This window comes from Nitrosospira multiformis (genome assembly GCF_900110185.1).
GTDB lineage: Bacteria > Pseudomonadota > Gammaproteobacteria > Burkholderiales > Nitrosomonadaceae > Nitrosospira > Nitrosospira multiformis_A.
The window spans coordinates 1-56,604 of record NZ_FOCT01000009.1; the positions used below are offsets into that span (position 1 = coordinate 1).

At 54.4% G+C, this 56,604-nt stretch carries 56 protein-coding genes, 1 tRNA gene and 2 pseudogenes (1 of these 59 only partly in view); 30 read left to right on the forward strand and 29 right to left on the reverse strand.

All coding sequences use genetic code 11. The features are described from left to right. Window positions 1-387 precede the first annotated feature (387 nt). From BMY01_RS10880 to BMY01_RS10890, 3 genes are all read left to right on the forward strand, one after another. Window positions 388-1,170, forward strand: a complete 783-nt coding sequence (locus BMY01_RS10880) for a hypothetical protein (protein WP_074747074.1) — start codon at window positions 388-390, stop codon at window positions 1,168-1,170. Between the two features lie 242 nt (window positions 1,171-1,412). Further along, window positions 1,413-2,969: a DEAD/DEAH box helicase gene (locus BMY01_RS10885; protein WP_074747076.1), complete on the forward strand. Its 1,557-nt coding sequence runs from the start codon at window positions 1,413-1,415 to the stop codon at window positions 2,967-2,969. A gap of 53 nt (window positions 2,970-3,022) precedes the next feature. Then, window positions 3,023-3,577 (forward strand): cob(I)yrinic acid a,c-diamide adenosyltransferase, encoded by a 555-nt coding sequence (locus tag BMY01_RS10890; RefSeq protein ID WP_074747078.1) that lies wholly within the window; start codon window positions 3,023-3,025, stop codon window positions 3,575-3,577. A gap of 19 nt (window positions 3,578-3,596) precedes the next feature. Here the strand turns inward: BMY01_RS10890 and lspA are convergent, their stop codons facing one another. The 3 genes from lspA to BMY01_RS10905 are packed head-to-tail and all read right to left on the reverse strand — an operon-like array spanning window position 3,597 to window position 7,976. Continuing rightward, complete coding sequence (lspA, locus tag BMY01_RS10895; protein WP_074747080.1) at window positions 3,597-4,079, reverse strand: signal peptidase II; 483 nt, start codon at window positions 4,077-4,079, stop codon at window positions 3,597-3,599. Window positions 4,080-4,106: 27 nt separating this feature from the next. After that, window positions 4,107-6,938: an isoleucine--tRNA ligase gene (gene ileS, locus BMY01_RS10900; RefSeq protein WP_074747082.1), complete on the reverse strand. Its 2,832-nt coding sequence runs from the start codon at window positions 6,936-6,938 to the stop codon at window positions 4,107-4,109. 30 nt (window positions 6,939-6,968) lie between these two features. After that, window positions 6,969-7,976 (reverse strand): bifunctional riboflavin kinase/FAD synthetase, encoded by a 1,008-nt coding sequence (locus tag BMY01_RS10905; protein ID WP_074747084.1) that lies wholly within the window; start codon window positions 7,974-7,976, stop codon window positions 6,969-6,971. A 342-nt stretch (window positions 7,977-8,318) separates the two neighbouring features. Between BMY01_RS10905 and BMY01_RS10910 the strand changes: the two genes are divergently transcribed. Continuing rightward, window positions 8,319-8,394 (forward strand) — tRNA-Phe (locus BMY01_RS10910). Between the two features lie 168 nt (window positions 8,395-8,562). Here BMY01_RS10910 and BMY01_RS18805 read toward each other — a convergent pair. The 3 genes and pseudogenes from BMY01_RS18805 to BMY01_RS18350 all read right to left on the reverse strand — a co-directional run. Next, window positions 8,563-8,682: pseudogene (locus BMY01_RS18805) on the reverse strand (hypothetical protein); the annotation flags it as partial. Between the two features lie 8 nt (window positions 8,683-8,690). Further along, window positions 8,691-9,188: a PEP-CTERM sorting domain-containing protein gene (locus BMY01_RS18345; RefSeq protein ID WP_254772715.1), complete on the reverse strand. Its 498-nt coding sequence runs from the start codon at window positions 9,186-9,188 to the stop codon at window positions 8,691-8,693. Window positions 9,189-9,215: 27 nt separating this feature from the next. Next, window positions 9,216-9,269, reverse strand: a pseudogene (locus BMY01_RS18350) (hypothetical protein); the annotation flags it as partial. A 252-nt stretch (window positions 9,270-9,521) separates the two neighbouring features. Here BMY01_RS18350 and BMY01_RS17795 point away from each other — a divergent pair. Continuing rightward, window positions 9,522-9,761: a hypothetical protein gene (locus BMY01_RS17795; protein ID WP_175463248.1), complete on the forward strand. Its 240-nt coding sequence runs from the start codon at window positions 9,522-9,524 to the stop codon at window positions 9,759-9,761. A gap of 178 nt (window positions 9,762-9,939) precedes the next feature. Here BMY01_RS17795 and BMY01_RS18355 read toward each other — a convergent pair whose 3' ends face one another. Together BMY01_RS18355 and BMY01_RS18360 are read right to left on the reverse strand one after the other, a co-directional pair. Then, complete coding sequence (locus BMY01_RS18355) at window positions 9,940-10,002, reverse strand: hypothetical protein (protein WP_254772716.1); 63 nt, start codon at window positions 10,000-10,002, stop codon at window positions 9,940-9,942. Window positions 10,003-10,082: 80 nt separating this feature from the next. Next, window positions 10,083-10,298 carry a hypothetical protein gene (locus BMY01_RS18360; RefSeq protein WP_254772705.1) on the reverse strand — a complete coding sequence of 72 codons (216 nt, stop codon included), beginning with the start codon at window positions 10,296-10,298 and terminating at the stop codon, window positions 10,083-10,085. Window positions 10,299-10,372: 74 nt separating this feature from the next. Between BMY01_RS18360 and BMY01_RS18095 the strand changes: the two genes are divergently transcribed. The 8 genes from BMY01_RS18095 (at window position 10,373) to BMY01_RS10960 (ending at window position 19,606) form a co-directional block, all read left to right on the forward strand. Beyond that, on the forward strand, window positions 10,373-10,510 hold the full coding sequence (locus tag BMY01_RS18095; RefSeq protein WP_217638656.1) for a hypothetical protein: 138 nt from the start codon (window positions 10,373-10,375) through the stop codon (window positions 10,508-10,510). Continuing rightward, window positions 10,485-10,988, forward strand: coding sequence for a hypothetical protein (locus BMY01_RS10930; protein ID WP_254772706.1), 504 nt, complete (start codon window positions 10,485-10,487; stop codon window positions 10,986-10,988). Before BMY01_RS18095 ends, BMY01_RS10930 begins: the two co-directional genes overlap by 26 nt. A 40-nt stretch (window positions 10,989-11,028) precedes the next feature. Then, window positions 11,029-11,655 (forward strand): hypothetical protein, encoded by a 627-nt coding sequence (locus BMY01_RS10935; RefSeq protein ID WP_074747093.1) that lies wholly within the window; start codon window positions 11,029-11,031, stop codon window positions 11,653-11,655. 54 nt (window positions 11,656-11,709) lie between these two features. Continuing rightward, window positions 11,710-12,054 carry a hypothetical protein gene (locus BMY01_RS10940; protein ID WP_074747095.1) on the forward strand — a complete coding sequence of 115 codons (345 nt, stop codon included), beginning with the start codon at window positions 11,710-11,712 and terminating at the stop codon, window positions 12,052-12,054. Between the two features lie 90 nt (window positions 12,055-12,144). Next, window positions 12,145-12,903, forward strand: coding sequence for a hypothetical protein (locus tag BMY01_RS10945; RefSeq protein ID WP_074747098.1), 759 nt, complete (start codon window positions 12,145-12,147; stop codon window positions 12,901-12,903). A 31-nt stretch (window positions 12,904-12,934) separates the two neighbouring features. Continuing rightward, window positions 12,935-13,282, forward strand: a complete 348-nt coding sequence (locus BMY01_RS17445; RefSeq protein ID WP_139176871.1) for a hypothetical protein — start codon at window positions 12,935-12,937, stop codon at window positions 13,280-13,282. A 352-nt stretch (window positions 13,283-13,634) separates the two neighbouring features. Continuing rightward, a complete protein-coding gene (locus BMY01_RS10955) occupies window positions 13,635-14,222 on the forward strand; it encodes a DNA-3-methyladenine glycosylase I (protein WP_074747102.1) in 588 nt (195 codons plus the stop codon). A 347-nt stretch (window positions 14,223-14,569) separates the two neighbouring features. Next, on the forward strand, window positions 14,570-19,606 hold the full coding sequence (locus BMY01_RS10960) for a hypothetical protein (RefSeq protein ID WP_074747104.1): 5,037 nt from the start codon (window positions 14,570-14,572) through the stop codon (window positions 19,604-19,606). Window positions 19,607-19,871: 265 nt separating this feature from the next. Here BMY01_RS10960 and BMY01_RS10965 read toward each other — a convergent pair whose 3' ends face one another. Beyond that, window positions 19,872-21,149: a phenylacetate--CoA ligase family protein gene (locus BMY01_RS10965; protein ID WP_074747106.1), complete on the reverse strand. Its 1,278-nt coding sequence runs from the start codon at window positions 21,147-21,149 to the stop codon at window positions 19,872-19,874. A 176-nt stretch (window positions 21,150-21,325) separates the two neighbouring features. Between BMY01_RS10965 and BMY01_RS10970 the strand changes: the two genes are divergently transcribed. After that, a complete protein-coding gene (locus tag BMY01_RS10970) occupies window positions 21,326-21,793 on the forward strand; it encodes an NUDIX hydrolase (RefSeq protein ID WP_074747108.1) in 468 nt (155 codons plus the stop codon). A gap of 58 nt (window positions 21,794-21,851) precedes the next feature. Here the strand turns inward: BMY01_RS10970 and BMY01_RS17450 are convergent, their stop codons facing one another. The 3 genes from BMY01_RS17450 to BMY01_RS10980 form a co-directional block, all read right to left on the reverse strand. Beyond that, window positions 21,852-22,082, reverse strand: a complete 231-nt coding sequence (locus BMY01_RS17450; RefSeq protein WP_139176873.1) for a hypothetical protein — start codon at window positions 22,080-22,082, stop codon at window positions 21,852-21,854. 351 nt (window positions 22,083-22,433) lie between these two features. Next, window positions 22,434-22,619 (reverse strand): CsbD family protein, encoded by a 186-nt coding sequence (locus tag BMY01_RS10975; protein WP_074747110.1) that lies wholly within the window; start codon window positions 22,617-22,619, stop codon window positions 22,434-22,436. 256 nt (window positions 22,620-22,875) lie between these two features. After that, window positions 22,876-24,060, reverse strand: a complete 1,185-nt coding sequence (locus BMY01_RS10980; protein WP_074747112.1) for an AI-2E family transporter — start codon at window positions 24,058-24,060, stop codon at window positions 22,876-22,878. A 409-nt stretch (window positions 24,061-24,469) separates the two neighbouring features. On the opposite strand from BMY01_RS10980, the gene hemA reads away from it, so the two are divergent. The 4 genes from hemA to grxD all read left to right on the forward strand — a co-directional run bounded on the left by hemA (window position 24,470) and on the right by grxD (window position 28,088). Next, window positions 24,470-25,732, forward strand: coding sequence for a glutamyl-tRNA reductase (gene hemA, locus BMY01_RS10985; RefSeq protein WP_074747114.1), 1,263 nt, complete (start codon window positions 24,470-24,472; stop codon window positions 25,730-25,732). Next, window positions 25,729-26,805 (forward strand): peptide chain release factor 1, encoded by a 1,077-nt coding sequence (prfA, locus tag BMY01_RS10990; RefSeq protein ID WP_074747116.1) that lies wholly within the window; start codon window positions 25,729-25,731, stop codon window positions 26,803-26,805. The genes hemA and prfA overlap by 4 nt, the downstream gene beginning before the upstream one ends. 13 nt (window positions 26,806-26,818) lie before the next feature. Next, entirely contained in the window at window positions 26,819-27,676 is an 858-nt protein-coding gene (gene prmC, locus BMY01_RS10995) for a peptide chain release factor N(5)-glutamine methyltransferase (protein WP_074747118.1), read from the forward strand. A 91-nt stretch (window positions 27,677-27,767) separates the two neighbouring features. Continuing rightward, entirely contained in the window at window positions 27,768-28,088 is a 321-nt protein-coding gene (gene grxD / locus BMY01_RS11000) for a Grx4 family monothiol glutaredoxin (RefSeq protein ID WP_074705832.1), read from the forward strand. Between the two features lie 132 nt (window positions 28,089-28,220). On the opposite strand, the gene BMY01_RS11005 is transcribed toward grxD, so the two are convergent. Both BMY01_RS11005 and BMY01_RS11010 read right to left on the reverse strand, forming a co-directional pair. Beyond that, a complete protein-coding gene (locus BMY01_RS11005; protein ID WP_074747120.1) occupies window positions 28,221-28,643 on the reverse strand; it encodes a YqaA family protein in 423 nt (140 codons plus the stop codon). Between the two features lie 322 nt (window positions 28,644-28,965). After that, window positions 28,966-30,417: a diguanylate cyclase domain-containing protein gene (locus tag BMY01_RS11010; protein ID WP_074747122.1), complete on the reverse strand. Its 1,452-nt coding sequence runs from the start codon at window positions 30,415-30,417 to the stop codon at window positions 28,966-28,968. A 569-nt stretch (window positions 30,418-30,986) separates the two neighbouring features. On the opposite strand from BMY01_RS11010, the gene BMY01_RS11020 reads away from it, so the two are divergent. Then, window positions 30,987-31,730: a 4-aminobenzoate synthase gene (locus BMY01_RS11020; RefSeq protein ID WP_074747126.1), complete on the forward strand. Its 744-nt coding sequence runs from the start codon at window positions 30,987-30,989 to the stop codon at window positions 31,728-31,730. Window positions 31,731-31,902: 172 nt separating this feature from the next. Here the strand turns inward: BMY01_RS11020 and BMY01_RS11025 are convergent, their stop codons facing one another. Beyond that, a complete protein-coding gene (locus tag BMY01_RS11025) occupies window positions 31,903-32,844 on the reverse strand; it encodes a LysR family transcriptional regulator (RefSeq protein WP_217638657.1) in 942 nt (313 codons plus the stop codon). A 141-nt stretch (window positions 32,845-32,985) separates the two neighbouring features. Here BMY01_RS11025 and metE point away from each other — a divergent pair, with 141 nt between their 5' ends. Next, window positions 32,986-35,376 (forward strand): 5-methyltetrahydropteroyltriglutamate--homocysteine S-methyltransferase, encoded by a 2,391-nt coding sequence (metE, locus tag BMY01_RS11030; RefSeq protein ID WP_074747128.1) that lies wholly within the window; start codon window positions 32,986-32,988, stop codon window positions 35,374-35,376. Here metE and BMY01_RS11035 read toward each other — a convergent pair. From BMY01_RS11035 to BMY01_RS11045, 3 genes are all read right to left on the reverse strand, one after another. Next, a complete protein-coding gene (locus tag BMY01_RS11035) occupies window positions 35,363-38,023 on the reverse strand; it encodes a [protein-PII] uridylyltransferase (protein ID WP_074747130.1) in 2,661 nt (886 codons plus the stop codon). The two genes, metE and BMY01_RS11035, sit on opposite strands and share 14 nt — an antisense overlap. Window positions 38,024-38,028: 5 nt before the next feature. Further along, window positions 38,029-38,829, reverse strand: a complete 801-nt coding sequence (gene map, locus BMY01_RS11040) for a type I methionyl aminopeptidase (RefSeq protein ID WP_074705853.1) — start codon at window positions 38,827-38,829, stop codon at window positions 38,029-38,031. Window positions 38,830-39,045: 216 nt separating this feature from the next. Further along, window positions 39,046-39,693, reverse strand: coding sequence for a hypothetical protein (locus BMY01_RS11045; protein ID WP_074747132.1), 648 nt, complete (start codon window positions 39,691-39,693; stop codon window positions 39,046-39,048). A 100-nt stretch (window positions 39,694-39,793) separates the two neighbouring features. Here BMY01_RS11045 and BMY01_RS11050 point away from each other — a divergent pair, with 100 nt between their 5' ends. Next, window positions 39,794-40,456, forward strand: a complete 663-nt coding sequence (locus BMY01_RS11050; protein WP_074747134.1) for a c-type cytochrome — start codon at window positions 39,794-39,796, stop codon at window positions 40,454-40,456. A gap of 254 nt (window positions 40,457-40,710) precedes the next feature. On the opposite strand, the gene hemL is transcribed toward BMY01_RS11050, so the two are convergent. The 3 genes from hemL to thiD are packed head-to-tail and all read right to left on the reverse strand — an operon-like array spanning window position 40,711 to window position 43,494. Then, a complete protein-coding gene (gene hemL, locus BMY01_RS11055; protein WP_139176877.1) occupies window positions 40,711-41,991 on the reverse strand; it encodes a glutamate-1-semialdehyde 2,1-aminomutase in 1,281 nt (426 codons plus the stop codon). Continuing rightward, window positions 41,988-42,692 (reverse strand): thiamine phosphate synthase, encoded by a 705-nt coding sequence (thiE, locus tag BMY01_RS11060; protein WP_074747138.1) that lies wholly within the window; start codon window positions 42,690-42,692, stop codon window positions 41,988-41,990. The genes hemL and thiE overlap by 4 nt, the downstream gene beginning before the upstream one ends. After that, window positions 42,655-43,494 (reverse strand): bifunctional hydroxymethylpyrimidine kinase/phosphomethylpyrimidine kinase, encoded by an 840-nt coding sequence (thiD, locus tag BMY01_RS11065; protein WP_074747140.1) that lies wholly within the window; start codon window positions 43,492-43,494, stop codon window positions 42,655-42,657. The genes thiE and thiD overlap by 38 nt, the downstream gene beginning before the upstream one ends. A 48-nt stretch (window positions 43,495-43,542) precedes the next feature. Between thiD and BMY01_RS11070 the strand changes: the two genes are divergently transcribed. The 4 genes from BMY01_RS11070 (at window position 43,543) to BMY01_RS11080 (ending at window position 44,983) form a co-directional block, all read left to right on the forward strand. Further along, window positions 43,543-43,740 carry a rubredoxin gene (locus tag BMY01_RS11070; RefSeq protein ID WP_011381910.1) on the forward strand — a complete coding sequence of 66 codons (198 nt, stop codon included), beginning with the start codon at window positions 43,543-43,545 and terminating at the stop codon, window positions 43,738-43,740. Then, window positions 43,741-44,130 carry a lactoylglutathione lyase gene (gene gloA, locus BMY01_RS11075; RefSeq protein ID WP_074705869.1) on the forward strand — a complete coding sequence of 130 codons (390 nt, stop codon included), beginning with the start codon at window positions 43,741-43,743 and terminating at the stop codon, window positions 44,128-44,130. It abuts the gene before it with no gap. A 38-nt stretch (window positions 44,131-44,168) separates the two neighbouring features. After that, window positions 44,169-44,336, forward strand: coding sequence for a hypothetical protein (locus tag BMY01_RS17810; RefSeq protein WP_175463249.1), 168 nt, complete (start codon window positions 44,169-44,171; stop codon window positions 44,334-44,336). Window positions 44,337-44,404: 68 nt separating this feature from the next. Continuing rightward, entirely contained in the window at window positions 44,405-44,983 is a 579-nt protein-coding gene (locus BMY01_RS11080) for a hypothetical protein (protein WP_074747142.1), read from the forward strand. Window positions 44,984-45,036: 53 nt separating this feature from the next. Here BMY01_RS11080 and BMY01_RS11085 read toward each other — a convergent pair whose 3' ends face one another. The 7 genes from BMY01_RS11085 to purM all read right to left on the reverse strand — a co-directional run bounded on the left by BMY01_RS11085 (window position 45,037) and on the right by purM (window position 51,375). Beyond that, entirely contained in the window at window positions 45,037-45,327 is a 291-nt protein-coding gene (locus BMY01_RS11085; protein WP_074747144.1) for a hypothetical protein, read from the reverse strand. Window positions 45,328-45,470: 143 nt separating this feature from the next. Next, complete coding sequence (locus BMY01_RS11090; protein ID WP_074747146.1) at window positions 45,471-46,709, reverse strand: mechanosensitive ion channel family protein; 1,239 nt, start codon at window positions 46,707-46,709, stop codon at window positions 45,471-45,473. Window positions 46,710-46,853: 144 nt separating this feature from the next. Next, a complete protein-coding gene (locus tag BMY01_RS11095; protein WP_074747148.1) occupies window positions 46,854-47,447 on the reverse strand; it encodes a phospholipase D family nuclease in 594 nt (197 codons plus the stop codon). Further along, window positions 47,444-48,709 carry an RsmB/NOP family class I SAM-dependent RNA methyltransferase gene (locus BMY01_RS11100; RefSeq protein ID WP_074747336.1) on the reverse strand — a complete coding sequence of 422 codons (1,266 nt, stop codon included), beginning with the start codon at window positions 48,707-48,709 and terminating at the stop codon, window positions 47,444-47,446. Before BMY01_RS11100 ends, BMY01_RS11095 begins: the two co-directional genes overlap by 4 nt. Window positions 48,710-48,866: 157 nt before the next feature. After that, the gene (locus BMY01_RS11105; protein ID WP_074747150.1) at window positions 48,867-49,631 is read right to left on the reverse strand and encodes a DUF3108 domain-containing protein; all 765 of its coding nucleotides are present in this window, start codon (window positions 49,629-49,631) and stop codon (window positions 48,867-48,869) included. Further along, window positions 49,628-50,266, reverse strand: a complete 639-nt coding sequence (purN, locus tag BMY01_RS11110) for a phosphoribosylglycinamide formyltransferase (RefSeq protein WP_074747152.1) — start codon at window positions 50,264-50,266, stop codon at window positions 49,628-49,630. Before purN ends, BMY01_RS11105 begins: the two co-directional genes overlap by 4 nt. Before the next feature lie 50 nt (window positions 50,267-50,316). Further along, window positions 50,317-51,375: a phosphoribosylformylglycinamidine cyclo-ligase gene (gene purM, locus BMY01_RS11115; RefSeq protein WP_074747154.1), complete on the reverse strand. Its 1,059-nt coding sequence runs from the start codon at window positions 51,373-51,375 to the stop codon at window positions 50,317-50,319. A 206-nt stretch (window positions 51,376-51,581) separates the two neighbouring features. Between purM and hda the strand changes: the two genes are divergently transcribed. The 4 genes from hda (at window position 51,582) to BMY01_RS11135 (ending at window position 55,205) form a co-directional block, all read left to right on the forward strand. After that, window positions 51,582-52,256 carry a DnaA regulatory inactivator Hda gene (gene hda / locus BMY01_RS11120; RefSeq protein WP_074747156.1) on the forward strand — a complete coding sequence of 225 codons (675 nt, stop codon included), beginning with the start codon at window positions 51,582-51,584 and terminating at the stop codon, window positions 52,254-52,256. Beyond that, window positions 52,253-52,915 (forward strand): histidinol-phosphatase, encoded by a 663-nt coding sequence (locus BMY01_RS11125; protein ID WP_074747158.1) that lies wholly within the window; start codon window positions 52,253-52,255, stop codon window positions 52,913-52,915. The genes hda and BMY01_RS11125 overlap by 4 nt, the downstream gene beginning before the upstream one ends. A gap of 164 nt (window positions 52,916-53,079) precedes the next feature. Next, entirely contained in the window at window positions 53,080-54,072 is a 993-nt protein-coding gene (locus BMY01_RS11130; protein WP_074747160.1) for a FecCD family ABC transporter permease, read from the forward strand. A gap of 29 nt (window positions 54,073-54,101) precedes the next feature. Continuing rightward, window positions 54,102-55,205, forward strand: coding sequence for a tellurite resistance/C4-dicarboxylate transporter family protein (locus BMY01_RS11135; RefSeq protein ID WP_074747162.1), 1,104 nt, complete (start codon window positions 54,102-54,104; stop codon window positions 55,203-55,205). 424 nt (window positions 55,206-55,629) lie between these two features. Here the strand turns inward: BMY01_RS11135 and BMY01_RS11145 are convergent, their stop codons facing one another. Further along, window positions 55,630-55,863, reverse strand: a complete 234-nt coding sequence (locus BMY01_RS11145; RefSeq protein ID WP_139176879.1) for a hypothetical protein — start codon at window positions 55,861-55,863, stop codon at window positions 55,630-55,632. 606 nt (window positions 55,864-56,469) lie between these two features. Between BMY01_RS11145 and BMY01_RS11155 the strand changes: the two genes are divergently transcribed. After that, on the forward strand, window positions 56,470-56,604 hold the 5' portion of the coding sequence (locus BMY01_RS11155; RefSeq protein ID WP_074747170.1) for a response regulator. 285 nt of this gene lie beyond the right edge of the window; 135 of the gene's 420 nt are visible here — the first part of the coding sequence; its start codon is at window positions 56,470-56,472; its stop codon lies beyond the right edge, outside the window.

The following is a 56,604-nucleotide window of genomic DNA, read 5'->3' on the forward strand; positions in this document are numbered from 1 at the left end:
AAACCGACCTGAACGAGAGCATCAAGCAGGGCAAGATGGTGCTCAAGCCCGAAAAAAAGGATGAGGAAGACGAGGAAGAGGAAGACGAGGAGTAATCATCAGCCGATTCGCTGGCGATTATTGGCCTTATTCCTTCAAGACGCCTGACAAGCAATACGAGTAATTTTCCTGTTCAACCACTGTTTCCGGTAACAACCGGAAACAGTGGTTTTATTTCATGGAGACCTTGATTCCGTATTCCTGCCTCTCTTGGCGCAGAACGCCAAAAAGAAATCCCGGATGTATGGTATGGTTCACACTTTATAGTTGTTAAGCCTCGTGCCGGTTAGATTACCCCAAGATTACCCACGGACTCCCGACAGCTGTCGCCAACACTAGATCCAAGAAATGTTACGCAACTTTCCCAGACCAGATACTCCCTATGCGCACAGAATGCGCGACTACTTTATCGCCACACTCACTTTTCTTTGTGTAGCGATCAGCCTGAATCTGGATGCGACGGGCAGTCTCGCGCAGCAAAACTTCATGGGATTGATCGCCTGGACGTTTCTGTTCGGATTGTTGATTGGCGAAAATAAAGAAGTGCGGATGCAAGTAATCATCGCGGTTGCTTTCGCTACTGCGGGTGAACATTTTGCTTCCATTTACATGCAGGGCTACACCTATCGTTTTGGAAATGTGCCCGCCTACGTGCCTCCCGGGCATGGCATGGTTTATCTTACCGCAGTCGCCCTGGCCCGTTCCGGCCTCTTCCTGAAGTATTCCCGAAGAATAGCGGCTTTCGTTGTCCTGACTTGCGGTATCTGGTCGCTCTGGGGGATCAGCGGATACCCTGAGCAGGGAGATCAGGTAGGGGCACTGCTATTTTGCGTGTTTCTGATATATCTGTTCAAAGGTCGCTCCCCAATGGTTTATCTGGCAGCCTTTTTTATTACCACCTGGCTGGAGTTGATCGGCACCGCAGCCGGGACATGGAAGTGGGCTACGATAGAGCCCGTCCTCAGCTTATCCCAGGGAAATCCGCCAAGCGGTGTAGCGGCCTGGTATTGCCTCGTCGATGCGGTAGCGATTGGCGGCGCACCGGTATTGTTGCGTGTTTTTACGAAAAGTGGCGAATGGATCAAAGGAACCAAGCCCGAAAGTATTCGCCAGCAAGCAAGAAATGATTAAGAATGAATGAATTTTATAATTCGCAAATAGTCTAAATTTTGATTATTAGCATACGTTAATACTGATACACCTTAATAAATTTGACTCGTCACAAACAGACCAATGCTGTTTAACGCTCTACATGGCGTTTAGTCTCTTCATCTTCTACAACACACCATTGTTGTACATCATTTCCTTATTTATAAATTATCCTCCTCCGACCGCGTCGACACCCCTTGTCATGCGGTTTCGAAGTATTGAATATGTCGTTTACCGAACTTAATTTAGCGCCCGAGATTCTGCGCGCCATAGCAGATCAAGGCTATACTGACCCAACTCCGATTCAGACCCAGGCAATTCCCCGTATCCTCGAAGGCAGGGATATCATGGGCGCAGCACAGACCGGTACCGGCAAGACTGCGAGTTTTACATTGCCGATGTTAAATCTCCTGCAATCCGGCGCTAACACCAGCGCCTCTCCCGCCCGACACCCCATCCGTACGCTGATTCTCGTTCCCACGCGCGAACTCGCTATACAGGTGCATGAGAGCGTAAAAACGTATGGCAAGTATCTTCCACTGAGATACGCTGCAGTTTACGGCGGGGTGGATATGGAACCGCAAGCTCGAGAGTTGCGGGCGGGGGTAGAAATTCTGGTGGCTACGCCGGGACGACTCCTGGATCATGTTCAGCAGAAGGCGATCAACTTATCCAAGGTAGAGATTCTCATACTGGATGAAGCGGACCGGATGCTCGACATGGGTTTTTTACCGGATATCAAGCGCATTCTTGCATTGCTGCCGTCCCAGCGCCAGAGCCTGATGTTTTCGGCCACATTTTCCGATGAGATCAAGAAACTTGCGGGGAAGCTTCTGAGAGAGCCGGTGCTGGTCGAAGTCGCAAAGCGCAACACTATCACTGAATTGATAACTCATGTTGTACATCCTGTGGTCCGCGAGCGCAAGCGTGAATTGTTGGCGCACCTCATCAAATCGCAAGACCTGAAACAGGTTCTGGTATTTGCGCGAACCAAGCATGGAGCGAGCCGGCTGGCTCACCAACTGGAACGGGACCACATCAGTGCAGCGGCGATTCATGGGGACAAAACCCAACCGCAGCGTACTGAAGCACTGACAAAATTCAAACAGGGCGAGGTTCGTGTCCTGGTAGCGACCGACGTTGCTGCCAGGGGATTGGACATCGAAGAGCTGCCGCACGTGGTCAATTTCGAGTTGCCGACAAATCCTGAGGATTATGTACATCGCATTGGCCGCACGGGCCGCGCTGGAACCAGGGGCGATGCCGTATCACTCGTATGCGAGGATGAGGCGGAATTACTCAAAGGCATCGAGAAATTGCTCAAATTCAAGCTGGAGTCGAAAGTAGTTCCAGGTTTCGAGCCGGAAACCCCGGTTGCTCAAGGGGAAGCTGCCACGTCGCACGGAAGAATCGACCATAGATCCGATCAATCAACGGAGAAGAAATCTGCCGGATCGCAGCCTCGCGGATTGCAGCCGCGGAAACTGGAGCAGGCAAATTCAGTTATGTCGCTTAACGGGACCAAGGGTAAAAATGCCAGGAGTTCCAAGGAGTACGCAGGCTCCCGCAAAACCGGCAAGTTGCCGGAGGATCCCCTCTTTACTCAACCCTATACACCGGGCACATTTTCCGGAGAGTCTTCGGACAGAACCAGTGCCAAGTCCGAAACCTCCTTGCCGGAAAAACGGTTCGACTATTTTGCCCATAAGCAGCAAAAAAAACCTGTTCCCGCGTTATTCATGCCCCCACGCAGTCAAAGCAAGCAGGAGCAGGAAGGGTGAGCCCGTATTGCCTAGTTAACGAAAATCACCCCCCGAATTGATCTGCGATCGGCATGGGAAAGCGCCTGACCAGGATCTATACGCGGACTGGTGATGACGGGACGACTGGACTGGGGGACGGTACCCGCTCTTCCAAGCACAGTCAGCGCGTCGAAGCCATGGGCACGGTTGACGAACTCAACAGTTTCATTGGCCTGTTGCTTGCGGAAACGCTGGATGGCGATACCAGGATAAAACTGGAAGATATCCAGCACGACCTGTTCGATCTGGGTGGGGATCTGTGCATCCCAGGACGGGTCACTATTAATGTCGGACAGGCCAACCGCCTGGAGGCGCAACTGGACCATTACAACGAAGCGTTACCGGCGCTCAGGGAATTCATACTTCCCGGTGGCACTCGGGCCGCTTCATTATGCCATGTTGCCCGGGCAGTATGCCGTCGCGCCGAAAGGCGGGTCGTAGAGCTCTACCAGGCAGAAACATTGATTCCTGTACATCTTCAGTATCTCAACCGGCTGTCGGATTTTCTGTTCGTGTTATGCCGCTTCCTGAATCGGCAGCAAGGTGTGGAAGACGTGATGTGGCAGCCCGGCAAGACCGCCGTCTAAACATCTTCTTGCGCCGGAATCACCCGCTCTTTGCGGTATCAGCATCCTTTCGCCGAAAGCCGTCGATCACCAGCAATACCGCCCCCAGCGAAATCGCTGAATCCGCCACGTTGAAGGCCGGCCAGTGATAGCCCGCTACGTGGAAATCCAGAAAGTCGACGACATAACCCAGGGTGGCGCGGTCCCACAAATTCCCCAGGGCGCCGCCTAGGATCAGGCTCAAAGCGATGCAGAAAAGTTTGTCTGCCGCATGCCTGTACAACAAAAAAACGATTAATACAGAGGCGCCTGCGGAAACGGCTGTGAAAAACCAGCGCTGCCATCCTCCCGCATCACTCAAGAAACTGAACGCAGCTCCGGCGTTATATGCCAGCACCAGATTGAAAAAACCGGTCAGCGGCACATGCTCGCCATAATCCAGCACACCCTCTATCCAGCGCTTCGTGACGAAATCAAGCACCACTACAATCAGCGCAATAACCAGGCTTACCCACAGCTTCATATAAGCCTGTCCCCACAAGCAACTTGTTCAAGCATATCGTCTAACCTCGCCAGCCCCATACAGGTTGGATACGCATCGCCCGCAAATGGTCGGGTGCTCCCTGTCCACACCTACATCCTCCCGATAATGCCAGCACCGTTCGCATTTCGGGTGAGCGCTGGGCGTTACAGCAATGCTTTCGCCCTCCAGTTTCTCACTGTGAACGGCCTGTGCCGCCGAGGTGATCATGACAAGCCGGAGATCATCGCCTAGCGACTCCAGCAGAGAAAAATCATCTCCCGCAACTCGAATCTGCACCTCGGCTGCAAGCGAAGAACCGATCTTCCCCGAGGCGCGCGACTCCTCCAGGGCTTTTTGAACCTGCGAGCGCAATTCGCGTATCCTGCTCCAGCGCGTCACGAGCGCTTCCTCATCCGGCTGCGGCGGTAGCCTGTGCCATGTATGCAGGAAAATGCTGTTCTCCGAATCACCGTGAAGATATTGCCATACCTCTTCGGAAGTAAAGCTGAGGATGGGCGCAAACAAGCGCACCAGGCTATGGGCAATGTGATGCAGCGCGCTTTGGGCGGAACGGCGCGGAAGACCATTGGCGCTGGCTGTATATAACCGGTCCTTGAGGACATCGAGGTAGAAACCGCCAAGATCCTCCGAACAGAAGTTATGCAAGCGATGCACGATCAAATGAAAGTCAAAGTTGCGATAGTCTTCCACCACTTCATCCTGAAGCCTTCTCGTAAAAGCCAGAATGTAACGGTCTATTTCCAGCCATTGCTCGATGGGTACGGCATCGGTTGATGAATCAAAATCTGCAAGATTGGCAAGCAGAAAACGCAGCGTATTGCGTATCCGCCGATAACTCTCCACCACGCGCTTCAGGATCTCATCCGATATCGAAAGCTCTCCCGAATAATCCGTAGACCCCACCCATAATCGCAGGATATCTGCCCCCGACGTATCCATCACCTTCTGCGGCGCGATTACATTCCCCCTGGATTTGCTCATCTTATGGCCGTGCCCGTCCACCACGAAGCCATGGGTGAGCAGGGCATCGTAAGGGGCGCGCCCGTCAATCGCGCAACCGATGAGCAGGGAGGACTGGAACCAGCCGCGGTGCTGGTCCGACCCCTCCAGGTAAAGGTCGGCCGGATACCTCAATTGCGGGTCAGGCTTCAGAACCGTATCGTGCGTCGTACCCGAATCGAACCACACATCCAGCGTATCCGTAAGCTTCTTGTAATCTTTCGCTTCCTCTCCCAGGGGTTCCTTCGCATCCAAACGAAACCATGCTTCAATCCCTTCCTGCTCCACCCGTTGAGCAACCTGCTCCAGCAGTTCGCTCGTGCGGGGGTGCAGTTCATGGGTTTCCTTGTTAACGAAAAGCGCCATCGGCACGCCCCAGTTGCGTTGGCGTGAAATGCACCAGTCCGGCCGGTTGTTCACCATCGCTTCCAGCCGGGCTCTTCCCCAAGACGGGTAAAAGGCGGTTGCCTCCACTGCGGCGGTCGCCGATTCGCGCAGCGATTGCGCAACTTCACCATGATCCTTACGCGAGACTTCCTTATCCATGGATATAAACCACTGCGGTGTCGCGCGGAAGATGATCGGTGTTCGATGCCGCCAGCAGTGCGGGTAGCTGTGTTGAAGCTTTTCGTTCTTCAACAAAAGCCCGTTCTTCTCCAATTCCTGTATCACCACCTCGTTCGCTTTCCATACGGAAAGTCCGCCGACGAGCGGCACAGAATCGAAGAAGCGCCCGTCATCCCCCACCGGATTATCCACCGGCAAGCCGTACTTCTGGCCCACTACATAATCGTCCACCCCATGTGCAGGAGCTGTATGCACCGCACCTGTTCCCGCATCCATGGTGACATGTTCTCCCAGAATGATGGGCACCTGCCGGGAGTAAAACGGGTGCTGCAGCAGCATGTGTTCCAAGGCAGCACCCGTACATCTGCCCGCAATACTCACGCCAGCTTTTGCGATTCCATAGCGCAGCAAAGCACCGTCAACAAGGGCATCGGCCAGAAGTAAGAACTCACTTCCGGTGTCGATCGCAACGTATTCTTCATCAGGATTCAAACTCACTGCCTGGTTGGCCGGCAAGGTCCAAGGGGTGGTCGTCCAGATAACGACATAAACGGGTTTGTCATCATGGGCACCCGGATGCGGCAAATCATCCGATGGCTTCAAGACCTTTTGCCAGAATACAGCCGGATCAGCCACCCTGAATTTCACGTCTATCGCAGGTGAGGCCTTGTCCTCATATTCGACTTCCGCTTCGGCCAATGCCGAGCCGCAATCGATACACCAGTTGACCGGCTTTTGCCCCTGGTAGAGATAGCCGTTTTCATAAATTTTGCCCAGCGCACGGATAATGCCTGCCTCCGTGCGGTAATTCATGGTGAGGTAAGGGTTATCCCAATCGCCCAGGACACCGAGGCGGATGAAATCCGCTTTCTGCCGCGCAACCTGCTCCTTCGCAAAAGCGCGGCATAGCTCGCGCACCTTATCTCCCGCCAAGTTCTTGCCGTACTTCTTTTCGATCTGGTGCTCGATTGGCAGGCCATGGCAATCCCAGCCCGGCACATAAGGCGCATCGAAGCCAGCCAGGGTCTTCGACTTGATGATGATGTCTTTCAGTATCTTGTTGACCGCGTGGCCGATGTGTATATCCCCGTTGGCATATGGCGGTCCATCATGCAGCACGAACTTGGGGCGGCCTTTGCAGGCTTCCCGGATTCTCTGATAAAGATTCTTTTCTTCCCATGCCTTAAGCATCACAGGCTCTCGCTTCGCGAGATCACCCCGCATCGGGAAAGGCGTATCGGGCAGGTTCAGCGTTTTCTTATAGTCGGTCATGAAATATCGAAAATGTAGCGAATGGCAGCCTTATCCTTGCACCAGCTTCTTTTCAGAAAGAGCGGGTGCCTCGGATAACGAGGAGAAGTATTTATTTGCATTGTCCACATCCCGGCCAATCTGTCTGGTCAGCGCCTCGAGGTCGGAATATTTTTCCTCATCACGCAGCTTGTGAAGAAAATGCACCCGCAAATGGCGGCCATAAATTTCCTGGTCGAAATCGAACAGGTGAACCTCCAGCACCGGCTTGCCATGCTCATGCACAGTGGGACGCACGCCCAGGCTTGCAACCCCCTGCAGTGTATCCAATGAAGGCACTTCCAATGACGAGGGCGTCTCGTTCCCCGAAGCTTCCATTTCGACTTCAACGGCAAAGATTCCCGCCAGTGGCGGGCGATTATGCTTGAGCTGGATATTCGCAGTAGGAAACCCGATCTTCTTGCCGAGCTTGTCGCCATCCACCACGCGCCCGCTGATGCTGTAGAAACGGCCCAGCAGGCATTTGACCAGCTCGAGATCACCCGCCGCCAATGCTTCGCGAACGGCGGTGCTTGAAACCCGCAGGCCGTTTACGGTAAAGCCCGGCATTTCTTCCACCTCGAAACCGCACTCTGCCGAAAATGCCTTGAGCATCTCATAATCGCCGGCACGGCGTGCACCGAAGCGAAAGTCGTCTCCCACCAGAATCCAGCGCGCAGCCAGACCATGCTGAAGGATGCGGACAATGAAATCCTCCGCCGGAATTCTGGCAAAATCGAAATCGAAGCGGCATATCTGAACTCGCTCCACCCCGGCTGCCGCCAGCAACTCCAGCTTCTCCCGCAGGCTGGTGAGCCGCGTGGGCGCCTTATCCGGCGCGAAAAACTCGCGCGGATGCGGTTCAAAAATCATGACACAGGATTCGACACTAAGCCGGTCAGCTGCCTCTTTCAGGCGCGCAAGCATCGCTTGGTGCCCCAGATGCACCCCATCAAAATTGCCGATAGTGAGGGCAACCGGCGCATCAGCCTGAACGGGAGTGCCGTGGGAAATGCGCATGCCTATTGCTGCTAAAATGCTGAATTGTAGCCTGTTTGGACGAGTTTCAGGCAGCTGATTTTCAGGCGGTTAATGCTCCAAAGAGCGGCGCCAGAAATTCCACCGTTTTTTAAGAGGGTGGATACTGCCGCAGCTGAGCATCCCTAATTGTATTTCGTGTTTGCAAGAGACGGTCAAGAGGTGAAACAGGAACGTAGTTCGGCAAGAAAATCGTACTGTTTCTACGGTTGCTTTAGTTTTTAATCTTGCACGCTGGATTCCAACAGAATTGGCACTGTGCTACAATCTCGCCGGTTAAAAACCTGTACCTGAATCGACTGTTACAGGATAATCGTTTTAATAGGCCAAGTAGCTCAGTCGGTAGAGCAGAGGACTGAAAATCCTTGTGTCGGTGGTTCGATTCCGCCCTTGGCCACCAGTAATTCAAAAGGTTAGAAGATTTAATATCGGAAAACCTTTTGCTTTGTGTAATTCTTGTGTAATTGCGACGAGAATTACTACCTAATCTTCCGATAGCGGTCCTCAAGTTTATCCATTGCTGTCTTGATATGTTGGCCGTTCTGGTGAGCATAACGTTCAACCATTATTAGGTCTTGTGCCCTGAAATCCTTTTTACCGTAGGCAGATCCACTCCAGCCTGGACCAAGTGTGCGATAGCGGTATAGCGAAGCGTGTGCCGCACAACTTCGTCAGGATCCATTCCGGCGGCGGCAACTACACGACGTGTGTCCTTTGCCTTCTCAGTAGATTTTCTTCTTTCTTGCGTCGTACCATGAAACCGATTAGGCCTAGGCCAGCAAGCATCAGAGCGTAGATTTCCGGTTCTGGGATGGCCAGAACAATGACTTGTCCCTCATTATTTATACCCATAGCGGCGGTGAGGACGTCCCCCTCGGACAGGTGAACCGGTGAATTGAGGTCTGTCATGCCTTCGCCCTCGGGGCCGGTGATGAAAGCACGCCAAACGTTTTGAGCCGTGAGAGAGCTGCCTATCACCTGCCCGGCCTCGTTGATGCCATGCGCCTCGCTAGAAGTACCGCCCAAGGCGCCCAGGTCTCTCATGCCCGTCCCGTCGGGGCCCGTGATGAAAGCATGATTAGAGGAAAATCCAATCGTCGTGGAGCTACCAACTACCTGCCCAGTTTCGTTGACACCAGAAGCACTGCTGAAAGCAGCGGGATGATTGCCGGCCAAGGTGCCCAGACTCCTCATACCCATCCCATCGGGACCCGTGATGAAAGCATGGGACTCAAACTGAAGACGGTCACGAATTGAATTAGAAAATCCTGCCACCTGCCCTGAGTTGTTGATGGCAAAGGCAGATGAAACCGAACGTGTCGGATCATCCCCAAGGTACCCAAGTCCCTCATACCGATCCCGTTGGGGCCGGTGATGAAAGCATGAAAAGGAGCTTCCCCAACATCGCCCACTAACTGCCCCACATCGTTGATGTTACGATAAAAAACGGGGCTGAAAGGGGATTGATAAAGAAAGGGGAGTTGTTGTCCTGCTGTTGAGGTCGACGAGGTATTGACGTATTAGTGTTTGAGCGAAGGCGCTGGTACCGAAACTCAGGCCGGTGAAAAATGTCGCAAGGAGGATAAAGCCACGGATTTTGAAACCAACGAAGGTTTTCACGATAAACTCCTCCTTAGTATTCCATATATTATTCCATATATTATTCCATATATAAGAATGGGACTTCCAAAAAATGGAATTACTAGGCTGGGCAAGTATTCTTTAAATATAGATAAGGGATATAAATTATCAAATAGGGTTGAATGAATTGCCTCGGCAAACAACAGCAGGATCAAGTAGCAAGGGTGAATTTCTACCGCTGTTCCCTCATTAAATAAAGTCACTCGTGCGCGGATTGATTGTCCGATCAGACCTTTGTTTTTCGAACACGCATCGCGCATCTCCCTCACAACGTGAAGTGCTCCTAATCGGGTTTATAGGCATTTTATGCCAGCAGGCCCTTTCGCCGGACCATGAATCCGACTAGGATCAGGCCCGCGAGTATCAAAGCATAGGATCGAGGCTCAGGGATAAGGGCAGTGGCGAGGACCTGTCCCGCGTTATTGATGTCGCTGGCCCTCCTTGGAACTATTCCGGCGGGAACTCATCTGAAGAACTGAGGTACGTCATACCAACGCCATTGGGACCGGTGATAAAAGCGCGCTCACCTGCGGCCGTTCCAGCCACCTGTCCGACATCACTGATGGCAGAAGCTTTACCTCCACCGAGATCGGTCATGCCCCCGCCACTCCTGAAGGGGATCGCCGAGTTTCCCCGGCAGGCGCCGACCGCTTCTTCTGGCAAGGCATCAAAACCGACGAAGACGCGCTTATCAAGGCCATGGTGGTTGCAAGGCAAAGCAGCAGGCGGAAATCGACTTGCGACTGATCAAGCAACTGGAGGATGCACCGGGCGACGTCCAAGACAAGTGTCATGCCTTATGGGCGCTGATCACCACCGGCAAGGATGACGACGGGGTCGCATTACTGAGTGCCTCGGCTGCGCAATCGGCATAGATCCAGGAAAGGGAGCAATGACATGACCGCTCAGATTGCAGAACGATTGAACTACCAGGGGAACGACGTGGCGATGTGCACGAACCCCCTGAGCGACTATTTCGCCATGGGGGGCGTCAATCCGCGCTTCGAGTCCAACTGCACTGCCTTGTGGCGTGGCTACGTCGGCAGCTGGGAAATTGTGAATGCCCGCCTGTACCTGATCGGGCTGAACGGAACGCTTGAGGGTGGAGCCGAGGCATCACTGGCAACCATCTTCCCGGACTATCCCGATCGCGTGTTCGCCCACTGGTACTCCGGCACGATCCGCATCCCCCAAGGCAAGCAGCTCGAATATGTGCACATGGGCTACGGCAGCACCTTCGAGCGGGACTTGTTCTTGGATGTCGAGCGAGGGGTAGTTGTGGCGACTCGAGTGCGTCACAACGGTACCGCCGAGTCTGAAAACGCCCTGAAGGTTACGAAATCGGCGCCATGATCGTGTTCCCTCGAACCGGCAAAGGCAAGGGAGAGTCGGCGTGATCTATCTCTACTGGTACCTCGGCATCGGGGTGGTGGTCCTTGCGGTTGTCTACGGCGCACACCGCCTGACGAAGGAGAAGAAATCTGAATCCCTCCGAGATCTGCTCGAAGCCGTCAACCCTGATGGCAAGAAGCTTTCCTACCGTATCCTCAACAACTTCGTCGCCCCCGTCCTCGCGGTCATCCTCGTGGTCGCCGTTTGGCCTGTGGTTGTTTACATGCAGGTCAAGGAGTTGTTCCAGAAGAAGGAAAGCAACGGTTTCCCAGAGGAACGCGAATTCGCTGTCGAGCGCGAACAACTGCTGGAGCGACTGACGGAGCAGGAGATCGAGAGGCGCGAGGTTGTCACGGACCCGCTAAAGGCTGCACCTGAATTGCCATTTGGTCACCTCCACGCAGCGTGGCAGGAGTTCCTCAAGGGCCGTGCCGATGGCGCTGAGCTGTGGTCGTTCTCGGCACGGTGGCAGACGATGTGGGGGCGCAAGGAGCTGCGGTGTGGATACGTTGTGGTTCAGGACGGAGCACCGGGCACCCACTTTCTGACGGTGTGGAAGGACATCCCTGACGAAGCGGAAGCAGATGGCAGCGCCAAACAGGAGCGAGCTAAAGACATTCCGGGCTGACTCAGGAAGCAAGCTGACTGAGTGTCAGGCGCGATGGCCCATCAAGGAGATCTCATGCAATACAAGAAATGCGATCGCGTAAGGTATCCGAAGAAGCCAGATTGGGGCATTGCCAAGTGCTCGCCGACAGTACTGACGGAACGGTACGGATTTCTTCACCATGCCGGAGAGAAGACGATATCCCTGAATTTCGTGCAGCCGGAGAAGCTGTCTGGTGATGCAGCGTCGAGTCCGTTCCTGGACCAATTGGATCTGACGGCGCAGCCTACCAAGGACGCGAAGGGAAAAGCCCCCTGCACGAATTGCGGCGCGCCGACGCAGTTTGGCGACATAGCCAATCCAATGCGATATCGATTGGGTGGTGTGAGTCCTGTTTCAAGCACAGCCAGCAACGTTTGAAGACAAGCACACCGGTGAGAAGCGGTACTACGACGAGCTGCGCACGATCGACGGTATCAAGAGCCGCTACAGCCCGCACTGAGGAGCAGCATGTACGAAATCGAAATGCATGAGATGTCGGAAGCGTTCTTCCCCTGCTGGAAGGCAGCCGGCATCCACTTGAGCAAACAGGTCGATGGCGGGATCCAGTCATGGCTCCGCGCGCACCCCTACCCGCCGTTCCTGGAGCATCTTTCGTTCCGTCTGGGCAACCAACTGTTCTTCGTGCGTGTCGAGGACGTTAACGGGAAAGTGCGGGGCCCCGGGAATCCGCAAGGGTTCATCACGGCGGCCAGGATGGCCAACGGTCGAGCCTGCATCCTGCCGATGAAGAAGAAGCTCTTTGGTGGCGCCTGGGTGGCAGACATGGCGGGATGGGGCTTGCTGGACCCGGATACCAGAAGGCCGATCGATCCTGTTGCCTTGGTCACGGACCAGAAGATCGAGATGACGCCGTGGGAGGTCCACGACATGGCCGTCCAAGTGGTCCGCGACTATCTGGACAAGCAAGGCTTCGAGTTGATGTCCTGGCAGGGCAACCCGGAGGTGGATCCCTCAATCTGGTTCCTCGGAAAGTCCAAGCGGCCGGAGTGGGTTGTGGTGCGTTCCGCGAAATTTCCGGCCAATAGCGTCGGGCGCCCGAGCAACTGGCAAGCGATTGCCGCCGGCTGCGCCAAGATGAGCGCCACGGGGCATTTCGCCTCTGTCGCTGCGGTGAGCGTAGACCAGCCCTTCAAGTCCAGCGAGGAGGCACCTGTGCCGTTGTGGCGGGGGCATGGCATGCATGTCCGATTTACGGGGCTTGAGTGAGTCAAGGGCCGAATCGAGCAAGGACGAAAAGATGAGCACGGAAGATTACAACGACGAGGGCGGTGCGCAGGAATGCTCCTACTGCGCAAGCAGCGATGAATGCGCTCACGTGCTGCTTATTGTGGACAGGACGTTTCGCACCGCTGAGGGCGGTGTGCTGATAGATGCGTTCAACGAACGTTGGAGCAAGCTCTGCGAAGACGGTGGCGATGACTTCGAAGAACGCGAGCCGTTCGAGAATCTGCTCGACGAGGTTGATGCCTTCCGGACTTTTCAGCCGAATACGACAACGAGGGAGGGCCAGGGATGTCCTCGACCTATGCAATCTACTACGTCGAATCGGCGGACAAGGCCAAGGATGCGATGGCTCGGTTTGTGAACGGGAATGATCAATGATTCGCTGTTCCGCGAAGATCGTGTTTCTCCACTCCGAAGCTTTTTCGATGGGTGACGACTGGATTGATCGTATCGAGCTTTGCTGCGCGCCCTGCAGGGTGTGATTGTGTTTGGCGTGAGCCTCCGGATCGCGCTCGCTGTGCTGATGACTCTGCTTGGTGTTTATGCCGTCTGGGTCCAGCCTAACTGGATCGAAGTCAGCATCCACGACATGCGGTCGGGCAACGCAGGGGATGGCATCCGAGTCGTCCAACTCTCGGACTTACATCTCTCAGGATAAACTCCTAAAGGATATCTGCAGGTAGACTTCCATCATTTACCGATGACCGCTGCCGATGGAACGCTGCCCCTGGAGTGAGAGTTTCGACCTCTACCGCGAATATCATGATTGCGAATGGGGGGTGCCGTTATATGATGATCGGGCGCTCTTCGAGCTCTTGATTTTGGAGGGCGCGCAGGCTGGCCTTTCCTGGGCCACTATCCTCAAGAAACGGGAAGGCTACCGGCGGGCCTTTGACAGCTTCGATCCGGTGCTTGTCGCCGGCTACGGCGAGGACAAGGTGACTGCCTTGCTGGCAGACCCAGGTATCGTCCGCAACCGCTTGAAGATTGCTGCCACTCTCCAGAATGCCCGCGCCTACTTGGCCCTCACCGCCGCCGGCCAGTCCTTCAGCAGCTTCCTCTGGCGCTTCGTCGATGACAGGCCGGTCCAAAATGCCTGGAGTTGCATGTCCCAAGTGCCTGCACGAACGCCTCAGTCCGATGCCATGAGCAAGGCGCTCGGCAAGGCGGGATTCAAGTTCGTGGGATCGACCATTTGCTACGCCCTCATGCAGGCCGCTGGTATGGTTAATGACCATCTGACAACCTGCTTCCGGCATGAAGAGGTGAAAGACCGGTTTCGTTCGTCGTCGCCACGATGATACGGTAGACGCGCTCGCTGCCCTCCGGCTTCTCCGGGGTCAGTGTCGACCCCCGTTTCTTCTCGCGCGCACCGGAGAAGGTGCCGCGCAATAGGGCGATCGCCAAGATCTGCTGTCTGTGTTTGCGGATGCGCCCCTTCACCTCTGGGTTTCCCCCAAAACCCGCCACTAAAAAGCCAAACGGTCAAAACCTCGAATAGAGCGCCAATCTGCCCCTATTCCCGCGTCTTGAAGCGCTAACGGTCTGTATATCCTTTTTGGCTCAGCTTTATCACGTCTCTTCCTCTTCAAGCAGGACTCACCTGTTTGATCCTTATCGCCAATCTTTCAGGGAATACGCGTAAATCATGAGCAATAATCCGGATTTCAGCATCGGTTTTTCCACCAATCTCGTTCGCGGTCTTAACCCGAACTGGCAGCCGCAGAAGGGGTTGCTCAACATCCTTTATTCCGCCGAACACCAGGCGATGGATTTAAAGCCGGTGGAGCCGGTCGAGCACCGGGGCTCGTGGTCTTACCCTGTGATTACGCTGCATGAAACGGCCTTGGAGTTGCTGGATGAGCTGATTCCGTATGAGATCGTCAAGCCTTCCAGCGACATCGATGCGCCTTCCTTTGGGCCGGGCGCCTTGCTCGCGGGTGCTGCCGGCAGTCGGGCTTCCCTGGAGATACTTTCAAAAACCATCGGGGTGGATTTGACGAAGCCGGGATCAGGTTATGCGCTAGTCAAACTGGAAAGGGTGGATGGAGCGGACAACCATGCGTCGGAGGTGGGCGGCATTCTGGTACACGCGCGTCCTCGTCAACCCGATCCCGAGTATGGGCTCATCCCTGCCTTCATTTCGGCTTCGACCAGGTTGCGGCATGCCGGGCGTAGCCGGCTGCAGGATTACGGCGATCAACTGACAAAGGATGATGCCAACAACGTCCTGGATTCTTTCCGCGAATTTGGCACCCATTATGTTTCCGGCGTGGAGCTGGGCGATACCATCCTTCAGGTGTTTGCCTATCAGCCGGAGCAGTTTGCCCGGATCAAGTCGGCTTATGCGGACGGCAGCAATCCGCTATCGGGCCATGGCTCGCAAAATTTTGTCCAGTTTACGACCGACCGCGCCGCCGGTATCTTCGGCTATGTGGAAGAGTATGGAAATGTCATTTGCCTGAGCAATTCCGCCGTCTTCAATTCGACCCTGGAGCGGAGCGATTGGCTGGATAAGCTGTGGTCAAAAAAGAACAGCGTGTTCTCGCTGTTCAACGTCAACTCGGTGCTGTCGCTTGCCGATCTCCAGCAGGAATTCGTCCAGCAGACGGTGATAGGGGTGCGGCTTGCCAGCCTGAGTGTGATGATCGAGCAGAAGCGCGGGTTGATCTGGCAGCGGGTCTTCAAGGGTGCGATAGCGCAGAAGTACCGTGCGACCATACAGCCGAATTTTTCCATTTATGACCAGCGCGATTTTGTTCGCATGCTGCCGCAGGATACCGCCGGGATCGTGTCCTTCATTGCCACTCCAACTATCAATGCGTACAAGGCACGTCTGGATCTTGCAGACATGCAACTCGTGGCTGCCGAAGAAGTGCAGGATTTCATTCTTCTTGCCAACGTATTGTCCGTGAGCAGCAATAAAACCATCGAAGTGCCCGGAAAAAAAGTGCGGCTGTTCGGGCAGGTGCTGGATATGCGGGTACAAGGCCAACCCAGGGCGATCTCCCTGGCGGATGAAGCATTTGAATCGCTGCAGTTGGGATGTGATGAGTTTCTGGGTGCTTTGGCGATCAGAAACAGTTCCGGTTCACGCTACAGTGTCATCGTGGATGGACTCAGGTTCGACCTGGAAGGCGAGCGTCCGGAGGCAGTGCCTTTTGTCGCGGATGACGTGCGCGTTGTGCCTCCCGCTGAGGTGGTGCCCTTGCTTGTGAACAGCCTTCAGTTTTCCATGACATTTGCCGAGGCGGTCATCAGCGACCAGTCGGGCAAAGCCAATGGCTGTCTCCAGCAGTTCGTACGCGATTATCTGAACTGGCTGGCGGAATTTCTATCGGGCGCAAGCGGTAGCGAAGAGCTGATTGCCTTGCGCATCCGTGCGATGGATCTCGCCAGCTACGCCATCAATCCGGAATATGGCAGTTTCGTTCCGATCCTGCCTTACACGGACTATGAGCAGTATGTGCAAAGCATACTCAGTTATCTGGACAGGATACAGCTGCAGGTGGCGCAAAACGAACAGCGCATGACTGCTCGGCGCGTGGAAGAAAGGGTGATCGATGTCGGCAGGACGCTCAATGAGAATATCATCAAGTCGGGCGAACTGGTCAGCGATGTGATCAAGGCGAATGCGGAGCAGCAGAGAGACCTGGAAGGATTCTACGATTCGCTGATTGCCCAGAGCAAGGCCGAGGCCGACCAGCAGCAGAATAAGATCAACGACCTGCGCGCGTCACTGTTCGAAGCCCAGGGAGAAGTGAACCTGGCGGTACAGAAATATAAATCCGCGGTACAGCAGTGGCAAACCATGGAAGCGATCAAGTTCGGACTGGAAGTGGCCACCAATCTGTTCAGCCTTGGTACTTCCATCGCCGTGCCGGCATCCTCCATCTCCGCAGTGAAAGATCTTGGCCTCACCGTGCAACGCATCCAGAAGACGCTGAATGTACTCAACGCCCTGTCCAAGCTCTATACCGGCGCGAGCACTGGCGCCAAGGGTCTGGAAAACGCCCAGCACGCGCTGGATGATCTGGATGATGCGCAGTTCGGCAATCCATCGATGCTTTCCTGGGATGAAATGTCGATTCAGTTCAACCAGATCATGGCATCGGGTCCGGACATCAAACCTGAAAAGGCAAGCCTGCAAGCGGCTTTTGCGACGATGGTGCTGCGCGGCAAGGCTGTAACCAGCGCTGAATCCGCATTGCACGCCCTGCAACGAGACATCTATACCAATCAGAAGCAGAAAGAGATCAACAGCCGCCAGGCAAAACGGCTGGAGGAATTGCAGCAGAAGCTGCATCCTGCCCAGGTGAAGGATCTGGACCGTTCCGCAATCGATCTGGTGGCGTTGACCGGGCACCTGACATTCATCCAGAACCAGATGCTCACAATTCTTGCCAAGGCATTCCTGATGCAGGACCTGGCGCTTCAATACGCCAACCTTCAGCCCGCCACACCCGTGCTGGCGTACAGTCTGCTGAAATTCAGTGCCGCGGTGGTTCAGCAGAAAGCCGCCACGCTGGAAGCCAAATCCCTGCTTGCCCAGTATCAGGTCACACGAACCAGGCCGATCGAATATGTCATCGAAGGGGTGAAGCCAGAGGAATTGACGGGCGGCAATATCTTTCGTACCCCCATCTTCCTGGATGCCCCGGCATTCTACCAATACGTCAACGCCAGGATCGTTTCCGTGGTTGCTTTCGTGGAAGGTGTCAAGTCGACTGAAAGCGGTACTTATCTGCTGCGCCTGGCCTATAGCGGAACCGCCTTTCATGACCGCAACTTGCATCGTGACCCGCTGACGTTCCGCACGCCATGGCGCGAGCGCATATACAACTATAACGCCCAGGACAACTCGCCCAGGTTTTCCGACGGGGGGCAATCCTGGTCTGGGGGTGTAAGCCGGGTGACGCCCTTTTCCATCTGGGAGATTTCGCTGCCGAACACGAGCACGAACAAGGGCCTGCGGTTCGATGGCGATAGTTTGACGATCCGCTTGTCCTTCGTGCTGGAAGCAAGAATTGCGGATGCGCAGAAAGTCATGCAGCGCCGCGCCTTGAATCGCCTGCTCGCATCAGGCTTGCCCCCGGTGCTTGCGGCCCCTGCGGCCGAAGATGTCCGCCCGCTGCTTGCTGCAGCTCCAGCTCCAACCTTGCCTTCCGCAGACACGTTGCTGAAGCAGATGTATGCTCAGGGAAGCTGCACCAACGGTTGGGATGTGGTGTTCAACATGAATCTGGAAGAGATCAACAGAGCGCTGAAGGACCAGTACGAAGCCCTGAAAAAGGACACAGCCTACAAAAACAGAATCGTTGTCAACACCTCGGAGAAATATCCTGGCGACGTGACTGTGATCAACCGCTTTACCATCGAATACGGTTATCCCCTTCTGAGTTTCAGCATCAATAACAACAATACTGCGATGCTGAGAATGGAGGTTTTGAATGGTTCAGTGCAGCGCTGTTCGAAAGTGGGATCCTTTCCTGAGCAGTGCGATGTCCCCCAATCTATCGGCGGCGAAACCCTGACGGCGGTGATTCAACTGGCCAAGGTGGCAGGGACGGTCAAGATTGACAACAGCAATCACAACGTCTTGAAAGTGCAGCTCGACATGAAGGAGGGAACGTTCTCGATCAGTAACATCGATCTGAGCGACGCAACGAAGGTGGAATTCAACAAGGCGGTGAAGGAATACTTCGTCAATAACCCTGTGGTCTACCTGATCAATCAGCTCGACCTGACCGCTATTCCCACGCTGGAATCACTCAAGCCAAGCGATTTTATCTTCAAGCCGCTTCAGACACCCGGCAATAACGAGATGCTGCAGCTCTTCATCATGACCGGAGGACGGGCAGCGCTGAATTACTCCCAGGCTTTTCTGAACAATATCCCTGAGCCGATCCCGCAGGGTCAGAGTAACAGCATGATCGTCCGCTCGGCGCTGATATTCAAGGATGTGCTTCCGCAAAGCTTGAGAAACAATGGCTGGGCGCTGCAAGGGGTCGATCCAGGCAGTTCAGCCAAGGCGTGGTCGGCTAAATTCACCAGTGCCAGCGTCACCGGCAGCGTTGACTTGAGCAAACTCAACCACACCTCGTCCACCAGCAGCGGTCGTGGCAGTGGATCGATCACCCAGTATACCTACTCGATCCCGGGCGGAAACGATGTCTCCTGGTCGCTGGCGGATACCGCCATTGTCGTACAGCCAAACGGGCAAATGTATTACAGCGGGTCGCGCGGGCAATCCCTGCAATACAACCAGCGTGCCTGCACGTCGTACTATCCCTGCTTGTGGAATTGCGACCCCCGCTGCAGCGATTCCAAGCTGGCAACCGACGTGACCATCGAGGTGAAAGCTGCGTTGCCGCTGAGTGTGGGTGGAAGCGGGCGCAACCAGACCATCGAGATCAAGACTTCCGGTCAGGGAGTTGTGGTCAGTGGTCACTTGTCGGGAGGAGGACCTAGCGGCTCCGACGATCTGGCCGCGCAGGTTAACCAGCAGATACAGAGCCAGGTGCCGACGCAGATTGCGGAAAAGCTGTCGATCCAGTTTGACTCCATTTCGGTATTCGCGCTGAAAAACCTGCTGTTTCCATCGAACAACTACATCTCGTTCAGCAGTTGCGCCGTGCCGGGCGACCTGATTCTCCTGGGCAACTTCAACTCGGCAAAATCCTAGGAACGAGAAAAACTATTCACATTTGAGCGTCCCGAGCGGATGCTCTTTTTTTGTGCGCCGATGGAGGCACTGGCTTGGAGAGCAGTAGGCTAGCCCGGATATTTCACCGGATCACGGGATAATGGCGAGGTTGGTGAAATATCCGGGCTAAGCCATGTCAGATTGGTATCTACTATTTCACATTCAGAGCACGGTAATAACGCAAGCTGCAAGGGTGGAAGCTATTGCGCTGTACGCAGCCTCATCCGGCCGCAGTTTTGATGCATCAATGTTTTCTTTCAGTCCCGGCCAATACTGCATCGACGTCGTCTACCCGGACTACAAATCTATGCTTACCGCTTGCCGACAATATGAAGGAGAGGTTCTCCACGAAGGCGACCTGGTCGAATTTGAGAGAAGAAGTTGTTCGCTTCAGATAATCCGACCAATCATTCCCCGTTTCGTGACAATGAAGATTAATTATGAGCTTATGACGATCATATAGAACTTGAAAGGAGGAGATCCTGCCATCTTCACGGAACAAATAATTAAAGAACATGAAATGGACAGTATTGCCCTCCGGGTCGGAAACCAGATCGTTGCTTCGTCCAGTCACCTCGCCAATCAATGGAAAACCGCGTCCGCAGGGGCAAGGCTTATCCTCCATCACCACCATGTCGCCCGTATCATACCGTGGCAGAAAAAAAACATGATTGGAAAGATCGGTGGAAATAAGCTTTCCCCCTTCGAGCACCTCCTGATAACATCGAGTGGTAATAAGGTGAAGACCCTGCCTCCGCTCGCATTCATAGGCGGATACTCCTGCATCATGGCAACCGTACTGATTGAAACAGGGTGCGTAAAATGCAGTCTCAATTACTTGACGCATCATTGGCGTCAATACCTCTGCTGTACATACGACGCCGCGCAGGGCAAAACGAGGGCGCGTTGGGGAAGCAATAACGTGCTGAGCAAGCCGGTAAATTGCTCCCGCATATCCATAGATGAGTCGAAAGCCGCCCGAGGCTATTTCTTTGGCATACGCTTGCAAGCGTTCGTCCGAAAGTTCAAAGGCTGAGAACACCTTGATGTTCATGAGCTTATAGTAAACACTCTCCTTGAAGCCAGTACTAAATAGCGATGAACCAGCAAGAAAAGCGACGGGTTCGCCAAGTCGGTAGCCAGCCGCGCGCCAGCCCAAGAGGATCCCTGCCCATAGGTAAGACTGGGATTGAGTTCCAGTATAAAAAACCAGCGGCTCTCCAGTAGACCCGCCAGTTTTCTTACGCACGCGTCTCCCGCTGTAATGGGAATTTGTTAGCTGCTCTCGATTGCGGTTTGCAAAAGCCTTGTCAATTATCGGCAGCTCTTCAAAGGAGCGGTACCCAGCATAGAGAGGAAGAGCTGCCCGAAGGGCATCGAAGTAGTGGTCCAGCAGCTGCTTTTGGCGCTGCTGTATCGCCATGCTCGACTCAAACTGTATGCTTTCCAGTTCGCGAAGCAACGCTACGGAGGATGTTCCACGCATCAAATCGATCAAATTAAATCCTACGCGTCTTAACATAGTGCTCCCTCATTTAGGCTGGAATGCTTAGCCTACCGTTTGTTTGGGTTAATGACAAACCTATTTCCGATCCTCCGGCCATGTTTTGCAACTGATAGCAACAACTTGCGTCTGAAGAAAGATATTCCGATAAATGTTTCTCTTGAAAAAGAGCGTGGATCGCGTGTCAGATAGGCATGAGTAAGAAAAGCGCGGGTATTCTGCCCTATCGCAGACGGAATGGCCGGCTGGAGGTTTTGCTTGTCCACCCTGGAGGTCCGTTTTGGAAAAACAAGGATCTCGGTGCATGGTCGATCGCAAAGGGCGAATACGAGGAGGATGAAGAACCGCTTCAGGCTGCGTTGAGAGAATTTTTTGAGGAAACGGGGCATCGTCCATCGGGATCCTTCCTTCCGCTCACGTCGCGCAAGCAACCCAGTGGAAAGCGGGTGGATGCCTGGGCTACGGAAAGCGATTGGGACCCCTCCGGATTGATCTCAAATGCCTTCAGCATGGAATGGCCGAAAGGCTCCGGCAGAATCCAGGAGTTCCCGGAGGTGGATCGGGCGGAGTGGTTTGACATTCCCGAAGGAAAGCGGCGCATCCGTCCCGGGCAGCAAGGTTTTCTTGAAGAGCTCAGCGAAAAGCTATCTTCGAAGGAATAAACAACTTCGGTCTACGTACTGCCGGACATGCCATCGCTTCGGTTTTGTTGCCGACCTATTATCGGCCGGCAATGTAATCCGGACAGAGATCGAGCGGAGCCAGGCCCACGCTTGGTCCAACTTTAGTAGCCCAGTACACCTTCGATTCAGGCCATCCGACAAGTTGTTCTTCATGTATATAGGGAGCGAGGCAACTGCTGGAACTGCTATCCGGGGAGTTGAAAATAGCGTAAGAGCTTCGTTCTATGTAACCTTGTTCGGTTCTTACATAGGGAACATATTTGGCCATTTATCGGGACTCCTTGAAGTGAATGCAAGCACCGATTGTATGGACGGTTTGTTACAGAATTTATAATGTGCGTAGGACCGCTCGGTAGTATCCATGACCTCTATCAAGAGCCCACTTGGGAGCGAAGCCAGCAGGAAAGCGAAACGCCATTGAAGTGCACGACCGTTCTGCCCTGATCCCTCGAAATATGTCGATTCATTTTTATCGGGGCCAATAGGCCGACAACCCTGGAAGTGATGTAGGTTTTCTTCAGAAAAAAGAAGGGGAAGGCTGGCAGGGCTGAAGCAAATAACCAAAAACCCGCCGAAGCGGGTTTTTGGTTGAGCGGGAGGGGATGCTTGGAAAGTTAATTTAAAGCTTGTCCGCTGCATCCTTCACGGCTTCCTTGGCGTCTCCATATTTCTTCTGTGCCTTGCCGGCAACTTGTTTGCCAAGGCCTTTAGCCTCATGCTCTTCACTTCCTGCCGCCCTTCCGGCCTCTTCCTGAACTTTTCCTGCGATGTCTTTCGCGGTTCCTTTCACTTGATCCTTATTCATAATTCGATCTCCTTTTTCTACGAAATTTTAAGATGATTTGCCGTTGTTCAGTAAATCGCTACGGCATTGGAAATCAGAGTAACGCTTTTTAGCAGCTCATACTGTTCGGTAGGGCACATTTAAAAAATTACCTTAAATTGCTTAACAGCTAAGCGTCGGAACGTTGGCAGTGTCGCTATTGATCCATACCTCGGCTCCATTAGCGGCCTCTAGCGCCTTCTCTTCGGGATTGCCCATCCGCAAATGTGAAAGTTAATTACTGTCCCAAGAGTTCACCGACCGGTTTAAGCGACTCGACTCGATCACAGATTACCTTGACAATAGCCAGTAAGGGGGCTCCGAGCAGTAAACCCGCAACGCCCCACAGCCAGCCGAAGAATAACAGTGCGATGAACAGAACTGCGGGATTCACGCGTGCAAATCTGCCCTGTAGCCATGTGGTAAACACCATTCCCACCACGCCTGAAATAAGCAAAAATACCGCTACCAGCAAGAATGCCTGCCCAAGCGAGCCAAATTGCAGCAACCCGGCAACCCCGCAGGCGAGCGCAACCCCGACAGTTCCCAGGTACGGAATAAAATGTAGCACTCCGGCAGCTACCCCCCATACGGCGGGATGCTTCAGTCCCAGCATTTCGAACGCCAGCCAGGTCATGACGGCAATTAAAACATTTGATATCAACATGACAAGGAGGTAGCGCTGGATTTGACTGTCTACTTCTTCAAGTATCCGTACTGCATCTTTCTTCTGAGAAAGCGTTGGCCCGACAAACCGTACAAGTTTGCGTCGGAAATGGCTGCCTGCGGCCAGCAAAAAATAAGTAAGCAGCAATACTACCGGGGCTTGTGCAGTAAACGTGACCAGCAGCGCTGACTGCGTGAGCATAAGATCGCGCAGCCATGTACTGTTTTCCGATTCCTTGATTATGACTGCGCGGTCTGCTGCTGATTCCAAACCGGCGTCGACAGCCACGCGCCCGAGTTCGTCCGCGGCTTGCTGAACATGACGCAATGTGCTCCAGTTCCCATCGCGCAAAATGTTTAAACTCTGCCGCAGCTTGCGAGCCGTCTCCGGAAGTTGTTCAGCCATTATCACCGCATCGGCGCTTAAAGAGAGTGTCATCCAGGAAGTGCCTCCGACGAGCCCTCCCAGTACACATATCGCCCCCAATGCGCGCGGAATACGATAGCGTTCAAACCAATCCACCACCGGGCTTAATGTGTAACTTACGAGGATGCCAAACAATAGCGGAACAAGGAAAGCCCGCGCCAGATATAGCGCGGCAATGACGGCAATAAATGCAAGTATCCAAAGAGCCGTTGCACTCCTTTCCCTTGGCTCAGTGTCAAGGAGAGTTATTTTTTCGGTAACAATCGGTGCGGCAACCTCAAGGACCGGTGCCTTCAATTCGATCGGCGATTCATCGGAGGGTGAGTTCATGGGGTTTTTGGGCTAAATGATAGAGTCGTGCTTTCGTGCGCGCGCAATCCTCTCTATTCGTCTTGGTGATTCCACGGATATTGATATCAAGCGTGGCTAAGGTAATCTGAAGACCAGCTATTGCACAATGGGCGGTGGCTCAGGATACCAGTCACAGAGATTTCCTGGAAAAGATTATTAATGTTGAGAATGATGTTCCCCTTGAGCCCCGCCGTGCACTGCATTGAGGAAGCTTGTAGCTCTGCTTTTTTGATCAATCATGAAGCTTCCCTCTGACACGGGTTGTTGATTCCGCTTGACACTGTTCCCATATTTTTTTCTGAACCCGAAACTCTTCCAATTGTTGGTATTCAAATGCTTGTAATACTATAATCACGAAATTTTAAAATTCAGCCGGTACTGAGCTAACGTGTCTTCGACGCAGTTATTTGCCTTTGGCATCAATCATCAGACCGCGCCGCTGGATGTGCGCGAGCAGGTGTCGTTCCCGCCGGACGCGATGGAGCATGCATTGCATGATCTGGTAAGCCATCGTCCGGTGAGAGAAGCGGCGATTGTTTCCACCTGCAATCGCACCGAGGTTTATTGCAGTACCGATAAGCCGGACGAAGCCACCCACTGGCTGGCGGATTTTCACCAGTTGCCGACTCGTGAGCTTGAGCCGTATCTCTACAGGTTGCCGAAGGAAAAGGCTGTAAAGCACGCCTTCCGCGTTGCCAGCGGACTGGATTCCATGGTGCTGGGCGAACCGCAGATACTTGGCCAGTTGAAGGATGCAGTGAAATCGGCTGAGCACGCAGGCACGCTCGGCATGCTGTTGCACAAGCTGTTCCAGCGCACCTTTTTTGTTGCAAAGGAGGTTCGCAGCTCCACCGAAATCGGGACAAATTCCGTTTCCATGGCGGCGGCCTCCACCCGGCTGGCGGAGCGCATTTTCGGGGACATCGGCGAGCAGCGCGTGTTATTCATCGGTGCGGGCGAGATGATCGAGTTATGTGCGAGCCATTTCGCTGCCCGTCATCCGAAGCGCATTACCGTCGCCAACCGGACTGTCGAGCGGGCGCAGGCCCTGGCGCACCGGTTGAACGGACAAGTCATCACCCTGAACGAACTTCCCGACCAGTTGGCGCTTCATGATATTGTCGTCACCTGTACTGCGAGTACGCTCCCCATTCTCGGCAAGGGCATGCTGGAGCGGGCGATCAAGGCACGCAAGCATCGACCGATTTTCATGGTGGATTTGGCTGTGCCGCGGGACGTGGAACCCGAGGTGGCGGAACTGGATGACGTGTTCCTCTATTCGGTAGATGATCTCGCCGATATCGTCAAGGAAGGCCTGGATTCCCGGCAGGGAGCGGTGGCGCAGGCAGAGGCGATTATCGACTCGAATGTGGTCAATTTCATGCACTGGCTGGAATCGCGCCAGGTTGTGCCCACCATACGCGCCTTGCGCGACCAGGCGGAGCGTTACCGACGTCATGAACTGGAACGGGCAAAAAAACTGCTGGCCAAAGGTGAGGATCCGCAGAAAATCATCGAATCCCTGAGCAACGGGCTTACCAACAAGTTTCTCCATTTACCCTCCTACGCGCTCAACCACGCCGCTGAGGACGAGCGTGACGATCTGGTCGACCTGATCAGCCGCCTGTATCACCTTCATCCCTCAGAATGAACAAAAGTATAGCTGCCAAGCTCACGCAACTCAGCGTGCGCCTGGAGGAGTTGAATCGTCTGCTGAGCAGCGAAAGCATCACGGTCAATCTCGATCAATACCGTAAGCTGGCGCGCGAACGTGCGGAGATTGCGCCCGTGGTCGACTTGTATAACGCTTATCTGCAAAGCGAGCAGGATATTCATACCGCGCAGGAGATGGCTGCTGAGGCGGAAATGCGCGAGTTTGCCGATGCCGAGATACGGGATGCCAAAGAGAGGCTGATACGTTATGGCGCGGAATTGCAGAAGCAATTGCTGCCCAAAGACCCGAACGATGAGCGCAATATTTTTCTGGAGATCCGGGCCGGTACCGGGGGAGACGAGTCCGCGCTGTTTGCGGCCGACCTGTTTCGCATGTATGCCCGTTTCGCTGAGCGCCAGCGCTGGCAGGTGGAAATCATTTCGCAAAGCCCGTCTGACGTCGGCGGGTATAAGGAAATCATTGCCAAAATCAGCGGTGAAGGTGCCTATTCCAAACTCAAGTTTGAATCGGGTGGGCACCGGGTGCAGCGCGTGCCAGCGACCGAGACGCAGGGGCGCATCCATACTTCCGCCTGCACCGTCGCGGTGATGCCAGAGGCAGACGAGATCGAGGATGTCGCGCTCAATCCTGCCGAGCTGAGAATCGACACTTTTCGCGCTTCCGGAGCGGGGGGGCAGCATATCAACAAGACTGATTCTGCCGTGCGCATCACTCACCTGCCGACGGGAATCGTAGTCGAATGCCAGGATGGTCGTTCCCAACATAAAAACAAGGCGCAGGCAATGAGCGTCCTGGCTGCGCGCATCCGCGACAAGCAGATGCAGGAGCAGCAAAGCAAACAGGCGGCAACGCGCAAGTCCCTGGTAGGTACGGGTGATCGTTCAGGACGTATCCGCACTTACAATTTTCCCCAGGGGAGGATAACGGATCACCGCATCAATCTGACGCTGTACAAGATCGAACAGATCATGGATGGGGATTTGAACGAGCTTTGCTCCGCGCTGCTGGCCGAGCATCAGGCCGAGCAGCTGGCGGCAATGGCGGAGTAGATTCCCCGTTCCGGTGTCGTCCCTCACAATTTTCGAAGCGCTGAGGCAAACCCGCGGGAACATTGCCGATATCGATGCGCGGATGCTGTTGCAGTACGTGCTCAACGTAAATCATGCTTATCTTCTTGCTCATCCCGAGCAGAAACTGACCACTGAGCAGACGCAAGCGTTTTACCTGCTGACAGACAGACGCGTCTTGGGCGAACCGGTTGCTTATCTGACGGGCAGGCGCGAGTTCTACAGTCTGGAGTTCAACGTCACGCCTGCAGTACTCGTTCCCCGGCCCGAAACCGAATTATTGATCGATCTCGCGCTGGCGCGGATTCCTTCGCGTCGCCCCTGCAGGATACTTGATCTGGGGACGGGCAGCGGCGCTATCGCGCTGACCCTGGCCAAGCATCGACCGCTGGCGGAGATTACCGCAGTCGATGTTTCAGCCGCCGCGGTCGCCGTTGCCAACGCCAACGTCGCGCGATTCAAGTTGAGTAATGTGCGCGTTATCGAGGCAGACTGGTTTGAGGGGGTGGCTGGCGAAAGCTTCGATCTGATCGTATCCAACCCACCCTATGTAGCGGGGGACGATCCTCATCTGGCCCAGGGCGGCCTGCGCTTCGAGCCGCAGATCGCGCTCGTGGCCGAAGGGGAAGGTCTTGGCTGCATCCGGTTGATCATTGATTCCGCTCCCGCTCATCTGGCGCCCGAGGGCTCACTGCTGCTGGAGCACGGTTACGATCAGGCGGAAGCCTGCAGACGCCTCCTGAGGGAAGCAGGTTTCACAGAGGTGTTCTCCCATCCCGATCTCGCTGGAATAATGCGGGTAAGCGGTGGATGGTTTAGGAGTTTCCGGGGAGAAGCTGCTAAAATGCAATAATAAAACGATATATCGAAGAATTGCCTGCTCTTGGAGGGCTTTCTCTCGATAGTCCGATTTGCAGAGCTAACGTTTTTTTGAGGAGTCAGATATGGATACGCAGGAAATCATCAAGCAACAAGTCACCACGCATCCCGTGGTGCTCTACATGAAAGGTTCCCCGGCAGCCCCGCAGTGCGGTTTTTCGGCCCATGCGGTAAAAGTCCTCAACGCTTGCGGCGTGGATGATCTTTTCGCAGTGGATGTGCTCGCCGAACCGGAATTCCGCCAGGGCATCAAGGATTACTCAAACTGGCCTACAATCCCGCAGCTCTATGTCAATGGAGAGTTTATCGGCGGCTCGGACATTGTTTCCGAAATGTACCAGAGCGGTGAGCTGCAGAAGCTGCTGGAAAGTGCCGAAGCAAAGTAAATCCAGGTAAATTGATCCATTGATTGATATCGGCGAGGGGAATGCTGTCCAATGGCCATCCCCTGAGTCCATCAATGAAGCTTGGACCTCAGGAAGCGGGACTGAAGCGACTATAGCCCGTTCATAGATTGCCTACAGGCTGATCGCAGCCGCGATGGCCCAGTACCGGGCAAACTTTCCCACGGCCATGAACAGCATGGTCGATATCCAGTTAATCCGAAGCCATCCCGCTGCCACGCATAGCACATCCCCAATGATAGGCACCCAGGCGAGCAGCAGGACGGGGCTGCCATATTTGCGCACCCAGATCAAACCCCGCGTGCTCCCCCCCAATCTTTTAAGCAGAGACTTCTCATCGGGCAGCAAGAGGCCTATCGCATAGGAACTCATGCCCCCCATGGTGTTGCCAATTGAAGCAAGTCCCAGAGCAGACCAATAAAGCTCGGGGTAGGCTGTCAGCACGCCAAATAGTACTGCTTCCGAGCCGCCCGGAAGTAACGTGGCAGCAAGAAAGCTGCTGGTGAACAGCGCCAGCAGGCTCGATTGCTCATCCATGGCAACCCTGCTTGAGAAATAAAGCCGCGTTTCAGCTAAGAAAAGCGTTGAATAAATCTTCAGCCCGATAAAAGGCTTGCAAAATGAAGCGCGTGGCCTGAGTGAAAGGTGCGAAATCCTGGTTACGACTCCTGCACCTGATAGCTCATCAGGATTGTACCAGCAACACGCTCCTGGCGGTCATTCGAAACCCCTCGAGGGTATGCTTGGGGGTAAACCGGGAAGAAGCGTTACGTTACTAGGGATAGACGCCAGGAATGGACGGCTCTCCTGCACGCCTTTTGGCGCTACCGCAATCACGCAAAAGCGTCGATCCTGGCGCCTATAACTTACTGCTATCCATCTGCGGCTGATGTGGAGAATAAACTTGCTTCTCTCCCAGCTTTTGTGTGAGTCCGCCTCCAGAATGGTGCGAGCATTCATTGCCGCTTGCATCCGGATCGAAAAAGCACATTGCGTTGCGGCCTGATGCTTTTGCCTGATACATTGCGAGATCCGCCTGCTTGAGCAACTCGTTTGTTGTGTGCGATTGATCGTTAAACAGCACGACGCCAATGCTTGCCGTGCTGTTATGTTTGCACGCACCGAGATTGAAAGGCTGATTTAAAGCACTGCGAATCCTTTCGCAAATGGCCTTTATCTGAGCAAGGGATTCCTCATAATTTTCGCTACAGTCTGTTATCAGTATTACCACAAACTCGTCGCCGCCTAGACGAGCGACCGTATCCCCTTCGCGTATACAGGAGACCAGGCGAGGAGCGAGCTGCTGCAGCAACAAGTCCCCCAAATCGTGGCCGAAAGTATCATTGAGTAACTTAAAGTTATCGAGGTCGATGAACAGTAGGGCGCCCATACGATGTTTACGGGTTCTCGCTGAGAGCGCCTGCCTTAGTCGGTCCAGCAGGAGCTGCCTATTGGGCAATCCGGTCAAGGAATCGTAGAAGGCGAGGTGCTGGATTTTGTTTTCCGCCATCTTGCGCTGGGTAATATCGGTGTTGATTGCGAAAACAGACTGTGCTTGCCCCTCGTCATTTCTAACCAAAGTCCAGCGTGCTTCAGCAAGCAATATACTTCCATTTTTGCGCCGCTGTGCGAGCTCCCCCCTCCATTCGTCCGTATTCAATAGCAGTGTGTTCGCTTCATCGAAGGCTAAGGGGTTGTCATACAGCATCTCTACAGATTTACCGATGACCTCTTCAGAAGTCCATCCGTATAACCGCTGCGCGCCCTGATTCCAAAACTGAATACTATGATCGATTCCGTGAACAATGATCGCGTCGGCTGCCTTATCAAGAAGGGAAGCTTGCTGGCGAATGTGGGCCTCAGCCTCCTGGCGCGCCTGCTCAGACTGTTTACGCTTCGTAATGTCATTAAAATAAACAGCCAGACCATCTTCCAAAGGATAGACGTGTATCTCGAACCACCCGTCCAGAGGAGCGTAGAAGATTTCAAATTTCACGGTGGTGTTTTCGACGAGCGCCCGATGGCATTCACGATCGAAGATCGTTCCTACTGTCTCCTTGAATTCTTCCCAGACCACCTTGCCCAAAAGGTCACTGCGAGGGCGTCGTAGCAGATTTTCTGCTTCCCTATTTAGACACGTGAAGCGCCATTCGCGATCCAGGGTATAAAACGCATCAGTAATACCGTCCAGAATCCTCTCTGGGCGAAGTTTAGCATGTGAAAGTTCGAGAGCTGTTGCCTTCCGTTCCTCGATAGCTGACAACAGTTTTTTATTTACCCGTCCTAGTGCCGCAGCTTTCTCTTTGTTCACTGAGATGATCTCCTGATAGATTCAAAACTCTACCTAAGTTCACCTACGATTTTAACGATCCTTCGATATGAAAGGACATATTTTTGGCTACTGGTGTCATCTGAGTATGGAGACAGGACAATGAAGCCGACCTGAACGCGACACACCACATATGCTGCTACGGTTTATCCGCTCCAGCGAAGTTTTACGCAGCTCGAATGTTGAAGGCCTGCTTGCCCTTCGGGCTCTTTGGGGTAACTTCAAACGGGGTAACTTCAAACGTTACTTTTTTGACCTTCTTTGAGCGTTTTGAATCCGGACATATTGAATATTCATATGAAATTAATAACAAATGGGAGGGTGATTCGTTTCGTACCCACAATGAGGACAAATTGGAGGAGATTTTCGTGCCTGGCTCCATACCTTATTCATCCTGATAAATAAAATCTAAATCTATTAGACGTCGAAATCGAATGATTTCAGTGTGGAGAAGCGAACTGAATTTGACTTACAGGCGTTATTTGTAGATGATATGCAAACCGATTACCCGGAAATTCTCTGAATTACCATCTCTGCTTAAGAGGAAAATCATGACAACCAGCTCATCTTTCAAGAAAAAAGTCGATTCCATCATCGATGCCAAGCACCTGTTGAAGCATCCTTTTTACCAGGCTTGGACTGCAGGCAAGCTCACTAAAGAGCAATTGCGCGGTTACGCCGAACAATATTTTCATAATGTGCTGGCCGAGCCGACCTATCTGAGTGCAGTACATTTCAATACGCCGCATTTTCATAGCGAAGACAATAGCGGCGATATCAGCGTGCGCCAGGAAGTCCTCAAGAACCTCATCAGCGAAGAGCATGGTGACAAGAACCATCCAGCCCTGTGGAAGAATTTCGCCCTGGCTCTGGGTTCGAGCGATAAGGATCTCGCACGCGCCTCTGCCCTGCCCGGAACAGCACGGCTGGTTTCCACCTTCCGCGACATCTGCCTGAACCAGCCGTTCTACGCAGGTCTTGCCGCGTTGCACGCCTTTGAATCGCAGGTGCCGTCCATCGCTTCGGTGAAAATTGATGGACTGGAGAAATATTACGGAATGAGCGATCCCTCAAGCTATGAGTTCTTCAGTGTTCATGAGGAAGCGGATGTGTACCATTCCCAGGCCGAATGGATGTTGATCGAGCGGTTTGCGGACACCCCGGAGAAGCAAGCCGAGGTGCTCGCTGCGACCATGCGCGCATGCGAGGCGCTGTGGGGGTTCCTGGATGGCGTTTATGAAAAGTATTGCGCTGATCTCACCTGCCAAGAAGAGGAGCCGGTCACGCTGCACTGAGGAAATTCCAGGGAAACTTCTGTCTGGCAGGTCCTTCATCATTCGGGGAGGCCTGCCAGTTTATCGATCAATCCCAGCTGTTGCTTGTATTTGCCTGGCTATCCCGCCTCTTTATACCTCTTCTGCACTTCTTCTCTCCACTGTTTCTCCCATCCCGCTACCTGTTTGGCGCCTATTGCTCCGCCGGCTTCAGGGGAATGATTCCATCCAGCGTTGCGAAGCACGTATTCCTTGCAGTAACCAGAAAATCGCGCAGATAGGGCCGTGTGGCGGTTTCCGCCAGCGTTGATACGTACAAGTCACTCCACAGCCCTTGCGAACCAATTCGCCGCGCGATCACATAATCGTGCTCGACATAGTTTTTAAGTCCCCAACTGGGTAGTGCGGCAATCCCCCGTCGGCTGGCGACCAATTGCAGAATTGCCACTGTAAGCTCGGCTGTGCGCCGCTCGGGTTGAACGCCTGCCGGTTTCAGCACATTGCGAATTAGATCGATACGCTCCTCCGGTACTGGATAGGTAATCAGCGTCTCGCCGGCAAAGTCGCGTGCATGGAGGATTTTCTTCGCACGTAGCGGGTGTTCCGGCGCCAGCACCGCAAGAATTTCGAAGCGAAAGAGCGGGTGGTGAACGACGCCGCGGCGCTCGATCTGCTCCGATCCGATCACCACATCCGCACCGCCTTCTTCCAGAAGCTGGATGGGATCGCTATGAAATCCCGAAACCAGATCGAGTTCGACCTCCGGCCAGTTCTGGCGGAATGCGTCCATCAGCGGCATCAGCCAGTCGAAGCAGGTGTGGCACTCCAGCACGATGCGCAAGCTACCCGAGGCATGCTCCGCCATTTTGGCAAGATTTCGTTCAGTAGCCTGTATTTCCTCGAGTACCTTGCGCGCCAATGTGACCAGATGCTGTCCTGCTTCGGTCAGTTCGATGCTTTGCCCCTGGCGACGCAATATGGGCAAGCCGTAATGGTTCTGCAACACTTTGATCTGGTGCGACAACGCCGATTGGGTCAGGTGCACGCGCTTTGCCGCCCGCGAGACGCTGCCTGTTTCATCCAGGGCTGCGAGGGTGCGGAGGTGCCGAAGTTCAAGCAGGGAGAGGGAAGTCATCGTCACAGAGAGATTTATGAATTATATTCATTAATATTTTACAACATTTCATTTGATTCATAACCAGGTCTGCCACAAAATCGTCAGTCACTCCACAGAGCTGCAATTGAAGTGGGACCAAACGATAGAGGAGAATGACCAATGGCACTGACACATAACCTGGGGTTTCCGCGTATTGGTGCGCAACGGGAACTGAAGCGTGCGCTCGAGGCATACTGGCGCGGCGATATCGGTAATGAGCAACTCAAAACCACGGCAGCGGAATTGCGGAAGCGGCACTGGCTTTTGCAGCGCGAGCAGGGGATTGACCTCATTCCTGTAGGCGATTTCGCCCTTTATGACCAGATGCTGAACATGACCGCACTGCTGGGTGCAATACCTGCACGCTTCGGAGCAGACAAGGGTAAAACAGAGCTGGACTTGTACTTCGCCATGGCGCGCGGCACTGTCGATCAGCCTGCGATGGAGATGACCAAATGGTTCGACACCAACTATCACTATATCGTCCCGGAATTCGATGCACATACCTGCTTTCGCATAGGTTCCGAGCAACTCTTCAGGGAAGTTGCCGAAGCCCAGGCGCTCGGCATCAAGCCTAAAGCCGTCTTGATCGGGCCGTTGACCTACCTGTATCTTGGAAAAGAGGTCGTCCAGCAGGACGAACAGGAATTCAGCCGCCTCGATTTGTTACTCCAACTGTTACCGGTATATCGCGATATTCTCGTCCGGCTTGCGTCGCTAGGCGTGGAATGGGTACAGATCGACGAACCTGTGCTGGCCCTCGACCTGGACGAGGAATGGCTGCGGGGTTTGGATCAGGCTTATGCTGGTTTGCGGGAATCGACAGACGGACAAGCACAAGGCCGCTCGGCGCTTGCCCGGCTCCCTAAAATTCTTTTAGCGACTTATTTCGATGGCGTGAACAATCATGCCGAGCGATTGAAGAAGTTACCCGTGGAAGGCCTCCATATCGATTTGTGCCGGGCGCCTGGTCAACTCGGTATTTTTCTGGAGGGTTACCCGGCTGGAAAAGTGCTGTCCTTGGGCATTATCGATGGGCGTAATATCTGGCGGGCAGATCTTGCTCCCACCTTCTCGGTTTTGTCGCATGCCCAGCTCCTTCTCGGGGAAAGATTGTGGATTGCGCCGAGTTGCTCACTTCTGCATTGTCCAGTGGATCTGGAACTGGAAAGCAGTCTGGAGCCTGAAATAAGAAACTGGCTGGCTTTCTCGGTACAGAAATTAAAAGAAGTCTCTATCCTGGGGCAAGGGCTGAATCAGGGTGAGCATTCGATACGCCAGCAACTGGATGCTTCCACCGCAGCCAGACAGGCTCGGCGGCAGTCATCGCGCATCCACAACCCGGTGGTACAGGACCGTCTGAATCGCCTGACTGAACAGGATGGCCGGCGCAAGAGCCCGTTCAGGGTCAGGCAGAAACTGCAACGGGAGCGGCTACAGCTTCCGCTTCTGCCTACCACAACCATTGGGTCATTTCCTCAGACAGCGGAGATCCGCAAAGCGCGCGCGGCTTTCAGGAAAGGAGAGCTCGGCAATTTGCAATATCTTGAAGCGATGCGGGAAGAGATACGACTGGCGATCAGAAAACAGGAAGAAATCGGGCTCGATGTACTGGTGCATGGCGAGGCCGAGCGCAACGATATGGTCGAGTATTTTGGCGAACAGCTATGGGGTTATGTCTTCACGGAGAATGGATGGGTGCAAAGCTATGGCTCGCGCTGCGTGAAACCGCCGATTCTCTACGGGGATATTTACCGGCCCGAGCCCATGACGACTGAATGGATTCGATATGCGCAAAGCCAGACTGGAAAGCCGGTCAAGGGGATGCTGACCGGTCCCGTTACAATGTTGATGTGGTCGTTCGTGCGTGATGACCAGCCGCGCTCCGTCACCGCGCTGCAGCTCGCCCTTGCCATTCGGGACGAGGTTGTGGATCTGGAGGAGGCGGGCATTGCGATTATCCAGATCGACGAGCCCGCTTTTCGCGAGGGCCTGCCCTTGAAAAAGCGAGATTGGAATGCATACCTGGAATGGGCGGTGCATGCCTTCCGTGTCGCCAGCTCGGGCGTAAGGGATGACAGCCAAATACACACCCATATGTGCTACTCGGAATTCAATGACATTCTCCCGGCCATTGCCGATATGGATGCAGATGTAATCACGATCGAAACGTCACGTTCACGCATGGAGCTGCTGGACGGGTTCGGCCATTTCAAATATCCCAACGAGATTGGGCCGGGCGTCTATGACATCCACTCCCCGCGGATTCCCCGTTCGCGGGAGATGCTGGAGTTGCTGGAGAAAGCCTGCGAGGTGATCGACCCTGACCAATTATGGGTCAACCCGGATTGCGGGCTGAAGACGCGGGGATGGGGGGAAGTCATGACCGCCTTGAAGCAAATGGTGGAAGCCGCACATCTGTTACGGGCTCGTCTCGGATATTCGGAAGATGAGTTGCAACCTGAGGCATCCGCATCCGATAAGGAACCAGCGCGGGTCAGGGTGGGATAATCCGGTCTTCGGCAGAGGGTTTTCCGGGCGCTTTTCCGGCCTCTGGTTGCGGGGACGTGTGCAGCACCTTTATCAGGTTTGCTTCGAGCTGGATCACTGACCTGGAGTCGCTCAAAATGCTTCCTGTAATCAGAAAAGTATCCTCGGCACGCTCGCCCAATGTGTTTATCCTGGCACTGTGGACGTTCAACCCAAACCGCACAAGCACTTGAGCAATGCGCGAGAGCAAACCGGGCTGGTCGCCTGCCGTGATGGACAGCACATAATAGGCGCCGCTGTCGTCTGGCTCGATACTGACTTGCGGCGTGATCGGAAAATGCCTGAGGTGGCGGCTCAGGCGCCCTTTCACGGGGGGCGCCAGTAAAGCCTGCTGCTCCAATTGCTGTGTCAGCTCCTGCTCGATGAACTGAAACTCCCGCGGATCATGGTTTGCAACATTGAAGGGGTCCAGCACCAGAAAACTGTCGAGCGCATACCCCTCGCGGGTCGTGTGGATTTTTGCCTGGACGATATTGTAGTCGATACGGTCGAAAAAGCTGCAGATGCGGGCAAACAAGTCCTTCTGGTCGGCCGTATAAACCAGTACCTCTACTCCTGCCCCGGTTTCAGCGGCGCGTGTTTTGACTACCGGTGTCGGTGACTTCATCCTCTGGCTCAGGTGCTGGGTGTGCCAGGCAATTTCCCGGGGATCGTGCATCATCAGATAGCTGGAATCGAGCCCGGACCAGAGCCGCTCATAGGCGCGCATCGCTGCATCATCCGGATGCAGCAGTTGCAGCACCTTGTTTTTGCGATTTTCCAGCGAAATGTCGGTGAGCGCCGTTTCGCCGCAAAGATACTGCCGGGTGCGATGGAACAGATCCTCAAGCAGCTTACCTTTCCATGCGTTCCATACCTTGGGGCTGGTGCCCCGGATATCCGCAACCGTGAGCAGGTAAAGCGCGATGAGATGCCGTTCATCCCGCATACTTGTGGCGAAGTCCGCTATGACGTCTGTATCCGCTATGTCTTTTTTTTGTGCCGTGGCGGACATGCGCAAATGATTCTCCACCAGCCAGACGACCAGTTCGGTATCCTCTGCGGGTATTCGGTGCCGTTCACAGAAGCGCCTCGCGTCGATCTTGCCGAGCAAGGAGTGATCCCCTTGCCGACCTTTGGCAATGTCGTGGAACAGTCCGGCAAGATAGAGTAATTCAGGCCGTTCGAATTCATTGATAAGTCTGCTGCAGAGCGGATATTCATAGGCGAATTCGGGTGCCATGAAGCGGCGCAGATTTCGCACGACCATCAGGATGTGCTCATCCACCGTATATACATGGAAGAGATCATGTTGCATCTGGCCGACAATCCTGCCAAAAGCAGGAATGTAGCGCCCCAGAATGCCGTAGCGGTTCATCAACCGGAGCTCGCGTGTCAGTCCGCGAGGTTGACGCAGTATTTCCATGAACATGGCGCAATGACGTGGCTCGCGGTGAAATGAAGCCGTAATGAGCCGCGCCGAACGCCACATCGCTCTCAATGTGGCGAAGCTTCGGCCTTTCAGGTCGGGGTTTTGTTGCAGGAGCAGAACACTTTCCAGTATCGTGCCCGGATCTCGCTCAAAAATATCCTCGTCGCGTATCTCCAGCAGGTTGCCGCGCTTCTGAAACCGCTCATTGATGATCGTTGTCACCGCCTCCTCATCCGGAAAAATTTCCGCATGCAGGGTAAGCAGCAAAATGGTATTGACCTGCGTCACCGATCTTGCGGCGCGGTAGTACCGTTGCATCAGCATCTCTCCGGGACGGCGCGGCGGCTTCCCCGCGATGCCAAGTTCTTCGGCCAGGGGATTCTGGTAATCGAATAACAGGCGGTCTTCGCGCCTGCCACCGAGGTAGTGCAACCGGATGCGGAGGTCTTGCAGCACAGCCTGCTGACGCTGGATGAGTCTGGCCTCGCGGTGGGTGATGTAGCCTTTTTTCGCCAGTTCCGACCAGGTCTTTCCGAATCCGGCAGCACGGCTGATCCACAACACGTTTTGCAGATCGCGCAGGCCGCCGGGACCCTCCTTTATATTCGGCTCGAGCTTGTAGGGCGCGTCCTGGTATCGCTTATGACGCTGCTGCTGTTCGAACTGTTTGTCGACGAAGAATTTCCGGGGTGCAAGCATGGCTTCCATTACCTGCAGGAACCGATCGAACAGATTGAGGTTGCCGACAAGGAGGCGGGCTTCCAGCAGGCTGGTCTGCACGGTAATGTCGTTGGCTGCCTCCTCGCCACATTCCGCCACCGTGCGCACGCTATGGCCGATATCCAGGCCGATATCCCACAGCAATCCTACCCAGTGCTCCAGGCGGGTCTCGAGCCCATCGTTCATCGCCTCGGCAGCATTCCCCTTGTCCGGAAGCAACACCACCAGATCGATATCGGAATAGGGAAAAAGCTGTCTTCGGCCGTATCCGCCCACGCTCAGCAGGGCGATGGAGCCAGGCATGTTCATTTCATGCCATACCTGGCGGAGAATGCGGTCCACCAGGCGACTGTGATCCCGCAGCAGGGCTGTGCCGTTTCCGTTCTCGTGGTAGCGGCGCTGCAACGACTCGCGACCGCTCAACAGCTTCTGCCTGACCGCTTCGTGGCTGAAAGGTTTTGCATTCAGCCCCTTCATTGTCGTCAGGAACGGAGGGTGGGCTGCGGCGGAGTGCCGCCCGACTGTGTCAACACTTCGTATCCTGTTTCCGTGACGAGCACGGTATGCTCCCATTGCGCCGACAGACTGTGATCCTTGGTGACAACGGTCCAGCCATCGGCCAGCTGGCGAATCTGCGGCTTGCCGGCGTTGATCATGGGCTCGACGGTGAAGATCATTCCGGCTTTGAGTTCAAGTCCTGTGCCGGCGCGACCGTAGTGAAGCACCTGGGGTTCTTCATGGAATTTTGCTCCGATTCCATGGCCGCAGAATTCCCGCACCACGCTGTATCCATGGTCTTCCGCATACTGCTGAATGGCGTGACCGATATCCCCCAAGCGTTTTCCAGGTTTGATGATCTCAATACCCTGCCACATTGCTTCATAGGTTACCTTGCACAGGCGCTTCGCCTGGATGCCGGGTTCGCCGATGAGATACATCCGGCTGGTATCACCGTGATACCCGTCTTTGATGACGGTTACATCGATATTGACGATATCTCCGGATTTGAGTCTCTTATGCCCCGGTACACCATGACAAACCTGATGGTTGACCGAGGTGCAGATCGATTTCGGGTAAGGGGAATAGCCGGGAGGGGCATAATTGAGCGGCGCAGGAATGGTATCCTGCACATTCACCATGTAATCGTGACACAGCTTGTCAAGCTCGTCGGTCGTCACTCCAGGCTTGACGAACGGCGTGATGTAATCCAGCACTTCCGATGCAAGTCTGCCCGCTACCCGCATTTTCTCTATTTCATCAGGGGATTTGAGATGCACCGTCATACAGATTCCAGAGCCATGAGCCGATAAATGTGAATGAAAAGCTTATATGATGAGGATGGAAATATCTTATTGCAAGACTTGCTGAGCCGCAGCAAGGTCAGAAAAACCGCGGCGGAAGAATAATTCCCTGAAAATCACACACCCATGAGCATGACAGGAGGGAGAAGCAGGCGGAGAGGGAAAGGAATATTCTGCATTCAAGGTTTTCCAGATTCTTTATTGCGCTGCCGTGTTCGCCTTGCCATGCGTTCCTGCACTTGGCTCGCAAGTGGTCCTTGTGATACGGCTATTCGGAAATTCCGCCTTTAACTTTTCCAGTCGCCCCTCCAGGTCCGGGGAGGAGTTCTCCGCGACGAACTTGACCTGCTCGACGTTCCTTGCCCCGATAATGGCGGATACGACCCGTTTAGTCCTCAGGGTCGCCAGAGAGGCGCGGGCGTCCTCGATTTTTTCAAAAAATCCCAGCGAAATCGCATTGTTCCACTTGCTGTCGCCTTCCACGATCTGGTAAGTGGTAATATCGCGCCGCTTGAGCTCTCCTATCTTCCGTTCGGCGTGTTGCTTGTTCATGAGCGGGGGAATGTGCACCCAGTAATAGGGCACCATGCCCATGGTTCGGGGTTTCAATTTGCCATCGAGATTATGCCGGGAAATGGCTGCTTCGACATGGGCTATATCCGGTTGGGCAAAGGCTTCCCATTCCAGGCAGACAGATGGGGGTGGCGGGGCAGCCTCTGATGAAGGTCCGGTTTTCGCTTGAAGCTCCGCTGACAGGGAGGCTCTGCTGCTTTCATCCGGTTTAAGCTGGATATATAGCGCGAAAGCGAGGTTGATAAACAACAATAGAAAAAATAATGCTTTCATTACGGATAAGGTTATTGTTGTTATATTGTTGTTATACGGCCTTTGCCTTAAAATGCGCAGTCAAATCAAAATACCCATTACTTTCTTCGGAGTCTCAGGAATGCAAGGCATCAAGCTAATTTCGATGATTACCGCATCGGCTGCATTGGCCCTGTCCAGCCATGTTTTTGCGGAAACGCCTCCCCAGGCTGTCAAAACGGCAGGAGATGCGGCTAAAGGTCAGCAAATCGCCACCCAGGTTTGTGCCGCCTGTCATGGTGCGGATGGCAACAGTATGATTCCTGCAAATCCGAATCTGGCTGGACAGCATGCCGAGTATATCATCAAGCAGCTCAATAATTTCAAGTCGCAGAACGGTAAGCCGGCAGAGCGCGATAGCGCGGTGATGTCAGCCATGGTTGCGCCGCTTTCCGACGAGGATGTAAGGAATGTCTCAGCTTATTACGCTCAGCAGAAGCCCAAGCCGGGGGTGGCCAACAACAAGGAACTCGCCGAGCTGGGGGAAAAAATATATCGAGGCGGAAATCTTGAAACCAATGTTCCCGCCTGCTCCAGTTGCCATTCTCCCAACGGTGCCGGTATTCCTCCCGTTTATCCCCAGCTCGCCGGGCAGCATGCAGAGTATTCTGCTGGGCAGTTGCGCGCATTCCGGACCGAGCAGCGGGCAAACGATGCGAACAAGGTTATGCACGTGATCGCAACGCGGATGAGCGAAAAAGAAATGGAGGCGGTGTCCGAGTTCATTTCGGGTCTTCGCAAGTAGTAAAAGTCGGGGATTCCGAAGTTATCGCAGAGGGACGCTGCTGGTAAAATCGGGGTGACCGGGATGGCTACAGGGCGCAGATACGGTCAACGGAAGCAGTCCGTTCGCGCGATCTGTAGTCCGGCAAGGCTACGGAAAGGGAGTCGGGGTGGAATGCGGTCCAGTTCCAGTAGTCAGGTCTAAGCCTGCGTTCGCAGCGCAGTATCTTCAGAGGAAGATACTGCCTCGCTATCAGCGGCAACTGCCCGCTGTTTTTATTCCCGCGCGAAGATTTTTTCAGCGGCGGCCAGCGTTTTGCTGATTTCAGCATCACCGTGTGCCGCGGAAACAAATCCGGCTTCAAACGCTGATGGGGCGAAATAAATACCCTCGTCGAGCATGGCGTGGAAAAACCCATTGAAAGCCTCGCGGTCACAGCTCATCACTTCCGCGTAACTTTTCGGCGCGCTTTCCCGGAAATAGAGCCCGAACATGCCCCCTACAGCCTGCGCACAAAAAACCACGCCGTGTTTTGTTGCGGCCGCGGCAAGACCTTCGGTAAGTTCACGGGTACGCGCGGCGAGTTTGTCGTAGAACCCCGGTACCTGCACCCGCTTCAATGTGGCGAGACCGGCAGCAACCGCAACCGGATTTCCCGAAAGTGTACCCGCCTGGTAGACGGCTCCCACCGGCGCAAGGCATTGCATGATTTCTCGCCGGCCTCCAAACGCAGCCATCGGCATACCACCGCCGATCACTTTGCCCAGTGTGGTGAGATCGGGTTTTATTCCGTAAAGTCCCTGGGCACACTCCAGTCCGACGCGAAAGCCTGTCATCACCTCATCGAAGATCAACACGCTGCCGTGGCGCGTGCATAATTCGCGCAAACCCGGCAGGAAGCCCGGCTGAGGCGCGATAAGATTCATGTTGCCCGCAACAGGCTCGACAATGACCGCCGCGATTTCGGCACCGAACTGATTGAAAGCCTGTTCAACACCGGCGAGATCATTGTAATCGAGCACAACCGTGCTGGAAGCCGTTTCCGCGGGGACGCCCGCAGAACTTGGATGGCCGAAAGTCAGGGCGCCGGAGCCTGCCTTCACCAGCAGGGCGTCGTCATGGCCGTGATAACAGCCTTCAAACTTGATAATGCGATTCCGACCGGTATAACCGCGCGCTAGTCGGATGGCGCTCATGGTTGCTTCGGTCCCGGAGCTTACCAGCCTGACCTGCTCGATTGACGGCACCAACCGGCACAGCAGTTCCGCGATCTCCAGTTCCGCCTCAGTGGGCGCCCCAAAAGTCAAGCCGTTTTTTGCTGCCGCATAGACCGCATCAATCACTTCAGGATGGGCATGCCCGAGAATCAGAGGGCCCCAGGAACCGACATAATCTATGTAGGACTTGTCATCCGCATCCCATGCATAGGCACCCTCACCCTTTCTGAAAAAAACCGGCGTGCCGCCTACCGATTTGAAGGCGCGAACCGGCGAGTTGACCCCCCCGGGAATGAATTTTTGCGACTGCTCGAACAATTGCTGGTTGCGTGACATTATTGACTGGTCCTTGACAATGAGGGATGAAACGACTGACGCTTGAATAATCCGGAGAACTTGGCGGCTTCGGAACGGATATCTCGTGCGCCAAACAGAGCGTTGCTGACTGCTACAGCATCCGCACCGGCGCTGATCAACACTAGGGCATTATCGCTATTGATGCCGCCTATGGCGACAATGGGAATCCTGATCTCAAGATTTCCCTGCTGTAGCAGGTCAACGGAAGCAGGCACGGTATCGGGCTTTGTGACGGAACTGAAAAAAGCCCCGAAAGCAACGTAATCCGCCCCATTGCACTCGGCTTCGATGGCAGATTCGAGTTCGTTGTAGCAGGAAATTCCGATGATCTTTTCATGACCCAGTTTAAGCCGGGCTTGAGAAATGGGTGCATCTTCCCGTCCCAGATGCACTCCATCCGCCCCGACCTCGAGAGCAAGATCGATATGATCGTTGATGAGGAGGGGAACGTCAAACCGGCGGCAGAGATGAGCGAGCGCGCGCGCCTGTTCCCGGCGCAGCTCCTCATTCATCGTTTTGCTGCGATATTGAACCAGTCGCGCACCTCCGGCAAGCGCGCTCCGTGTCATCGCGACCAGACTCGCTGTATCTCCTGTATCTGGCGTGATCGCATATAGACCGGTTATTTCTCGCCGCGGAGCAGCGCTACATCGCCTGATTTCGATCCTCGACACTGTTCTCATCACGCGCCCAGAATAGCCTGTCTGGCAGATGTTGCCCCATTCCAGGCCTGAACCCGGCTTTCAGGGATTGCCAGGTGTATTCCTGCGCTTCATATACACCCTCTGCAATAGGCAATCCATTGGCAAGCGTGGCGGCGATAGCAGAGGCGAGTGTGCACCCCGATCCATGATACGAGCCAGCCAGGCGATTCCACGCATCCGTGCGCACGATGCCGGTAGTTCCGTATAGGGTGTTCACCACTTGCGAAGTATTTTCATGGGTTCCGGTAACGAATACATATTCACATCCCAGGCGCAGCAATCGGCCTGCGCACTGGTGCAAATCCGGCATATCGGATTCATCCTCATAATCCTGCGCCAGTCGCCGTGCTTCCAGGCTGTTGGGCGTGATGATGGTTGCCTGCGGCAGCAGCAATTCCCGCATGGCAGCGACCATTTCCTCATTGGCGAGTTCATCGCCCCGGCCCGAGGCAAGCACAGGGTCCAGCACGACCGGAATGTTGGGATAATCCGAAACCACTTCGGCGATCGCCGCAATAATTTCCACACTGCCCAGCAAACCCATTTTAAACACATGCACGGGCATGTCCTCAAGAACTGCGCGTGCCTGATCCGTCACCCATTCTGCATCCAGCGCCATTACATCATCCACCCCGGCCGTATCCTGCACTGTCACGGCGGTGACGACCGAAAGGGGATGGCATCCCATGCTGGCCAGAGTGAGAATATCAGCCTGAATACCGGCGCCCCCGGTAGAGTCGCTGGCAGCAAAAGAAAGTACGATGGGGGGTGGCTGAGACATGAACTAATACCGTAAAATGATATTTTAACCCAAATACCCTTACTCATCATGACTACCACCGAAACGACCGAAGTGCGTGTCTACCGTTGCTATATGTGCCTGATTTGCGGTTATGTATATGATGAGGCCGAAGGGTCTCCGCAGGAAGGTATTCCGCCCGGAACAAGGTGGGAGGACGTACCGATGAACTGGACCTGTCCCGAATGTTCAGCGCGTAAGGAAGATTTTGAGATGGTGGAAATCTGAATGCGCATACTTCATACCATGCTGCGCGTGGGTGATCTGGAAAAGTCGATTGCCTTTTATACGGACGTGCTGGGAATGAAAGTGCTGCGCCGGAAAGATTATCCGGAGGGCAGGTTTACCCTCGCATTTGTCGGTTATCAGGATGAGGCTGAGGGAACGGTATTGGAACTCACCCACAACTGGGATACTGGCAAATACGACCTGGGCGCCGGTTACGGACATATTGCGATCGAAGTCGATAACGCTTACCAGGCGTGTGAGGAAGTGAAGAAACGGGGCGGCAAGGTTACACGCGAGGCAGGCCCGATGAAACATGGTGTCACCGTGATCGCGTTCGTGGAAGATCCTGACGGCTACAAGATCGAGTTCATCCAGAAAAAAACCGCGTAAAGCCTGGGCAACCAGGGGGGATATACATCGCAAATGTTATGCCTCTACACCTCCTCGCCTGGACGGCTCACTGGCTGCCCAAGCTTGCTGCCAAGGTCTATTCAAACCCGGAGGAGTCGGAGCATCATCTCGTGACATCCGGCGCTCTTTTGTTTATAGAAGTCTTGATGGATAACCCGCAGGATACCAGGTCCAGACGTCGATAATCTTTCGAACTTGTTTCCTTGATCAAGTTAATAAGGATCAATTTCAAGGAGCAGATCACTCCAACCATATGGATGAGCCAGATAACTCTACCCCGGCAGCCGTTAAGCCAAATATTCCTGCTCGGCTGCTGATTTCTGTTACGCGGCGTCTTTTCATCGCACTGGTGATTCTTTATGGCCTCTCATTGACCGCTGCTGCTCTATTGAGGGAGTCCATCTATATAGTGCCGCTGCTCGTATTCGCCAGTGGCGTGATTGGCGGATTTGTCGGTCTCCAACGCCGTCTGAAGGATTTGACTTTGTTCGATCTGGAGTTGATAGCGGAATCCTGGGTTTACACTGCTCTTTCTCCCCTGGTTGGGGGTGTGTTGGCTTTTTTGCTTTTTATACTTTTTCTTTCCGGTTTGCTATCCGGCGACCTGTTTCCCGTTTTTCTGCCTGATAGCAATTCATCCTCCGAAAGTTTCCTGTCGATCTTCGAGCAACATGGAGAAGGACACAAAGAATATGCAAAACTGATATTCTGGTCTTTTATGGCAGGCTTTTCCGAGCATTTTGTTACAGACGTGATCAGCAGATTTGAAGGAGCAGCAGTGAAAAGCTTGCCTTTAGCGGGGCAAGAAGAGTCTAAGCGAATTCAACGCTAAGACCACCCTGTAGATAACATCATCTGCTAGCATCGTCATACGCCTCAATAAAATCAACGTTCGTTATCCTGACGATCCTGCCAGTTGAAATAGAGGACAGCTATCGTAATGATGGCCAGAGGCAGGAGTACGTACAGGCCGAGCGCAAAACCTGCTCCGTCTCCATGATGAGGGGGTGGACTGCTGATGATCTTGTAACCATGTGCTGTTCCAACCAGGAGAGCGAGAACCAGACCCCCCATGCGGCGGTTTGCGATCAGCTTCCGGCCCGACAGTTCGTTCAACATGTGGGCCGCATAATAGCCAAGGAAATAGATGACGGTATAAAAAACCAAGGCGCCCATAACAGTTCAGATATCACTGATTTTCTTCCGGAACAATATTACCATCCGCGTCAGGATTCCGGACAATTCCCTAATTTGGCGGCAGGAGGGGGCAGAAGCTATAAACGGAACGCTGTGGCTGATATGACTGAAAAGTCCTCCAGTCAACGCTTGATTCCGTTCTCTCCGAATGTTCGCCAGATATCGAGGTTGATATCGGACCGCAGTGCAGGCAGATTCTTCTCCGCTTCTTCTACCCACGCGACGAGTTCCAGAACAATCCCGCCATCGACGAATTCCTTGAGATACACTGTAGGCGCAGGCTCGGCCAGTATCTGCTGCCGCCTCTTTGCCGCTTCCGACATGATTATCATCGCGGCCTCGATCGGACTGTCGTAGCTGATCCGCATCGGAAAGACAAGGCGCAATCGACGATCGGAGAAGGGATGGTTGATAACCGCCGAAGTAATGAAAACATCATTGGGGATGAGAATATTGGTGCCTTCCTCGCTCTTGAGTATCACATACCGCGTGGTGAGCGAAGTCACCTCGCCTTTGCGGTTATCCACCGTGACTATATCGCCGAGATGGAGGGAATGGTCCAGCAGAATGATAAACCCGCTGATGTAGTTGCTCGCGATTTTTTGCAGCCCCAGTCCGAGCCCGACGCCAAGTGCGCCGCCAAACACGGATAGAAACGTGATATCCACGCCGACCATGGGCAACGCAACCAACACGCCGATGACGATCAGAATGGTGCGGCTGATCTTCGACAAGATGACACGCTGGTTGATATTCAGCGCCCTCGCCATCATGATGCGCGTTTCAACCGAACTAGCAAGCGATGCAGCCACGAGCATGCTGACGGTGAACGCGATGAGACCCTGCGCGATCAGCAATATCGAAATGCGCTGCTTGCCGACATGCAGTGAAATGTCATCGAGAAGGGCCAGAATTTCGGGCAAAAGCCCTGTGATATAAAGCGCGAATCCTATCCACACCGTCCAGCCGATGAATCGTTCCCACGGGCGCAGCCACTCCTGGCGGCGAAATACCTTGCGCAGCATGTAGACCGCGGCCCGGATCAGGACGAGCGCGAACAGAATCGGGATAATGATATTGAGCAGGTGCGTCGGATACCAATAGTCCAGCGCCCACTTGCCGACGACAGTAAAGACCAGCGCAAAAAATGGAAACAGGAGCCGGCTCAGGCTGCGTGCGCTGATGGTTAACTTCCCGCCGGCGTTGACGCGCGCCGGAGCGCGCCGCATGAACTGTCTTTGCAACAACCATGCCATTCCCATGCTTGCAGTCAACACAGCAAGCTGCCACAGGACGGGGACTTGCTGCGCATGGACAAGCAGTTTGTTCAGCAGGCTCTGGAATTCAATGTCGAAGTGCATCCGTTGAAACAGGAAGAGGAACGGCGCCGGAAATGGATGGGCAAATGAATGGGCGGGTGCCAGATTCTAGCACGCGTGGATTACTTTCCCCTCATGCCATTTCGGCTCAGGAAAGCATATGCTCATACGTCTGGCCCACTTGAATCAGCGGTAAGGCCGCGCATGTCTGAAATGATCCAGCCAGTTTTCCAGGTAAAGGTCCACCAGCGCGGAATTCCCGCGCATCACGAGCACGTTTTCCGCATTCTTGTGCTGCGCCGCATGGGTGAAATTGAAGCTGCCGGTAATCAGCGTAGCCTGGGCGCTGCCTGCATCGATCAGCATCACCTTATTGTGGGCACTGCTGTGATTCGAGTCCATGAATACCAGTACACCTTGTGACGCCATTCTTGCAATCAGGCTGGTCGGAATTTTTTCGGTCTGCTCCCTGTCCGCAATGACTTTCACATCCACTCCGCGATGCCTGGCTGCGATTAAAGCATCGGCGATTCTGCGGTGGGTAAAACTGAAAGCCTGGACCAGAACCTGGGTACGGGCGCCATCGATGGCATCCGCGATCAGTTTCCCCGCATCCTGCCCGGGCGTGAAAGCAACCTGCACAGTACCGGAAGCGGACAGGACTGGAGGTGGCTTGCGATAGGAAGGGGGTTCAAACGCTGCGGCAGAGGTTGTCAGAAATACGGCAAGGCAGCCAGCCATATACTGCTTCACGGAGGGACTACAGCCTGGTGACATCATGTTTGAGCCTTTCCTGATTCCAGTGCGGCGGTAAAAAAGCCATCCGTACCGTGCAGCCTGGGTTGGAGTTGCATAAACACACCGGTGTCGAGCGGGATTTTTTGCTGGTGCAACAACTCGGCGCAATTCAGCAGGGTGAAGCGGGGATTATCCGCAATAAAATTCTCGACGATTTCCCGGTTTTCTTCCGGTAAAAAGCTGCAAGTGGCATAAACCAGTCTGCCACCCGGTTTAAGCAGGTTGGCCGCAGATGACAGAATGGCGGCTTGCTTGCGCTTGAGTTCCTCGATGCTTTGCGGCGACTGGCGCCATTTCAGATCCGGGTTTCGCCGCAGGGTTCCGAGCCCGCTGCAAGGTGCATCCACCAGCACCCGATCGATTTTTCCCGCCAGCCGTTTCACCTTTATGTCGTTTTCATTGGCGATGAGCTGAGGATGGAGGTTCGATAAACCGGAGCGCTTGAGACGGGGCTTGAGATTGTTCAGCCGCTTTTCCGAATTATCGAAAGCATAGATGCGCCCTTGCGAACACATCAGCGCGCCCAGCATCAGCGACTTTCCTCCCGCTCCCGCGCAGAAATCCACTACCATGTCCCGGCGCTTGGGCGCAAGCAGATAACCCAGCAGCTGGCTGCTTTCATCCTGGACTTCGACCTTGCCGCTTATGAACACTTCATGGCGGTTGATCGCCGGCTTCCCTGTGAGGCGGATGCCGATCGGCGAGTAGGGCGTCGGCGTGCCTTCGATTCCATCTTTTCCCAACAGCTCGATGACTTCTTCGCGCCTCGCAAGCTGTGTATTGACACGCAGATCGAGGGGTGCGGGTGCTTGCAGCGAGCGGCCCAGGTCAAGGATGGCACCATCATCCATGAATTCCCGCAGTTTTTCCAACAGCCACTCCGGAAATTCGGCCTGGACGCCAAGTGGCTGCGCTTCCAGCGACACAGCTTTCATTTCCGCAAGCCGTTTTGCTTCTGTTTCACTCACCAGGGGCGTCAACTCGCGCAAGTTCATTCCCGAGAATTTCGCCAGATAAGCCAGCAGGAGCGAGCGAGGTGTGGCAATTTCCACGACGCGTTCCAGAAAAAAACGATGCCGCAGAATACCGAATACGGTTTCAGCGATGAACGCGCGATCGTTCACGCCGAGTTTCCGATTGTCCTGGAAAAAATGCCGCAGCAACGAATCAGCCGGATGTTGCAGTGGAATTACAGCGCGCAATGCAGCGGTTGCCATGTCGAGATGAGCAGGGGTAAGACGTATGGTCATCAATTATCGATACTGCTCGGGAGAAGCGGGCACAAAGCAGCCCTTAGCAGGACAAGCAGGCACAAAGGAAATATTCAGGCAGGCGACACGCACTGCCCGGCACAACCGCTCTGACGTCCCCGGTGATTTTACAGGTTTGCCGCAGCCGAGCCTATTGCAGGCGGCCCTGTTTTAGGCCGTTCATCGGCCCTCCATAACTTATTTTTGTCACCATCTGATCCGTCACGATGCCGATTTTTTCGGTAGCCACGACGCGGACTGGCAGCATATGGTGATCGACGGCAAGCCAGATTTTTTTATCCCGATCCCCTTCTTTTTCCAGCTGCTTCGTCAGCACGATCGTTTCGAGCTTGCCCATGGGAGTATCCAGTGTTTCCTTGCTGACTGCATAGCGCACCGGATCCAGGTGCTTTCCATCGGTTTCATGCAGGTTTACCATTTTGCCCGGGGCGGAAGTAAACATGAAGCTGTAGAGCAGGCTCAGCTTGTCCTGGGCATTGGCAGGCAGCGCTTTTTGCTCTTCCCCGCGTTTATGCTGAAGGGTGATCAGTTTCTTGCTCCAATCGAAAATTGCCACTTTGGGCACCTTGTTTCCGTGCTGATCCGAAAACCGCTCCGGCCGCAACGTCCCCTGGGTGGTGATAATGCCTTCACTGTCACGCACCAGGGTGTCCGGTTGTGTCAGCGCCAACAGGCCTTTGGCCTTGCCCTCGCTGTACAGGCTGTAGCGGCGCTCGCCGTTTTCCTGAGTGATTTTCAGTGTGTCATTCATGTCCGCTTCGAGGCTTCCGGATGTGACCGAATAACTGATATCGACCCGCGACGGCACCTCTGTGCCGCAGGTAGCGCAAGCGGAAAAAGCGGGAAAAGCAAAAAAAACTGCTCCCGACAACAGGGCTAGAAATAAAAATCTCATTTGGATAGTCCCGGTGAATATAAAACAGAATCGTCGAAATCGGCATCGCTCACCTCAACACTGTTATCAGAGAGCTTCAGCCGATCTTTCATAAACCAGCGCACGGCTTCAGGATAAATACGATGTTCCTGTTGCAGCACGCGCGCGGCCAGCGTTTCCTCGGTATCACTTGGCATGACCTGAACAGCCGCCTGGATAATGATCGGACCCCGATCCGTTTCGGCGGTGACAAAATGCACGGTGCATCCATGCACCTTCACACCTTCCTTCAACGCCTGCCTGTGGGGGTGCAGGCCGGGAAAAGCGGGCAGCAGCGAGGGATGAATGTTTATCAGCCTGCCTTCATAGCGGCTGACAAAACTGCCCCCGAGAAGGCGCATGAAACCGGCCAGGGCGATGAGATCCGGTGCGTAGGCATCGATGACCTCCGCCAGTTTCTGGTCAAACGCTTCGCGATCCGGGTATGACCTTTGGTCCAACACAATGGTTTCATAGCCGCGGCTACGCGCGATTTCGAGTCCTGGCGCCCCCGGCTTGTTGCTGATGACCGCAGCTATCCGGGCGGGGAGATTCGCTTCCAGCAGTGCCTGCATATTGCTGCCCCGACCGGAGATAAGGATTACGAGTGACTTCATGGGTCAGCAGCAGGATTCAGATCCGCCCGTGCTTCGGTGCTTCACGCTGCTCACTCGACGATCGTCTGGGATTCATTCGCGCGCCGTTCGCGGATGGTTCCAATGCGCCACGCGATTTCTCCCATGGATTGCAGCAACTGCGTGGCAGCGCCGATATACTCCGGCGCCACGATGACAGCCATGCCAATGCCACAGTTGAAAACGCGGTGCATTTCGCTATCCGCCACATTGCCTCCCCGCTGCAGCCAGGCAAAAAGCGGAGGCATCTCCCAGGTTTCTTTCTTCAGTATTGCCGTAAGGTCTTCAGGCAGGATGCGTGGAATATTTTCCAGCAGACCACCGCCTGTGATATGCGCCATGCCTTTAACCGGTACATGCTTGATGAGTTCGAGCAGAGGCTTCACATAAATCCGGGTAGGCGCCATGATTACGTCTATTAACGCCTTGCCATGGAAATCGGCAGACAAATCCGTATTATTTTTTTCGATGATCTTGCGGATCAGGGAGTAGCCATTTGAATGGGCGCCGCTCGAAGCAAGCCCCAGCACTGCATCGCCCGCCTCGATGGTTGTGCCCGTGATGATTCGATCCTTTTCGACCGCGCCGACAGCGAAACCCGCAAGATCATACTCGCCTTCCGGATACATGCCCGGCATTTCAGCGGTTTCTCCACCGATCAAGGCACATCCGGCCTGTTCGCACCCGGCGGCAATACCTTTCACTACCCGAGTGGCGGTATCCACGTCCAGCTTTCCGCACGCGAAATAGTCCAGGAAAAACAGCGGTTCTGCTCCCTGTACCAGAATATCGTTCACGCTCATCGCAACCAGGTCGATGCCGACTGTGTCGTGTTTGCCAGATTCGAACGCCAGCTTCAGCTTGGTACCTACCCCGTCCGTACCCGCTACCAGTACCGGGTTGTTGAATTTTCGGGAAATTTCGAAAAGCGCGCCAAAGCCGCCGATGCCAGCCAGCACTTCCGGCCGCAGGGTACGTTTTGCGTAGGGCTTGATGTTTTCCACCAGGCGTTCGCCCGCATCGATATCGACGCCGGCAGCATGGTAAGAGAGTGGAGCGAGGTTTTCTTCCGGGGGCTTGGATGTGGTCAAGTTGAATTCTCGTCCTGTTACAGATAGAGTGGCGTTTGAAGCCGCAATTTTACCGCAAATGGCGCACAAGGAACCTAACACGGAGCCTCAACACCGTTCCCCTGACCGTTCGAGTTTGATAGGTTTTTCGGACAATACTCCCGATCTGCGTCTGCGTCCGTAGCGCCTGTTTCTTATCCTGATATCCAGTAACAGCTCCCTCGTTGATGAAGCAATTGCCGCTGGACATAGTCCCTCCGCCACCGACCTTGTCCAATTTCGTGTCGGGCCGCAATGCTGAGTTGTTGCAAACCCTGGATAACATTCTAATGGGGCGGGAGCACGAGCGTTTTGTTTATCTATGGGGCGGAACGGGTTGCGGAAAAAGTCATCTGCTGCAAGGCGCGGCCAGTGAGTGCAAGCGCAATGACATGAACACGCTTTATTTCGCATGTGGCGAGAGAACGTCTTTCGCGAATGGCAGCGAGGCCGATTGCGTGATGGTGGACGACGTGGATCGCCTTGGCGCCGATGCCCAGATCGGACTGTTTCATCTCTATAATCGTATCCGTGACGAAGGGCAAGCGTTCCTGCTGGTAAGCGGTTCTGTCGCTCCCGCGCAGCTGAAGCTGCGCGAAGACCTGCTTACGCGCCTTGCATGGGGCCTGGTGTACGAGGTTCACGAATTGACTGATGAGGAAAAAATGGAAGCCATGAAAAACCACGCCAGCAGCCGCGGCCTTGCTTTGCCGCAGGAGGTATGTGACTACCTGCTGCGGCATGAGCGGCGCGATTTGACTTCCCTGATGGCGAAGCTTGACGCGCTGGATAAATATTCGCTGGCGAGTCACCGGAAAATAACCATTCCGCTGGTACGCGAGCTATTGCAGGTCGCCTCATGAATCTTGCTTTGTTTGACCTCGATAATACGCTGCTTGCAGGCGATAGCGACTTCCAGTGGGGACAGCACCTCATCGAGCAAGGAGTGCTCGACCGCGAAGTTCATGAAGCCCGCAATATCGAATTCTACGAGCAGTACAAGGCCGGCACCCTGGATATCCAGGAATTCCTGGACTTTCAGTTGAAGCCCCTGTCGCGTCATCCTCGCAGTCAGCTGGATGCCTGGCACAGGGATTTCATGGAAAAAAGGATTCTGCCCCTGATCACACTGCAGGCGCGCAAGCTCGTCAATCGGCACATGCTTGGGGGCGATTTATGCATCATCATTACGGCAACCAACAGTTTTGTAACGGGCCCGATTGCAAGGGCGTTCGGCATAAATCATCTCATCGCTACCGAGCCGGAGCAGAGGGATGGGGAGTTCACGGGCAGGGTTTCCGGCCCTCCCTGTTTCCGCGAGGGCAAGATCATGCGCCTGGAAAGCTGGCTGGACCATCATAACCTGACCTGGTTATCTTTCCTGGAAAGCTGGTTTTACAGTGACTCTTTAAATGATCTGCCGCTGCTTAAAAAAGTGACCCGTCCGGTGGCGGTCGATCCTGACGCAACACTCAGGGCACATGCGGAAAAAAACGGGTGGCCCGTCATTAGCCTGCGATAGCGGTCAGAGGGGGGCCGTAGAGGTGGGTGCTAAAGGCGGGCGAGAGGATGGCAAAGAGCAGCCCATGCTGCCTATGCTGAAACGACCCGACGGAAACCGGCAGTTGTTCCGCTGTCCGCCGCTGCTTCCTCCCAGTCGCGGCCATTGAATGTCTGCGCATTGACATGACATCAGGCGCAGCCTTCGCCAAATATCCGTATCCTCTGCTGCTGGTTCTCTTCGGTCTGCTGGCCATGGGCAGCCTTTTCATCGGCTTGCTGTTCGGCAGCGTCCATATTCCGGTTACGGGCGTCGTTCAGGCGCTGCTGTCTTCAACCGAAAGCATCTCCCATCAGATTATCTGGCAACTTCGGTTGCCACGGGTACTGGCCGCTTTTGCCTGCGGCGGTCTTCTGGCACTGGCGGGCGCGCTGTTGCAGGTTTTATTGCGCAATCCTCTCGCCGATCCGTATATCCTGGGGGTTTCGGGGGGCGCAGCCGTAGGCGCACTCCTTGCCATGCTCCTTGGGTGGGGAACTCTGCTGACGAATCTGACGTCCCTTGGGGGAGCTTTGGCGGCTGTTGCCATTGTATTCGGCCTGAGTTTTCGCGCAGGCAACTGGAATCTTTACCGGCTGCTTCTGACCGGTGTGGTGTTGTCCGCTGGCTGCGGGGCGCTCACAACGTTGATTCTTACCCTTGCGCCGGCGAGCGATGTCAAGGGCATGCTGTTCTGGTTGATGGGCGATGTTTCGCGTGCCGAAGAACCGTTACCTGCCTGGATAACGCTCATTCTCGTATCCGCCGTGAGCCTGCTTTTTTCCGGGAGCCTGAACGTTTTGGCACTGGGTCAAATGAAGGCAAGAACCTTAGGCGTGGCTGTGCTACCGTTGCAAATAGGGATTTATTTTTGCGCATCGCTCGCCACCGTGGCGGCGCTGATGCTCGCGGGGGTTATCGGTTTCGTCGGCCTGATCGTGCCGCATGCGGTCCGCCTGCTAGGGATCAGTAATTTTCGCTGGTTGTTGCCCCTGGCGGTATTATTGGGGGGAAGCTTTCTCACGCTGGCGGATACCCTGGCGCGCACGCTATGGGCGCCCCAACAGTTGCCTGTGGGTGTATTGACCGCTTTGCTGGGCGTACCGATGTTATTGCTGCTGCTTTCACGAAAACCTTGATCATTTCCGCCTCATGAACGGGCGTTATCATGAGCCGATACCGGGCCATCATCACTAACGGCGTAAGGAATTTTCATCCCGCCTACTTCGCCATGGTGATGGCAACCGGCATCGTATCTCTTGCCTTTGAAGCGATGGGTTTTTCCGCCATAGCAAAGGCGCTCTTCGTGCTGAATCTGATTTTCTATCTGGCCTTGTGCATCGTCCTCGTCGCGAGGATGACATTTTTCCTGCCGGATCTGAAGGCGGATTTCCTGACGCTGCGACGCGCCTGGCTGTTTCTGACATTCGTGGTGGGAACCAATACGGTCGGCATGCAACTGTTTGTCTTCGAGCATGCCACTGTGCTGGCAGCGTCACTTTGGCTGGTGGCGTTGATTGGCTGGTTCATATGCATTTATTCCGTTGTCGTCAATCTCGTCTCCGCACGCTCGAAACCCATCCATGAAATCGTGAGCGGTGCGACGCTGCTGGTTGCAGTGGGCACGGTCTCGGTTGCCCTGCTTGCGATTCATCTGCTCGATGCAATGGCAACACCGCCTGGTTACGTTTACTTTGCAGTGGGTGCATTCTGGACTTTCGGATTCCTCCTGTACCTGGTGATCGTATCGCTGGTAACCTATTGCCTGTTTTTCAGACGGTTCGAACTTGCGAACTGGGACGCTCCTTACTGGATCTGCATGGGGGCCGCCGCCATCATTACCCTGGCAGGTGCGGACTTTGTCACGCATTTGCCCCTTCTCCCCGCATGGAACGGTGTACGGGAGTGTGCATTATGGATGACCCTGTTCGCCTGGGCTGTCGGCACAGTGTGGATTCCCTATCAGGTGATCATGGATATCCGTAAATTCATGCGTGTCGGGATCGCTGGCCCCGTACCGCTGTGCGTTAAAGTTTTTCCCTGGTCCCGGCTGGCATTGGGTCGGCAATATCAGGTTTATGATCCTCCGGCATGGAGCAGGGTCTTTCCGATGGGAATGTACACAGCTTGCACGCTTGCCCTGGCGAAGGCGGCGGGGAATGAATCCCTGGCGGTTATTCCGCACTATTGGGGTTGGTTCGCATTGCTGATATGGGCGCTGACATTGATGGGCACGCTACGTTCCCTTATTGGCGCATTCGCGTCCGAGTAAGCGGATTGCGGCAACCAGGCTTATGAGGCACGTAAGCGCGGATACATAGGGGCGAATTTCTGTCCGGGAAGCTAACTGATATATGATGAAGCGCGTGCTGGGTGTCATCTGGGAAGAGCACTGATGCTGCCAGGGGAGCCGTCAAGGCGATCCGCGAAAGCGTAAAGGTGCTTGCAAACCAAGCAGCTTGGGCCTTCTGGCCGAGGACAAGGAGCCAGTATCGGGAGTGGATCATTGATCTCGGGGACGGCTATGTGGTCTCTACCGCTATGACGGAAATGCAGTGATTCTGCAGTACGCCGCCAGAAGGAGGTTGGTTACTAATAGGGCCTCGAGAGGGAGTAAAAATCGGGTTGCAAAACCGAGGTCAATTCACCCAGCTCACCCCGAAGGCGATAATTCCGACACATCTTGTATGCAGTCTTCAAACACGCTCAAAATTTCCTTCCAACCAGAGCGCCATTACTTCATCGGCAAGCTCATCCAGATCCCAGCGCGACAAGTCCACGTGAGCCGTATTTTCAAGCGAGATACGGTCTTTCCCTGGATCATCCGGTGAGCGAGCCACCCGGGCCGTAATGCCGGATTGATGCACGGCGATTCGCGAAATCATTTCAAGCGTCCAAAGCGAACGCCAGTTCTCGTTATCCCTGTCCATAAGTCTGCTCGCTCCCGTTTTGCGCGTAGCTCATTCTGCCACTTGCCGAGCAAATGGAATTTTTCGTACGTGTGGAAAAATTCCTGTTTTTCAGACACATTTTTGTCCATCTCTGGACGAAAAATATGTTCGCTACCGTACCCAAATGGGGGGACTTCAGATGATCTCGTTGCCTTTGATTCAAGGATGAGACGTATAACTTGCAGCATCCTCATGATCGGTTGGAAGCCCGGAGTGTCGGCATTCGCACTTGGATAGCCGGAGAAGATCTCGCGGTATAACTTCATCGACTAAGTTCATCGACCTCCCGGACTTGACTTTACCTCCTTCAGCTTCCGCAATGTCGCGATCGAGGCACGATATCTTTCAATACGGATATTACCGACGCTACCGCAATCGGTCTTGAGCATCCTTCCCAAGACCCACCCCTCTTATCGTTAACATTCTTAATCAAGAACTGATACTTCTATAAAACATCCTTAGAAAGGGAGGAGTGCGATACCGTACGATTGGCGCAAGTAGCGCGTGATACTGTCTGCTTTGATCGTCAACCAATGCCTTCTGGCACTGCCAAGGGCAAATTATCAAATCTGAGGCAGGCCACGGATGCAGACAGAAGATTTTGCGCTTCTTTCCGGACTCAAGGTCTTGATCGTGGATGACGAACCAGGAGCCTTGGACGTCACGAAACGCATGTTGTCTTTCTATCAAGTCCAGGTCATCGTTTGCCTCAGTGCCGAC

Coding starts and splice junctions, on each gene's coding strand:
- BMY01_RS10880 (WP_074747074.1), top strand. CDS start 388: ATGTTACGCAACTTTCCCAGACCAGATACTCCCTATGCGCACAGAATG.
- BMY01_RS10885 (WP_074747076.1), top strand. CDS start 1,413: ATGTCGTTTACCGAACTTAATTTAGCGCCCGAGATTCTGCGCGCCATA.
- BMY01_RS10890 (WP_074747078.1), top strand. CDS start 3,023: ATGGGAAAGCGCCTGACCAGGATCTATACGCGGACTGGTGATGACGGG.
- lspA (WP_074747080.1), bottom strand. CDS start 4,079: ATGAAGCTGTGGGTAAGCCTGGTTATTGCGCTGATTGTAGTGGTGCTT.
- ileS (WP_074747082.1), bottom strand. CDS start 6,938: ATGACCGACTATAAGAAAACGCTGAACCTGCCCGATACGCCTTTCCCG.
- BMY01_RS10905 (WP_074747084.1), bottom strand. CDS start 7,976: ATGCGCATTTCCCACGGCACTCCCGTTCAGGCTGATGCGCCGGTTGCC.
- BMY01_RS18345 (WP_254772715.1), bottom strand. CDS start 9,188: ATGAGGAGTCTGGGCACCTTGGCCGGCAATCATCCCGCTGCTTTCAGC.
- BMY01_RS10940 (WP_074747095.1), top strand. CDS start 11,710: ATGCAATACAAGAAATGCGATCGCGTAAGGTATCCGAAGAAGCCAGAT.
- BMY01_RS10945 (WP_074747098.1), top strand. CDS start 12,145: ATGTACGAAATCGAAATGCATGAGATGTCGGAAGCGTTCTTCCCCTGC.
- BMY01_RS17445 (WP_139176871.1), top strand. CDS start 12,935: ATGAGCACGGAAGATTACAACGACGAGGGCGGTGCGCAGGAATGCTCC.
- BMY01_RS10955 (WP_074747102.1), top strand. CDS start 13,635: ATGGAACGCTGCCCCTGGAGTGAGAGTTTCGACCTCTACCGCGAATAT.
- BMY01_RS10960 (WP_074747104.1), top strand. CDS start 14,570: ATGAGCAATAATCCGGATTTCAGCATCGGTTTTTCCACCAATCTCGTT.
- BMY01_RS10965 (WP_074747106.1), bottom strand. CDS start 21,149: ATGTTAAGACGCGTAGGATTTAATTTGATCGATTTGATGCGTGGAACA.
- BMY01_RS10970 (WP_074747108.1), top strand. CDS start 21,326: ATGAGTAAGAAAAGCGCGGGTATTCTGCCCTATCGCAGACGGAATGGC.
- BMY01_RS17450 (WP_139176873.1), bottom strand. CDS start 22,082: ATGGCCAAATATGTTCCCTATGTAAGAACCGAACAAGGTTACATAGAA.
- BMY01_RS10975 (WP_074747110.1), bottom strand. CDS start 22,619: ATGAATAAGGATCAAGTGAAAGGAACCGCGAAAGACATCGCAGGAAAA.
- BMY01_RS10980 (WP_074747112.1), bottom strand. CDS start 24,060: ATGAACTCACCCTCCGATGAATCGCCGATCGAATTGAAGGCACCGGTC.
- prfA (WP_074747116.1), top strand. CDS start 25,729: ATGAACAAAAGTATAGCTGCCAAGCTCACGCAACTCAGCGTGCGCCTG.
- grxD (WP_074705832.1), top strand. CDS start 27,768: ATGGATACGCAGGAAATCATCAAGCAACAAGTCACCACGCATCCCGTG.
- BMY01_RS11005 (WP_074747120.1), bottom strand. CDS start 28,643: ATGGATGAGCAATCGAGCCTGCTGGCGCTGTTCACCAGCAGCTTTCTT.
- BMY01_RS11020 (WP_074747126.1), top strand. CDS start 30,987: ATGACAACCAGCTCATCTTTCAAGAAAAAAGTCGATTCCATCATCGAT.
- BMY01_RS11025 (WP_217638657.1), bottom strand. CDS start 32,844: ATGACTTCCCTCTCCCTGCTTGAACTTCGGCACCTCCGCACCCTCGCA.
- metE (WP_074747128.1), top strand. CDS start 32,986: ATGGCACTGACACATAACCTGGGGTTTCCGCGTATTGGTGCGCAACGG.
- BMY01_RS11035 (WP_074747130.1), bottom strand. CDS start 38,023: ATGAAGGGGCTGAATGCAAAACCTTTCAGCCACGAAGCGGTCAGGCAG.
- map (WP_074705853.1), bottom strand. CDS start 38,829: ATGACGGTGCATCTCAAATCCCCTGATGAAATAGAGAAAATGCGGGTA.
- BMY01_RS11045 (WP_074747132.1), bottom strand. CDS start 39,693: ATGAAAGCATTATTTTTTCTATTGTTGTTTATCAACCTCGCTTTCGCG.
- BMY01_RS11050 (WP_074747134.1), top strand. CDS start 39,794: ATGCAAGGCATCAAGCTAATTTCGATGATTACCGCATCGGCTGCATTG.
- thiE (WP_074747138.1), bottom strand. CDS start 42,692: ATGAGAACAGTGTCGAGGATCGAAATCAGGCGATGTAGCGCTGCTCCG.
- thiD (WP_074747140.1), bottom strand. CDS start 43,494: ATGTCTCAGCCACCCCCCATCGTACTTTCTTTTGCTGCCAGCGACTCT.
- BMY01_RS11070 (WP_011381910.1), top strand. CDS start 43,543: ATGACTACCACCGAAACGACCGAAGTGCGTGTCTACCGTTGCTATATG.
- gloA (WP_074705869.1), top strand. CDS start 43,741: ATGCGCATACTTCATACCATGCTGCGCGTGGGTGATCTGGAAAAGTCG.
- BMY01_RS17810 (WP_175463249.1), top strand. CDS start 44,169: ATGCCTCTACACCTCCTCGCCTGGACGGCTCACTGGCTGCCCAAGCTT.
- BMY01_RS11080 (WP_074747142.1), top strand. CDS start 44,405: ATGGATGAGCCAGATAACTCTACCCCGGCAGCCGTTAAGCCAAATATT.
- BMY01_RS11085 (WP_074747144.1), bottom strand. CDS start 45,327: ATGGGCGCCTTGGTTTTTTATACCGTCATCTATTTCCTTGGCTATTAT.
- BMY01_RS11090 (WP_074747146.1), bottom strand. CDS start 46,709: ATGCACTTCGACATTGAATTCCAGAGCCTGCTGAACAAACTGCTTGTC.
- BMY01_RS11095 (WP_074747148.1), bottom strand. CDS start 47,447: ATGATGTCACCAGGCTGTAGTCCCTCCGTGAAGCAGTATATGGCTGGC.
- BMY01_RS11105 (WP_074747150.1), bottom strand. CDS start 49,631: ATGAGATTTTTATTTCTAGCCCTGTTGTCGGGAGCAGTTTTTTTTGCT.
- purN (WP_074747152.1), bottom strand. CDS start 50,266: ATGAAGTCACTCGTAATCCTTATCTCCGGTCGGGGCAGCAATATGCAG.
- hda (WP_074747156.1), top strand. CDS start 51,582: ATGAAGCAATTGCCGCTGGACATAGTCCCTCCGCCACCGACCTTGTCC.
- BMY01_RS11125 (WP_074747158.1), top strand. CDS start 52,253: ATGAATCTTGCTTTGTTTGACCTCGATAATACGCTGCTTGCAGGCGAT.
- BMY01_RS11130 (WP_074747160.1), top strand. CDS start 53,080: ATGACATCAGGCGCAGCCTTCGCCAAATATCCGTATCCTCTGCTGCTG.
- BMY01_RS11135 (WP_074747162.1), top strand. CDS start 54,102: ATGAGCCGATACCGGGCCATCATCACTAACGGCGTAAGGAATTTTCAT.
- BMY01_RS11145 (WP_139176879.1), bottom strand. CDS start 55,863: ATGGACAGGGATAACGAGAACTGGCGTTCGCTTTGGACGCTTGAAATG.